We start from the raw sequence: 56,951 nt of genomic DNA on the forward strand, positions 1-56,951 counted from the left end.
TGGCGTCCCCTAGGGGATTCGAACCCCTGTACTCACCGTGAAAGGGTGATGTCCTAGGCCTCTAGACGAAGGGGACAACGTACTGCTTACATCTTTAATACAAAAGCCCGCTCAAAAACGTCTTGAACGGGCTTCGTTCTGGCGGAGCGGACGGGACTCGAACCCGCGACCCCCGGCGTGACAGGCCGGTATTCTAACCGACTGAACTACCGCTCCAACTTTCTGCACCGTTACCTGCAGGACGTCGGTTACGTTCCTGCAAGCCTCGCGACACTTCTACTACGAAACGCCGCTGAATCTGGCGTCCCCTAGGGGATTCGAACCCCTGTACTCACCGTGAAAGGGTGATGTCCTAGGCCTCTAGACGAAGGGGACATAATCTTTTCAGATCTGTCTGACTTTCGCCATTCATTCATCATCAACAGCGAAGGCCGAAATTCTAACTGCTTTAAATCATTTTGTGAAGCATTTATTACTACCACCACTGCTTCGCAAATCAATCAATTCTGCTCTGATGGTGGAGGTAAGCGGGATCGAACCGCTGACCTCTTGCATGCCATGCAAGCGCTCTCCCAGCTGAGCTATACCCCCTTGCAGAACAGAAATGAGATTATATGGACCGAATTTGAACTTGTAAATACCCTTTTTGCGATTCGAGCGAATTTTTTTGCGAAGCCGTCGTGGCGTCATGCACGGGCGGCTTCGCCCCGCCCGAACCTCAGGCCAGCGCACCCTCGATACGCGACACCACGACATCGCGACCGAACAGCACGAGCACCGCATCGATCGACGGCGTATGCGTCGTGCCCGCCACCAGCAGGCGCACCGGCATCGCAAGCTGCGGCATCTTCAGCTTGTGCGCGCCGAGCGTCGCCTTCAACGCGGCGGACACCGCTTCCTTCGTCCAGTCGGCCGCCTTCAGCGCGGCGACGAGATCGGCCAGCGCCGGGCGCACGGCGTCGGTCACATGCTGCGCGAGCGCGTCGGCGTCGGGCGCCGGCACGCGGTAGAACATCGCGGCGCCTTCGGCGATCTCCTTGACCGTCGTCGCGCGGTCCTTCATCAGGCCGACCACCGCGTCGAGCGCCGGGCCCGTCGCGATCGCCGCGTCGTCGATGCCGAGCGCGTCGAGGAACGGTTTCGCCAGCGCGGCGAGGCGCGCGTTGTCCGCTTCCTTGATGTAATGGGCGTTCAGCCAGCTCAGCTTGCTGTGGTCGTATTGCGCGGGCGACTTGCCGAGATGCTCGAGGTCGAACCATTCGACGAACTGCTCGCGCGAGAAGATTTCGGCGTCGCCGTGCGACCAGCCGAGACGCGCGAGGTAGTTGACGACGGCCTCCGGCAGGAAGCCCGCGTCGCGGTACGCCATCACGCTCATCGCGCCATGCCGCTTGCTCATCTTCTCGCCCTGCTCGTTCAGCACGGTCGGCAGGTGCGCGTAGACGGGCGGCTCGCCGCCGAGCGCGCGCAGGATGTTGATCTGGCGCGGCGTGTTGTTCACGTGGTCGTCGCCACGGATCACGTGCGTGATGTTCATGTCCATGTCGTCCACGACCACGCAGAAGTTGTAGATCGGCGTGCCGTCCGGACGCGCGATCACGAGGTCGTCGAGTTCCTCGTTCGAGATCTCGACGCGCCCCTTCACTGCGTCGTCCCACACGACCGTGCCGGTCAGCGGGTTGCGGAACCGCAGCACGGGCTTCACTCCGGCCGGCGGCTCGGGCAGGACCTTGCCCGGCTCCGGACGCCACGTGCCGTCATAGCGCGGCTTGAGGCCGGCCTCGCGCTGGCGTTCGCGCAACGCGTCGAGTTCCTCGGCCGACATGTAGCACGGGTACGCAAGCCCCTGCTCGAGCATCTGCGCGAGCACCGCGCGATAGCGGTCCATCCGCTGCATCTGGTAGATCGGGCCTTCGTCGAAATCCAGGCCGAGCCATTGCATCCCTTCGAGGATCGCGTCGACGGCTTCCTGCGACGAGCGCTCGACGTCGGTATCCTCGATACGCAGCACGAACGTGCCTTTCATCTTGCGCGCGAACGCCCACGGATAGAGCGCGGAGCGGATGTTGCCGAGGTGGATGAAGCCGGTGGGACTCGGCGCGAAGCGGGTACGGACAGGACGGGTCATAAACGGTAACTCGAACGCCTGGGGCGCATGAATGATTCGACGCGGGATCGACGGCGACAGCCCGGACAGCAATGGGGCCGGCCGCGCCCGGAACGGGAAAGAAGCCGGAATTATACTCGCGCCGGTCTTCGCGCCAAGCGCGCCGCTTGCTTTATGATGTGCGCGCCGCGGCCGCCAGCCGGCGCCGCGCCGGCCGCCCGGTTTCCGCCGCACGGCCGCTCGGAACCTATCGCCGCCGCGGGCCGTCCGGCCCGCCGCCAAGCCGCCGGAGAACCACTCGATGTCGTCCCCTCGCCTGTCGCGCCGCCACTTCACGATCGCATGCGCATCCGCCAGCCTCGCCGCCTGCACGTCGTTCGGCGACAAGTCCCGCCCCGACAACGCCGCGAATCCCGCGCAATCGCGCGAGAAGCCCGTGAAGATCGGCATCGCGCTCGGCGGCGGCGCCGCCCGCGGCTTCTCGCACATCGGCGTGCTGAAGGCGCTGGAGGCACGCGGCATCCCGGTCGAGATCGTCGCCGGCACGAGCGCGGGCTCGGTGGTCGGAGCACTGTACGCGGCGGGGATGAGCGGGCTGCAGATCAACAAGATCGCGCTCGACATGGATCAGGCGGCGATCAGCGACTGGGCGCTGCCGTTCCGCTCGCGCGGGCTGCTGCAGGGCATCGCGTTGCAGAACTTCCTGAACAAGACGCTCAACAACCGGCCGATCGAAAAGATGGCGAAGCCGCTCGGCGTCGTCGCGACCGACCTGCAGAACGGCCAGCCGATCCTGTTCCAGCAGGGCAATACGGGGCTTGCGGTGCGCGCGTCGTGCAGCGTGCCGTCGGTGTTCGAGCCCGTGAAGATCGGCAACCGCGAATACGTCGACGGCGGCCTCGTGAGCCCGGTGCCCGCGTCGTTCGCGCGCAAGATGGGCGCGAACTTCGTGATCGCGGTCGACATCTCGTCGCGACCGGACGGCGCGGCGACCACCAACCCGATCGAGATGCTGCTGCAGACTTTCACGATCATGGGTCAGACGATCAAGACCTACGAGCTCGACAAATACGCGGACGTCGTGATCCGCCCGAACCTCGCGGCGATGGGCGGCAGCGACTTCAACCAGCGCAACGCGGCCATCCTCGCCGGCGAGGAAGCGGTCGCGCGCATCATGCCCGAGTTGCAACGCAAGCTTGCCGCGGCCCGTGGGGCAGTAGCGGCATAAGCGGACGCACGCGGGGCGCGGCGCCGACGATGGCACCGCCTCCCCGCCACTTTCGCGCGCCCCAAAGCAAAAAACCCTGCCGCCTTTCGGTGACAGGGTTTTTGATCCGGCCGATCGCCGGCGAGCGTCAGTTGCTGCCGTTCGCCGCGTCGTCGCCGAGCGTCGCGCGCACGCGCTGGCGCAGGTCGTCGGCCTTCATCGGGAAGGCCGATTCGATCCGGCGCGCACCGGTGAAACGCTTTTCCCAGTAGCCGCTGTCGAGATCGTCGACGCGGACCGTGCTGCCCGTCGACGGCGAATGCACGAACTTGTTGTCGCCGATGTAGATGCCGACGTGCGAGAACGTACGGCGCATCGTGTTGAAGAACACGAGGTCGCCCGGCTTCAGGTTGCTCATGCTGACCTTCTCGCCGACGCGGCTCATCTCTTCCGCGCGACGCGGCAGCGACATGCCGAGCGTGTCCTGGAACACGTAGCGCACGAAACCGCTGCAGTCGAGGCCGGAATCCGGCGAGTTGCCGCCCCAGCGGTAACGCACGCCGATCATGTTCAGCGCGCCGACGACCACGTCGCCTGCCTTGCCGGCCATGCCGGCGAGGAACGACTTCGCGCCGCCGCTCGACGGCTGGGCGCTGGTCTGCTGGAGGGAGGAATTCGCCCCGATTTGAGTCGAATTCGTGACATTCTGGTTAAAACTGCTGACTTCGTCGGCGAACGCGCCGGGAGCTGCTGCGAACAGGGCGCCGATGAACAGCCCGGCGAGGGTGCGCGCGCATGCCTGGGTCAGGGATCGATGCTGCATTGGTCGATGGAATGTGCTTAAAAATCAGCTGATTGGCGGAAAATTTCGGTCGATACTAGCCAGCGCGTAATCGTTTGTCAAAACAAATTAAAAAATACAATCGAGATAGTCAGACCATTGGACGCTTATCACGCTTTCCAGACCGCTTTCAACAGCTTTTGTGTGTAAGGATGTGACGGTTTCGTGAAGATATCGGCCACGTCGCCGGACTCGACGATCGCCCCGCCCTGCATCACCGCGACCCGGTGCGCCATCGCGCCGATCACCTCCAGATCGTGGCTGATGAATACATAGCCGAGGTTGTATTTCTGTTGCAAATTCGCGAGCAGTTTCAGCACCTGCTGCTGGATCGACACGTCGAGCGCCGAAGTCGGCTCGTCGAGGATGAGGATGCGCGGCTCCAGCACGAGCGCGCGCGCGATCGCGATCCGCTGGCGCTGCCCGCCCGAGAATTCGTGCGGATAGCGATGCAGCACCGTGCGGTCGAGGCCGACTTCGCGCAGCACGGCCAGCGACTTCGCGCGACGCGCGTCCGGCGTCAGTTCCGGGCGATGCAGTTCGAGCCCCTCGCCGACGATCCGCTCGATCGTGTGACGCGGCGACAGCGAGCTGAATGGATCTTGAAAGACGACCTGCATGTTCGAGCGCAGCGCGGTCTGTTCGCGGCCGCGGTACGTCGACAGCGCGCGCCCCTGGAATTCGATCTCGCCGTGCACCGTCCGTTGCAGCCCGAGCAGCGCCATCGCGAGCGTCGACTTCCCGGAACCGGATTCGCCGACGATCCCGAGCGTCTCGCCCTGCCGCACCGACACGGACACATCCGCGACCGCCGTCACGGGCATCGTGCCGAACCAGCCCGCGAAGCCCGGTCGCTTGCGCGCGAACTGCACGCTGACGTGACGCGCATCGAGCACGACGGGCGCGATCGGCAGCACCGGCGCGACCGTGCGCTGGGGCCGGCTGTTCAGCAGCCGCCGGGTATACGGATGCTCCGGCTCCGCGAAGATCCGCTCGACCGGCCCGCTTTCGACCAGCTTGCCGCGCTCCATCACCGCGACCCGCTCGGCGAAGTGCCGCACGAGGTTCAGGTCATGCGTGATCAGCAGGATCGCCATCCCGCGCTTTTCCGCCTCCTCGCGCTGCAGCTCGAGCAGCAGATCGACGATCTGCGCGCGGATCGTCACGTCGAGCGCGGTGGTCGGCTCGTCCGCGAGCAAGAGGCGCGGCCGGCACGCGAGCGCCATCGCGATCATCGCGCGCTGCCGCTGGCCGCCCGACAGCTGATGCGGGTAACTGTCGACCCGCTTCTCCGGCTCCGCGATGCCGGTGCGCGCGAGCAGCGCGATCGCGCGCTTGCGCGCCTCCCCCGCCGTCACGCCGTCGTGCAGCACGATCGTCTCGCCGATCTGCGCGCCGATCGTGTACAGCGGGTTGAGCGCCGTCATCGGCTCCTGGAAGATCATCGCGATGTCCGAGCCGCGCAGCCCGCGCATCTCGCGCTCGCTCTTGCCGGCGAGGTCGTGCCCGGCGAAGCGGATCGTGCCGCTCACGTCGGCGTCGCGCAGCAGCCGCAGGATCGACAGCGCGGTCACGCTCTTGCCCGACCCCGACTCGCCGACGAGCGCGACGCGCTCGCCGCGGCCGATCGCGAGCGTCACGTCGTCGACGGCCACCGTGTCGCCGAAGCGCACGTGCAGATGCTCGAGCGACAGCAGCGGTTCGCCCGCGTTCGATACGACCGTGTCGCTCATCGCTGGCCTCCCGCCGCGCGCACCGAGTCGGCGATCCGCGTATCGAGCGCGTTGCGCAGCGCGTCGCCCATGAAGGTCAGCAACAGCAGCGTCGCGACCAGCACGCCGAACGTCGACAGCGAGATCCACCACGCGTCGAGATTGCCCTTGCCCTGCGCGAGCAGCTCGCCGAGGCTCGGCGTCGGCGGCGGCACGCCGAGCCCGAGGAAGTCGAGGCTCGTGAGCGCGAGGATCGCACCGCTCATCCGGAACGGCAGAAACGTGATCACGGGCGTCATGCTGTTCGGCAGCACGTGGCGCCAGATGATCTGCCAGTTCGTGAGGCCCATCGCCCGGGCCGCGCGCACGTAGTCCTGCGTGCGGTTGCGCAGGAATTCGGCGCGCACGTAGTCGGCCAGGCCGATCCAGCCGAACAGCGACAGCAGCACGATCAGCAGCAGGAAGCTCGGCTCGAAGATCGACGCGAAGATGATCAGCAGGTACAGCTCGGGCAGCGAACTCCAGATCTCGATCAGCCGTTGCCCGACGATGTCGATACGCCCGCCGAAGAAGCCCTGCACCGCGCCCGCGGCGATCCCGAGCAGCGTGCCGATCGCGGTCAGGATCAGCCCGAACTCGACCGACACGCGGAACCCGTACACGAGCCGCGCGAGCAGGTCGCGCCCCTGCGCGTCGGTGCCGAGCCAGTTCGCGCGCGACGGCGGCGCCGGGTTCGGCACGGTCGAAAAGTAATTCAGCGTGTCGTAGTAATAGCGGTTCGGCGGGTAGACGACGAAGTTGCCCGGCGCCTCGAGCCGCTTGCGGACGTACGGATCGAGATAGTCGGCCGGCGTCGGGAAGTCGCCGCCGAAGGTCGTCTCCGGATACGCATGGAACATCGGGAAATAGGTCTGGCCGTCGTAGTGCACGACGAGCGGCTTGTCGTTCGACCATAGCGGCGCCGCGAGGCTCGCGGCGAACGCGACGACGAAGATGACGAAGCTCCAGTAGCCGAGACGCTGCTGGCGAAAGCGCTGCCAGACACGGCGCGCGGGCGACGGCGACACGCGCGCGCGCGCCGCGTCGATGCGGGACGACACGACGGCCCGGTTCATCGCGCACCTCGCCCGGCGAGCGCGGGCAGGCGGACGGGCGCGCCGGCGAGCGGCGTGCTGGCGGACGGTTTCATGTCAGCGCTCCAGATTGTCGAATTGAATGCGCGGGTCGACCCACACGTAGCAGAGGTCGGAGATCAGCTTGGTCGCGAGTCCGATCAGCGTGAACAGGTACAGCGTGCCGAGCACGACCGGGTAGTCGCGCCGCACGACCGACTCGTACGACAGCAGCCCGAGGCCGTCGAGCGAAAACAGCGTCTCGATCAGCAGGCTGCCCGTGAAGAACGCGCCGATGAACGCGGCCGGAAACCCGACGATCAGCGGCAGCATCGCGTTGCGGAACACGTGCTTCCACAACACGGTGCGCTCGGCGAGCCCTTTCGCGCGCGCGGTCAGCACGTACTGCTTGCGGATTTCGTCGAGGAACGCGTTCTTCGTGAGCATCGTGATGACCGCGAAACTGCCGACGACCGACGCGGTGATCGGCAGCGCGATGTGCCACAGATAGTCGAGCACCTTGCCGGCGAGCGACAGCTGGGCGAAGTTGTCCGACGTGAGCCCGCGCAGCGGGAACAACTGCCAGAACGAGCCGCCGCCGAACAGCACGAGCAGCAGCACGCCGAGCACGAAGCCCGGAATCGCGTAGCCGACCAGCACGACGAGGCTCGTCGCGACATCGAACGGCGAGCCGTTGCGCACGGCCTTCGCGATGCCGAGCGGCACGGAGATCAGATAGGTGACGAAGAACGTCCACAACCCGATGCTGATCGACACCGGCAGCTTCTGCACGATCAGCGACCACACGCTCTGGTGGCGGAAGTAGCTGTCGCCGAGATCGAAGCGCGCGAAGCGCTTCAGCATCAGCCAGTAACGCTCGAGCGGCGGCTTGTCGAAGCCGTACAGCGCCTTGAGCTGCGCGAGCTGCTGCGCGTCGACGCCGGTATGCGCACGCATCCCGAACGGCGCCGCGCCCTGCTCCGTCGCGCCCTTGCGCAGTTCCTGCACGGCCTGTTCGACCGGGCCGCCCGGCACGAACTGGATCACCGCGAACGTGAGCGTGAGCACGCCGACGAGCGTCGGGATCATCAGCAGCAGGCGTTTGAGGATGTAGCTCCACATAGGGCGTCGACTCGCGATCGATAGGCTGGGTTGAACGAAGGGCCGGCAGGCTTCAGTGATCGGGCTTGGCCCACCAGGTCGACACGACCCAGCCCTCGGCCGAATAGTACAGCGGCAACGTCTGCGGATAGCCGAGCGTGCGCTTGTATGCGATCCGATGCGTGGTGCTGTACCACTGCGGGACCGCGTAATAGCCGTGCATCAGCACGCGATCGAGCGCATGCGTCGCGTCGAGCAGGTCCTCGCGCGTCTGCGCGGCGCCGAGCGCATGCAGCAGCGTGTCGACGGCCGGCGACTTCAATCCGATGATGTTGTCGGAGCCCGGCTCGTCGGCGAACTTGCTGGCGTAGCGCGAGAACTGCTCGGCGCCCGGCACCTGCACGCCCGGCAGACGGACCGTCGTCATGTCGTAGTCGAATGCGTCGAGCCGCTTCTGCAGCAGCGCGTAATCGGCCGTGCGAAAGCGCGCGTCGATGCCGAGCTTCGCGAGGTTGCGCTGATAGGCGGTCACGACGCCTTCCATCGCCGCGCCCGAATCGTCGAGGATCTCGAACGTGAACGGCTCGCCCTGCGCGTTGCGCAACGCGCCGTCGCGGTAGGTCCAGCCGGCCTGCGCGAGCAGCGCGCGCGCCTTCAGCAGATTCGCGCGCAGCGAACCTGGCGGGTTCGTGTTCGGCTGCGTGACCATCGGCCCGAACACGGCCGGGTCGAGCTGCGCGCGCAACGGCTCCAGCAGTTTCAGCTCGCCCGGGCCCGGCATGCCGGTCGCCTGCAGGTCGGTATCGGCGAAATAGCTGTCAAGGCGCGTGTACGCGCTATAGAACAGCTGGCGGTTCAGCCATTCGAAGTCGAACGCGAGATCGAGCGCCTGGCGCACGCGCACATCGCGAAACTGCGGCCGGCGCAGGTTCATGAAGAAACCCTGCATGCCCGCGCCGTTGTGCTGGCGAAATTCGCGCTTGACGAGCTCGCCGCTGTCGAAGCGCTTGCCGACGTCGCGTCGCGTCCAGTTGCGCGCGATGTATTCGACCAGCACGTCGTACTCGCCGGCCTTGAACGCCTCGAGACGCGCGACGCCGTCGCCGTACAGCTTGTAGACGATCCGCTCGAAGTTGTCGGTGCCGATCCGCACCGGCAGATCGGTGCCCCAGTACGCGGGATTGCGCCGGTACGTAATCGTGCGGCCGTTGTCGTAGCGCTCGATCAGGTACGGACCGCTGCCGATCGGCTGCTCGAACGCGAGCTGGTCGAACGGAATCCGCGAACCGTCCGCGCGCAGCCCCCACTTGCGCGAGAACACCGGCACGCCGCCGGCGATCAGCGGCAGCTCGCGGTTCGCGCTGCGGAATTCGAAGCGCACCGTCGCAGGATCGATCACCACGGCCTTCGCGATTTCGGCGAAATACGCGCCGAACTGCGGCGCGGCCAGCTTGCTCTTCAGCGTGTCGAACGAGAACCTGACGTCCTCGGCCGTGACCGGATCGCCGTTCGAGAAGCGCGCGCGCGGGTTCAGATGGAACGTGACCGAGCGGCGGTCCGGCGCGATCGCGATGTCGTCGGCGAGCAGCCCGTAGGCGGAGGACGGTTCGTCCATGCTGCCGGTCGCAAGACTCTCGAACAGCAAGTCGATGCCCGGCGCAGGGTTGCCGCGCATGGTGAACGGATTGAACTTGTCGAACGATGTCAGCCGGTTCGGGTTCGCGAGCACGAGCGTGCCGCCCTTCGGCGCGTCCGGGTTCACGTAGTCGAAATGCTTGAAGCCCGGCGGATATTTCGGCTCGCCGTACTGCGCGATCGCATGGGCCGCGTGCGCGGCCGTCGCGGCGAGTACCGCCTGTATTGCCCATGCTGCCGCCGTGCGGCCGGCGGCACGTACTGCACGCGCGGCGCCGAAGCGGGTGCGCGCGGCGGCGGCCCGGGGCGAACCCTTCGTCATAGAGGCCCTGTCGGTCGATTGAGGGATGGAACGTGGGTCGATTCTACCCATTCAATTCGACGTCGAGCCAGCCTGCGGCTTTTGGTGCGTGGTGCCGGCGCATCGCGAGCGCCGCGCGCGGCCCGTGCAGGCAAAAGAAAACCGCCACGCGGGCGGTCTTCGTCTCATGCGCGCACGCTGCACGCGCGCGTCGCATGTCGATCAACGCCAGCCGTTGTGGCGGCCGTTATCCCAATGGCCGTGACCGCGATCGCCGCCCCAGCCGCGGCCATGATGGCGATACCACTCGTCGCGGCCCCAGTAGCGGCGGCCGTCCCAGTAACGATCGCCGTGCCAGCCGATCACGATCGCCGGTGCCGGCGCGTAGATGGGCGCCGGTGCATACACGGGCGCCGGCTGGTAGACGACCGGCGGCGGCGGCGGCGCATACACGGGCGCGGGCGCGACGTAGACCGGAGCCGGCACGCCGACGTTGATCCCGACATTGACTCCCGCCATTGCTGCGCCCGACACGAGCAAGGCCGTCATACCGGTCATGAGCGAGGCAACACGCAAAGTCTTCATGGATTCCTCTTCGAGTTGTTTCATGTGTGATTCGACTATAGCGACAAGCGTCGTCCCGGCATATTTCAAGTTTGTAAGAACTGATGCGCAGCATCGCAACGGGAAGCGCGCGCTAACGTCTTGTAACAATTGGCGCCCGGCCGTCGCGCCTCACTCCCCGGCCCGCCTTGTCGCATGGGCCGCGAGCCCGCTCCGCCCTTCCTAAAACATCTTTCATCCTGGCTCGCGCCCGGCGTTAAGCGGCGCCACGCACACTGCGCGAGCCGATGCGGGCTCGCGCCACGCGTCGGCGCCTCGCTGACAGGCCGGCGCCCCGCGCCGGCGGAGACCTCGCCGATGCTGAAACTCGTCCGACTCGCGCTCGCGCGCGCCTATACGTTCATCGTCCTTGCCCTGCTGATCCTGATCGCCGGGCCGCTCGCGGCACTGCGCACGCCGACCGACATTCTTCCCGACATCCGCGCGCGGTCAGTTCGCCAACGATCTCGTTCGCGGTCACCGCATCGTCTTCGACCGTCAGTACTCGCATGCCTGTCCTCGCAACGGATGTCACGACGCGCGCATCCGATGCACGCGCGACTATCGTAGACGCCCCGATCGCCATCCGGCGCTAGATGAAAATAGCTTCATCCGGCATCGGGCGAACGCGGGTGAAACATGTTTCATCCGTGCGTCGCCCGCCCGGCCCCGCGCGCCGCCTACGCTGACGTCATGCGGCATCGGGCCGCGAAAAATGAGAAAAGGCGGCACTTGCGTGCCGCCTTTTTTTGCACGTAGCGCATGGAGATCGTCCGCTGCGCCACGATGACGTTCAGCGCGACATCATGTTCATGCTGACGTTGTGCATCACCCACAGCGTGCCGACGATCAGGATCGCCGCGGTCAGCACGGTGTAGCTGAACGCCATCACGTTCCAGCGCTGGCCGGAGGAACCGTTCATGTGCAGGAAGTACACGAGGTGCACGACGATCTGCACGAATGCGAGCACGGCCAGCGCGATCAGCGATGCGTGCGGCGACAGCACGCCGCCCATCACGAGGCCGAACGACGCGGCGGTGAGCACGACCGACAGGATGAAGCCGGCGACATAGCCGCCGACGCTGCCGTGCCCTTCTTCGAGTTGAGACGAATGCGAATGAGCCATTTAGATCACGCTCGCGAGATAGACAAAGGAAAACACGCAGATCCACACGATGTCGAGGAAGTGCCAGAAGAGGCTCAGGCACGTCAGGCGCCGCAGGTCGCGATCGGTCAGGTCGCCGCCGCGCGATACGATCTGCCCGGCGAGCACGATCATCCACACCAGGCCGGCCGTCACGTGCAGCCCGTGCGTGCCGACCAGCGTGAAGAACGCCGACAGGAACGCGCTGCGCTGCGGGCCCGCGCCTTCCGCGATCAGGTGCGAGAACTCGCGCAGTTCCATCGCGAGGAACGCCGCGCCGAGCACAAACGTCACCGCGAGCCACGCGAGCAGCGCGCCGCGCCGCTGCTTGTACGCGGCCAGCATCGCGAAACCGTAGGTGATGCTCGACAGCAGCAGCGCGGCCGTTTCGACCGCGACGCCCGGAATGTCGAACAGGTCCTTCGCGGTCGGACCGCCCGCGTACTGGTTGCCGAGCACCGCGAACGTCGCGAACAGCGCCGCGAAGATCACGCAGTCGGTCATCAGGTACAGCCAGAAGCCGAACACCGAGTGCGACGGCGGATGGTCGTCGTGCTCGAGCAGGGTTGCGCTCAAGGTTTTCTGCAACATCAGTTGGCCTCCAGTTCCACGTCGTCGACATGCGTGGCCACGCGTGCCGCCGGTTGCTTCTCTTCGATCCTGCGCACCTTCGACGCCGGGATGTAGTAGCCGTCGTTGTCGCGCGAGCTGTAGACCACGAGCGTCGCGACGATGCCGACCAGGCCGCCGATGGCCATCCACCAGATGTGCCACACGAGCGCGAAGCCCAGCACCAGGCTGAAGATCGCGACCACGAGACCCGCACACGTATTCGACGGCATGTGGATATCGCGGATCGTCGCCGGGTTCGGCCGGCCGTCGCCGCGCGCCTTCATGTCGGCGTACGCGTCGAGCGTGCGCACTTGCGGGATCACCGCGAAGTTGTACTCGGCCGGCGGCGACGAGGTCGCCCATTCCAGCGTGCGACCACCCCACGGATCGCCCGTGGTGTCGCGGTATGCCGGCAGGTTCCGGTTGCGGATGCTGACGACCAGTTGCAGCAGCTGGCATGCGATGCCGATCGCGATCAGCACGGCGCCGAACGCGGCGACCAGCAGCCACGGATGCCACGCCGGGTTGTCGTAGTGGTTCAGACGGCGCGTCATGCCCATGAAGCCGAGCACGTAGAGCGGCACGAACGCGACGTAGAATCCGACCTGCCAGAACCAGAACGCGGCCTTGCCGAGCTTCTCGTTCAACTTGAAGCCGAACGCCTTCGGGAACCAGTAGTTGAAGCCCGCGAGATACCCGAACAGCACGCCGCCGATGATCACGTTGTGGAAGTGCGCGATCAGGAACAGGCTGTTGTGCAGCACGAAGTCCGCGCCCGGGATCGCCATCATCACGCCGGTCATGCCGCCGAGCGTGAACGTGACCATGAAGCCGATCGTCCACAGCACGGGCGTCGTGAATTCGATCCGGCCGCGGTACATCGTAAACAGCCAGTTGAACACCTTCACGCCGGTCGGGATCGCGATGATCATCGTCATGATCCCGAAGAACGCGTTGACGTTCGCACCGGAACCCATCGTGAAGAAGTGATGCAGCCACACGAGGAACGACAGCACCATGATCGCGCAGGTCGCGTACACCATCGTCTTGTAGCCGAACAGCGGCTTCTTCGAGAATGTCGCGATGACTTCCGAGAAGATGCCGAACGCCGGCAGGATCAGGATGTACACCTCCGGATGGCCCCACGCCCAGATCAGGTTCAGATACAGCATCGCGTTGCCGCCGGCTTCGTTCGTGAAGAAGTGCATGCCGAGGTAACGGTCGAGGCCGAGCAGCGCGAGCGTCGCGGTCAGGATCGGGAACGACGCCATGATCAGCACGTTCGTGCAGAGGGCCGTCCACGTGAACACCGGCATCTTCATCAGCGTCATGCCGGGCGCGCGCATCTTGATGATCGTCACGAAGAAGTTCACGCCGGTCAGCAGCGTGCCGACACCCGAGATCTGCAGCGCCCACAGGTAGTAGTCGACCCCTACCCCGGGACTGAACTGCAGCTCCGACAGCGGCGGATACGCGAGCCAGCCCGTCTGCGCGAACTCGCCGATCACGAGCGACACGTTGATCAGGATCGCGCTGACCGCGGTCATCCAGAACGACAGCGAGTTGATGAACGGAAACGCGACGTCGCGCGCGCCGATCTGCAGCGGCACGACGAGGTTCATCAGGCCGACCATGAACACCATCGCCATGAAGAAGATCATGATCACGCCGTGCGCCGTGAAGATCTGGTCATAGTGGTGCGGCGGCAGGTAGCCGGGCGCGTTGTACGCGAGCGCGAGCTGCATGCGCATCATGATCGCGTCGGCGAAGCCGCGCAGCAGCATGATCAGCGCGACGATGATGTACATCACGCCGAGTTTCTTGTGGTCGACCGTCGTCAGCCATTCCGTCCACAGCCACTTCCAGCGGCCGGTGATCGTCAGCGCGGCGAGGATGCCCAGCACGACCAGCCCCATGAAGGCGCCGGCCCCCATGATGATGGGCTGATCGAACGGGATCGCCGATAGTGTGAGTTTGCCGAACATGCGTTACCCCTTCGTGCCGCAGGCGGCGTCCTTCAGGTCGAGGACGTGGCCATCGTTGTATTTCGCGATGATGTTGTGGAAGAGCCGCGGATCGACCGACGAGAAGTAGCGCACGGGCGCCTTCTCGCTGGGCTGCGCGACGGTGCCGTACACGGTCGCGTCGAGCCGGTCGGGCGACGCCTTCACCTTCTGCACCCAGGCGTCGAACTGCTCGCGCGGCTCGGCGAGCGTGCGGAACTTCATGTCGGAGAAGCCGCGGCCGCTGAAGTTGGCGGACGTGCCCGCGTAGTCGCCGGCTTCGTCGGCGATCAGGTGCAGGCGCGTCTGCATGCCGGCCATCGCATACACCTGGCCGCCGAGCTGTGGAATGAAGAACGAGTTCATCACCGAATCGGATGTGATGCGGAAGTTCACCGGTGTGCCGACCGGAATCGCGAGCTGGTTCACCGACGCGATGCCGAGTTCCGGATAGATGAACAGCCACTTCCAGTCGAGCGCGACGACCTCGACGTCGATCGGCTTCACCGACGACTCGAGCGGCTTGTACGGATCGAGCTCGTGCGTGGTTTTCCACGTGAGCACGCCGAGAAACAGGATGATCAGCGTCGGCACCGTCCAGATCACGACTTCGATCGCGGTCGAGTGCGACCAGTTCGGCGCGTACGCGGCGTTGCGGTTCGATGCGCGATAACGCCACGCGAACCACAGCGTGAGCAGGATCACCGGCACGACGACGATCAGCATCGCCCATGTCGACGTTGCGATCAGCGCCTTTTCCGCGGCGCCGACGCTTCCTTTCGGATTTAGTACATCTAAATTACAGCCTGACAGGCTCAGCGCCGCGCCGATCGATATCAGCGCCGTCCAGCCTCTTGAAGCTTTTCTTTTCATCACACAGCCCGAGGGTCATTGAATCCGTTGCGTATGCCCGATGCGCATTCGATCCACGAAAGTGGCCGAATCATACGTCGCGCGGGTGCGACGAAAAACCGGCGGATGCGGCAAATCATCATTGCAAAATCTGCTGTGAGACAGATTGTCGCGGGGCAATTTCACGCAGCCGGAAGGCGAGCACGAGCCGGCCGGACGCCGCCCGCGCCCGACCGGATGAATGTGCGTGCAACGACCGCGTCGTCGTGCGATGCGGCCGTTGTACGCGACGTCACGCCATCAGCCGTGCGTCGCTGCCATGTACGCCTGCGCGGGCGCGCCGCCGTCTCCGGCCGGCAGCTTCGAATGGCTGGCGTCGTCGATCAGCCGCGCGACGGTCGGGTCGATCGCGTCGGTGAACGGCTTCGGATCGACGCCGACCATCAACACGATCAGCGCGAGCGACGCGAACATCACGATCTCGCGACGGCTGAGATCGGCGAGCTTCGCGATGCGCGCGCTCGCGACCTTGCCGAACACGACGCGCTTGACCATCCACAGCGTGTACGACGCGCTGAGGATCAGCGTGAGCGCCGCGATCGCGCCGATCCAGAAGTTGACGCGGATCGCGCCCATGATGACCATGAACTCGCCGACGAAGCCCGACGTGCCCGGCAAGCCGACGTTGGCCATCGCGAACAGCAGCGCGAACGTCGCGAAGCGCGGCATGACACCCGCCACGCCGCCGTACGCGGCGATCTCGCGCTGCTTCGTGCGATCGACCAGCACGCTCACGCACAGCAGCATCGCGCCCGCGACGAAGCCGTACGACACGAGCTGCACGATCGCGCCTTCGACGCCGATCTGGTTGAACAGGAACAGCCCGAGCGTGACGATCCCCATGTGCGCGACCGTCGAATATGCGAGCAGCTTGCCGAGATCGGTCTGCGCGAGCGCGATCAGGCTCGCGTAGACGATCGCGAACAGCGACAGCGCGATCACGGCCGGCGCGAAGAAGTGGCTCGCGTCCGGTGTGATCGGCAGCGCGAAGCGCAGGAAGCCGTAGCCGCCGAGCTTGAGCATCGCGAGCATCAGCGCCGCGCCCGTCGGGCCATCCGTATAGACATCGCGCAGCCACGTATGCACCGGCCACATCGGCACCTTGACCGCGAATGCCGCGAAGAAACCGAGGAACACCAGCAACTGCGGTGCGAAGCCGAGCTGCAGCGTGCGCCATGCGTTCATGTCGAACGTATGCGACTTCGCGTACAGGTACAGCATCGCCATCAACAGCAGCAGCGAACCCGCGAACGAGATGAAGAAGAACTTCACGGCCGCGTAGACGCGGTGCTCCCTGCCCCACGTGCCGATCAGCAGATACAGCGGAATCAGCGTCGCCTCGAAGAAGATGAAGAACAGCAGCCCGTCCTGCGCGACGAACACGCCGACCATCAGCCCCGACAGGATCAGGAACGACGCGTAGTACTGCGCGACGCGCACCGTCACCGACTCCCACGACGCGATCACGACGACGAGCGTCGTGAAAGCGGTCAGCACGACAAGCCACAGCGACGCGCCGTCGATGCCGACGCGCCAGCCGGCGTTGAACGCCGCCAGCCAGTTGCGGGTTTCGGCGAACTGCATCGCGGCCGAGTGCGAATCGAAGCCGGCGACGAGCGGCGCGACGGCGGCGAGCCCCGCGAACGCGCCGACGAGCGCGATCAGCCTCGTGCGCCGCAGATGACGGTCGGAACCGGCGCGCAGCAGGCACGCGCCGAACAGGATCGGAACCCAGATCGCCAGGCTCAGAAAGGGGAAATCATGCATGTCAACAGGCCTTGAGAAGGTCGCGCACTGCATGGGGAACAGGCGTGACGAAGGGAACGAAATCAAATCGACAGATAGATTTCGTGGATCGCCATTGTCGGCAAAACGTAAAGCGGAATCAGCGCAAAGGTTGACGCCGCTCAAGCGCAATCGGGTTAACCAGCATAAGGTGATTGATTATTTTTTGCATCGCAGCAAAGCTGCGTTTCACGATGCTCAGATACGTCGCTGATTTTTATGAGTAATTTTTTGTATTGCGACGCGGCGTCGGTCGCGTGAATCGGTGCGATGCCGCATTTTTGTCTGAAGACGATGCTTCGGAGCGCAAGGAGGTGAATGCGGGGAAGGATGAACGGGACCAATTCAATCCTTACATCGACGCTTTCATTTTTACTTCAATGACCGACGATCGCCGCGATCCGGAAACCGGAAATCGCGGCGCATTCCGTTCCGTTAGCGCTGATGGCTCAGCCGGTCCCACACGCGCATCGTCACCGCGCGATAGTGGTTGTGTTGCGCGGGGAAATGGACGAAACGGCTGTCTTGCGTCGCATAGACGGGCGACGACGCGAGCGACGTCGCATCGACGATGTAGCGCGCGTCGATCATGCCCGCCTCCAGCAGTTCGACATAAATCGCCTGCTGGTCGCCGCCGCTTGCATAGACCGACGACCGATCGTCGAAGCTCTCGATGCGCGCGCATATGCGCTCGACCAGTTCGCGCATCGGCGCGACATTGCGCACGCCGATCATGCACGAGTTGATCGCCCAGGCCGTGTGGTCGGTGCCGATCACGAAATCGCGGCCGTCGATCACGCTGTCGACCGTCTGCCGCTGGTCGATCGCGAGGATGTCGGCATCGACCCAGAACACGAACGCGTGATCCGGCAGATGTTCGCGAATCAGGTGCAGCTTCGCCCAGTTTGCATCGACGCCGGCCGGCAGAAACGCGGGCGGTTCGCGATACGCGTGGTACGCATAGCCGTGTCGCGTGCAATAGCGAATGAAGTTCGCTTCGTGAAGATCGCCGTAACCGGCGATGTGCGACGTGTGCAGACTCACGAACGCGATGTCTGCATGCGGGTTCAGGTGCCGCACCGGCTCGCGCGTTCGTTGCTGCGCGGCGCGCCAGTCGTCCATTGCGCGCGGATGCTCGCCTCGCTGAACGCGCGCCGCATCGTCGACGAGCGCGAGCACATAGCGAAAGTCGTAGTCGGGCGTCGGCGCCCATACGCCATCGATCTGCTGCCATTCCGGCGCGTGGTGCGCCACGAGCGGACGCGCGCCGACGACCTCGTCGATCGCAAGCCCATCGCCCCACACCGTCTGGGCCGACGCGAAATAGCCGGTCGCGAGCGGCTGATCGAACGGCAGCGGCGGGAAGTGCTCGGCAAGCAGCGTCGCCTCGCACGCATGGTGCCGCTCCGGCAGGCGCATCGCCCACTTGCCCAGCTCGACCACCAGCTTGCGCAAGCGCTCGCGCACGTCGGGCACGTTGCGAAAGATCATGCCGCTTGGGGCGGGCAGCGGCGATTTCGACGTCTGCGTCGTAACGATCGCGTCATAACCGTCGGCGACATCCGGCAGCGCATGCTGGCCGAACACCACCGAGAACGGATCGAGCACGAGCAGCAACGCGCCCCGCTCCATCGCGACGAGCTGCGCGATGATCGCGTGGAACTTGTGCAGCACCTGCTGGCGCTCGCCATATACGTGCGTACCGTCGACGATCGCGTGCCGGTAGCCGCGGCCCCGCGCGTAGCGTTCGTGATTGTCGACGAGCCCGTCGACGGGTCGATGCGAAAGGATGGTCAGTACGGAATGCATGCGTGCCGGAACTCCGGGTTGAGCCGCGCGAGGCGATACGCCTATTTAGCGCAAGAGCGCCGCTCAAGTCGAGCATTGATTGGCTGTCCGGACGAAGCGTGGCGCCGGGCGGCAGGCACGTAATCGGAGCGGGAAAAGAAAAAGCCCCGCAAGTCCGAGAACTTGCGGGGCTTTGTCACCGCTTTTGGCGGAGACGGAGGGATTCGAACCCTCGATCCAGGTTTTGGCCCAGATGCTCCCTTAGCAGGGGAGTGCCTTCGACCTCTCGGCCACGTCTCCCAAACTTTCGCTCGCACCAGGGAGGCAGTGCGACGAGAACGAAATAATATAGGGTTTCGAACCGTGCGTCAATTTCCGTGATGCATTTTCTTTAATGCATCACAAAAAATTCACGCTGCCTGGTCGAGTTCGAATGCCTTGTGCAGCGCGCGGACGGCCAGCTCCATGTATTTCTCGTCGATCAGCACCGAAATCTTGATTTCGGACGTCGAGATCATCTGGATGTTGATGCCCTCTTCCGACAGCGTGCGGAACATCTTGCTCGCAACGCCCACGTGCGAACGCATGCCGACGCCTACAACCGACACCTTCGACACCTTCGGGTCGCCCTGCACGCGCTCGGCGCTCACATGGCCCTGCACCTGGTTGGTGAGGATGTCCATTGCCTTCTGGTAGTCGCCGCGGCCGACCGTGAACGTGAAGTCCGTCTTCCCTTCCACGCTCTGGTTCTGGATGATCATGTCGACGTCGACGTTCGCGTCGGCGACCGGGCCGAGGATCTGATACGCGATGCCCGGCTTGTCGGGCACGCCCATCACCGCAATGCGGGCTTCGTCGCGCTGGAACGCGATGCCGGAAATGACTGCCTTTTCCATGGTCTCGTCTTCTTCAAAAGTAATCAGGGTGCCCGAGCGCATTTCTTCGTCGAGCGCAATCAGCGGATCGGTCAGGCTCGACAGCACGCGCGTCTTCACCTGGTATTTGCCGGCGAATTCGACCGAGCGGATCTGCAGGACCTTCGAGCCGAGGCTGGCCATTTCCAGCATTTCCTCGAACGTCACGCGATCGAGGCGACGCGCCTCTTCGACCACGCGCGGGTCGGTCGTGTAGACGCCGTCGACGTCGGTGTAGATCAGGCACTCTTCGGCATCCAGCGCGGCCGCGACCGCCACCGCCGACGTGTCCGAGCCGCCACGGCCCAGCGTCGTGATGTGGCCATCCGGATCGACGCCCTGGAAGCCCGTGATGATCACGACCTTGCCGGCGTTCAGATCGGCCTTCACGCGCTCGTCGTCGATCGAGTGGATACGCGCCTTCGTGAACGCGCTGTCGGTCTTGATCGGCACTTGCCAGCCGGCATAGCTCACGGCTTCGACGCCGATTTCCTGCAGCGCGATCGACAGCAGGCCGACGCTGACCTGCTCGCCGGTCGACGCGATCATGTCGAGCTCACGCGGGCTCGGCTGGCTCGAAATCTCTTTCGCGAGACCGAGCAGGCGGTTGGTTTCGCCGGACATCGCGGACGGCACGACCACCATCTGGTGCCCGGCCTGATGCCATTTTGCGACGCGTTTCGCGACGTTCTTGATGCGCTCGACCGAGCCCATCGAAGTGCCGCCGTATTTGTGTACGATGAGTGCCATTGTCGTTCTGAACTGAAGGAGAAGCCGCACGGGCGCGCAGGGCAGGCCGAGTTGCCGTTCGGTCACGCGGCTTGTGGCTGTGGACGGACGACGAGGGGGACGGCTGGGACGCAACACGCAAGCGTGACGGATTTTGCCCGGAAGGCCGATCAGGCCGCGCAAACCGGGTACGTCACGCGGAAAACCTGCACAAATCGCTCAAAAATCGAGCCGAGCAAACGACCGAGCGTACCCGATAGAGGCCCGCTTGACAAGCCGCCCGCCGGTTTGGCAAGCGTTCCGGCGCTGTTTACCAAATGGTGAAAACCGGCGCGCGATCGCGCGGCCGGAAGCGTGCCGCCGCTACGCGATCAGCAGGTCGGGACGCCACTCGATCCGGCGCCACCCGCCGTCGCCGGACAGCCCGTCGCCATGATTCACGCCGAGCCGCGGCACGTAGACGAGCCGGTCGCCCGCGAACAGCAGCGGCACGTCGCGCTGCCAGGCCGGCACGCCGCGCTCCTGGAACAGATTCTTCAGCGTGCGACCCGGGCCGCCAGGTGACGTACGCAGCCGCTCGCCGCCCGCGCGGGCGCGCGCGACAAGCGCGGCGCTTCGCAGCAGCGCCTCCGGCACCGCACCGTCGCTGCCGGCTTCGGCCGGCGCGAACACGAACGTGCCGCGCCATGCCGGTACGTGCCAGACTTCCTGGCCGTCCCACGCAAGTGAGGATTCGGGATGCGGCGTTCCGGTGCCGTCGTCGGCCGGCTCGGCGCTGTCGCCCGCCTCCCAGTACACGGTGTCGCGATAGAGCCGCAGACACTGCCCGGCGTGATCGACCCGCAGCGCATGCGCGTCGTGCGCGGCGCGCAGTTGCCGCATCATGTTCGCGAGCCGCCCTGCCGATGCGCCGGGCAAGCCGAGCCGGCGCATCCAGAAACGCAGCAGGTTCGCGCCGCGCGTGTCGTCGAACGCGACCAGCGCATCGCGCGACAGCGCGCGGCCGTCGTCACGCGCGGCGCCGGCGAAATCCAGTTCGGCGAGATCGTCGAGCAGCCGCTGCGCGGCGGCCGCATGCTGGGCCGCGCGGCCGAGCGCATCGCGAAAGCCCGGGAAATGCACGGCAAGCGACGGCAGCACGTCAAGGCGCAGCGCATTGCGCGCATAGCGCGTGTCGGCGTTCGATTCGTCGTCGATCCACGTCAGCCCGCGCTGCGCGGCGTAGCGCTCCAGTTGCGCGCGCAACAATCGCAGCAGCGGTCGCACGCGCTCGACGCTCGCACCGTCAGGGCGATAACGTGGCGCCATCGCGGCCAGGCCGGCGATCCCCGCACCGCGGAGCAGCTGCAGCAGCACGGTCTCCGCCTGGTCGTCGGCATGCTGCGCGACCCAGAGCGCGGCCACGCCATGACGTTCGCACATCACGTCGAGCGCCGCATAGCGGCGCTCGCGCGCGCTCGCCTCTATGCCGAGGCCGCTGTCGCGCGGCACGTCGACACGCTCAGATTCGAACACGACGCCGAGTCGCTCGGCCTCCTCCTGCGCATGCGCGACCCATGCGTCGGCGTTCGCGCTCAGGCCGTGATGCACGTGCAGCGCGACGCAGCGCGATGCGCCCGCCACGCGCACGGCCGCGTCGAGCAGCACGGTCGAGTCGAGGCCGCCGCTGTACGCGATCGCGATGCGCGCATCGGCCGGCAGATCGGCAAGCGCAACGCCGACCGCGTCGAGAACGACGCGGTCGGCGGAGAATTCGGTCGAGGGGATCACGAGACAGACACGCGCCGGACGGCGCGCGATGCGAACACGCCGGTCATGCGCCGGGCGTGGTTTCCTTGAACTTGCCGTAGGCCATCAGGCGCTCGAAGCGGCGCTCGCGCAGCGCATCGATGCTCATGCCCTGGAACTGACGCAGCGAATCGGCGAGCGCACGGCGCAGCAGCGCGGCCATGCCCTTCGGATCGCGGTGCGCGCCGCCGAGCGGCTCGTTGATGATCTTGTCGATCAGGCCGAGCGCCTTCAGGCGATGCGCGGTCAGGCCCAGCGCTTCCGCTGCCTCGGGCGCCTTCGCCGCGCTCTTCCACAGGATCGACGCGCAGCCTTCCGGCGAGATCACCGAATAGGTCGAGAACTGCAGCATCATCACGGTGTCGGCCACGGCGATCGCGAGCGCGCCGCCCGAACCGCCCTCGCCGATCACGGTCGTGATGATCGGCGTCTTCAGTTCGGCCATGACGTACAGGTTGCGGCCGATCGCCTCCGACTGGCCACGCTCTTCCGCGCCGATGCCCGGGTACGCGCCCGGCGTGTCGACGAACGTGAAGATCGGCAGCCCGAACTTCTCGGCGAGACGCATCAGGCGTTCGGCCTTGCGATAGCCTTCCGGACGCGGCATCCCGAAGTTGCGCGCCGCGCGTTCCTTCGTGTCGCGCCCCTTCTGATGGCCGATCACCATGCACGGATGGCCGCCGAAGCGCGCGAGACCGCCGACGATCGAAAGATCGTCCGCGAATGCGCGGTCGCCATGCAGTTCGTGAAAATCGGTAAACAGTTCCGCAACGTAATCGAGCGTGTACGGACGCTGCGGATGCCGCGCGATCTGCGAGACCTGCCACGGCGACAGATTCGCGTAGAGGTCCTTCGTCAGTTGCTGGCTCTTCTTCGACAGACGCTCGATTTCTTCCGAAATATCGACAGCCGAGTCGTCCTGCACGAATCGCAGCTCTTCGATCTTGGCCTCGAGTTCGGCGATCGGCTGTTCGAAATCCAGAAACGTGGTCTTCATGTGTTCGAATCCTTGGGTCTTGCGGCAGCGCGTATTCTACCCGCGCGGGCGATGTGCAAGACCGGTTCTCAACTATTGATGTTTAAAACCCGATAGCCGTCAATCGGCGTCGGCGTCCGGCGTGTCGAGGCTGCGCCACATGTACCAGGTCGCGACGGTACGCCACGGCTCCCAGTTGGCGGCCACTTCGCGCGCCTCGCTGCGCGTGACGGGCTCCCCGCTGAAGTAATTGACGCTGATCGCGCGGATCAGGCCCGGATCGTCGAGCGGCAGCACGTCCGGCCGCGACAGGTTGAAGATCAGGAACATCTCGGCCGTCCAGCGGCTGATGCCGCGGATCTGCGTGAGTTCGGCGATCACGTCCTCGTCGTCCATCGACGTCCATTTGTCGACGTGCAGCGCGCCGGACACGAAGTGTTGCGCGAGGTCGAGAATATATTCCGTCTTGCGCTTCGACAATCCGCACGCGATCAGCTTGTCCGCCCCGAGCCGGATGACCGGCTGCGGCGCGAGCTTCGGACACGCATCCTCGATGCGCGCCCACAGCGCCTGCGCGGACGGCACCGAAATCTGCTGGCCGACGACCGAACGCGCGAGCGTGACGAACGGGTCGCCGCGCTTCACGAGATGCGCGGGGCCGAACTTCGGGATCAGTTTCTTCAGGATGCGGTCGCGCTTGACGAGATCGGCGCACGCCTTGTCCCAGTATGCGGGGCGCACGACACCATCGGCGCCGTCGACTGCCGCATCGGCTGCACGCACCTTGCGGGCCGCGTCGGCGGCCGCCATCGCGACCTCCGGCTGCGCCGCGTCCGCGCCCTTCCCGCGTGCGGGCTTCGCATGACCGTTGAGCGCGCCGTTCGGCACGGCGCGCGTCGCGTCCGCCTTCGCCGCTGGCGCGCGCTTGGCCGCCGGACGCGCGGCGAGCGGAGTCGCGCGCCTGACCGGCGCTTTTCTGGCCGTTGCCATCTTGCCTCCTACCTGACGGATCGGTCAGTGGAACGCACCGCGCTCATACGCGACGCCATTCGGTCGATCCGCCCGGTTTGTCTTCAAGTGCGATGCCGGCGTCGAGCAGTTCCGCCCGAATCCGGTCCGCTTCGGCATAGTCCTTCGCTTGCTTCGCCGCGACACGCGCGGCGATCTTCGCTTCGATTTCGTCGGCTGCGAGCCCGCCTGCCTGCGCGGCACCCGTGCCCTGCTGCAGGAACGCGCGCGGTTCGCGGCCAAGCAGGCCCAGCAGGCCAGCCAGCTGTTTCAGTTGCCGCGCGAGCGATGCATCGCGCGTGCGGTTGACTTCGCCCGCCAGCTCGAACAGCGTCGCCACCGCGACCGGCGTGTTGATGTCGTCGTTCATCGCGGCCGCGAAACGCTGCGCATGCGGCTCGTTCCAGTCGAGCGCGAGCGCGTCGGGCTCGACATCCTTCAGCGCCGTATACAGGCGCGTGAGCGACGCGCGCGCATCGTCGAGATGCACGTCGCTGTAGTTGAGCGGCGACCGGTAATGCGTGCGCACGATGAAGAAGCGCATGACCTCGGCGTCGTAGCGCTCGAGCACTTCGCGGATCGTGAAGAAGTTGCCGAGCGATTTCGACATCTTCTCGTTGTCGACCTGCACGAAGCCGTTGTGCATCCAGTAATTGACGAACGTCCGGCCGGTCGCGCCTTCGCTCTGCGCGATCTCGTTCTCGTGGTGCGGGAATTGCAGGTCCTGGCCGCCGCCGTGGATGTCGAAATGCTCGCCGAGCAGCGTGCAGCCCATCGCGGAGCATTCGATGTGCCAACCCGGCCGGCCCATCCCGTACTTCGATGCCCACGATGCGCCTTCCGGGTCGTCCGACTTCGCGCGCTTCCACAGCACGAAATCGAGCGGATCTCCCTTCGCATCGTTCGCGGCGACGCGCTCGCCCGCGCGCAGATCGTCGAGCGACTTGCCCGACAGCTTCCCGTAGTTGGCGAACTTGCGCACCGAATAATTGACGTCGCCGTCGGTCGCCTGGTACGCGTAGCCGTTCGCCTCGAGCTGCTCGATCATCCCAAGCATCTGCGGAATGAACTGCGTCGCGCGCGGCTCGATGTCCGGCCGCTGGATGCCGAGCGCCGCCTCATCCTCGTGCATCGCGCCGATGAACCGGTCGGTCAACGACTTGATCGTCTCGCCGTTCTCGACCGCGCGGCGGATGATCTTGTCGTCGATGTCGGTGATGTTGCGCACGTACGTGACCCGATAGCCGATCGCACGCAGCCAGCGCTGGACGAGGTCGAACACGACCAGCATGCGCGCGTGGCCCACGTGACAATAGTCGTAGACGGTGATCCCGCATACGTACATCCGCACTTCGCCTGACTGGCGCGGCACGAAAACTTGCTTGTCACGCGCGAGCGTGTTGTAGATGCGCAGTGATTCCATAGAGATGAACCGTGAGCCGAAGGAAACCGCCCTGGCGAAGCTCGCCCAGCATGCGAAACGGACGGACCACCTGCCGCGGCACGACGCCGCGCGTCCTCGGTATCACATGGGGCGGTCAGGCTGCAAGCACAGCGGTGACGGCCACGAGAGGCAAAGAAAGACTGTCTGCGGCTCGCCGGAACGCGCAGACGTTTTGTTAGAATGGGTCGGAGTATAACATTCCGATTTACGCCTATGAAACCTCATCGCGGCCGCGCGCCGAGCGCTGCGACCCTCGTTGCGACCGCCGTCATGGGCGTCGCACTGACGCTTTTCGCGGCCCCCGCGGCATACGCGCAAAAGGCCCCGGCCACCGCCGACGGCACGCCCGAAATCGACGGGTCGATCGCCGGCAAGCAGTGGAAACAGGCGCTCGCGCAACTCGACGCGCGCATCGCGTCGAATCCGCACGACGTGCAGGCGCAGTTCAAGCGCGGCACCGTGCTCGCCCGCCTGAACCGCGACGACGACGCGATCCAGCAGTTCGTCGCGATCACGCAGGCCTACCCCGAACTGCCCGAACCGTACAACAACCTCGCGGCGCTCTACGCGAAGCACGGCCGCTACGACGAAGCGCGCAGCGCGCTTGTCACCGCGACGCAATCGAACCCGAGCTACTCGCTCGCGTACGAGAACCTCGGCGACCTTTATCTGCGCCTCGCGGCCGAATCGTACAAGCGCGCGCAATCGCTCGGCCGCACGAGCGGCGCGACCGCCCAGCGCCTCGCCGACCTGCAGAAGATCGTGTCGCCGCCGAAGGCGGCGGCGAACGCACGCGCCGTCACGCCTGCGACGCGCGCGTACACCGATCGCGCCGCCGCGAACGTGAGCACCACCACGCTGCCGATGTCGCCGACGTTCCAGTTCAACGGTCCGTCCGGCGCGCTGACAGCGCCGTACGTCGCGCCGTCGCAGTAAGCGGCGCAACCTTTCTTCCCTCCCAATCTGAGGATCGCAATGAAACGTCTGTTGCTGGCGCTTGGCGGCGCCGCCCTTCTCGCGACCGCGCCCGCGTTCGCGCAATCGGCCACCGCGCACCCCGTCGTGCAGCTGAAGACCTCGCAGGGCGACATCCGCGTCGAGCTCTATCCGGAGAAGGCGCCGAAGACGGTCGCCAACTTCCTCGATTACGTGAAGGCCGGCCAGTACAACGGCACGATCTTCCATCGCGTGATCAAGGGCTTCATGATCCAGGGCGGCGGCTACAAGACCAACTTCGAGGAGAAGCCGACCCGCGCGCCGATCCCGCTGGAAAGCCGCAATGGTCTGAAGAACCTGACGGGCACGATCGCGATGGCGCGTACCAGCGATCCGAATTCGGCCACCGCGCAGTTCTTCATCAACACGGTCGACAACAGCGGCCTCGACTACCCGAACCCGGACGGCAACGGCTATGCGGTGTTCGGCAAGGTCGTGTCGGGCCTCGACGTCGTGAAGAAGATCGAAGGCGTGGCGACGACCTCGCGCGGCCCGATGCAGGACGTACCGGCCCAGCCGGTCCTGATCGAATCGGCCAGCATCGTCTCGAAATAAGCACCTGCCGGCACGTCCGGCGCCACACGCGGCCGCGTCGCACGACCGGCCGCGTGCCATTTAAACCGCCTTACCGAAGGAATTCATCATGGTTGAACTGCACACGAACCACGGCGTGATCAAGCTCGAGCTGGACGCCGCCAAGGCACCGAAGACGGTCGAGAACTTCCTCAACTACGTGAAGAAGGGTCACTATGACGGCACGGTGTTCCACCGCGTGATCAACGGCTTCATGATTCAAGGCGGCGGCTTCGAGCCGGGCCTGAAGCAGAAGCCGACCGACGCGCCGATCGACAACGAAGCGAACAACGGCCTGAAGAACGACAACTACACGATCGCGATGGCGCGCACGAACGATCCGCACTCGGCGACCGCCCAGTTCTTCATCAACGTGAACGACAACGACTTCCTGAACCACTCGTCGCCGACGCCGCAGGGCTGGGGTTACGCCGTGTTCGGCAAGGTCGTCGAAGGCCAGGACGTGGTCGACAAGATCAAGGGCGTCAAGACGGGCAACGCGGGCTTCCACCAGGACGTCCCGACCGACGACGTCGTGATCGAAAAGGCCGTGGTGGTCTGACGCATAGTCCGTTACGGAGGCACTTCGATGTTGCAGGAGAGTCCGCCGCGAAGCGTCTCCGCGGGCGTGCCGGGCGAGCGCGAATACGCGCAAGCCGCACGCCCGTTCCTGTTTCTCTCCGATCTGCACCTGAGCGAGGCGATTCCGAAGACGGTCGCCGCGTTCGAGCATTTCGTGAAATACACGGCCGACAGCGCCGACTCGGTGTTCATCCTCGGCGACCTGTTCGAATACTGGATCGGCGACGACGTGCTCGACCACGATCCGTTCGCGGCGCGCATGGCCGCGCTGATGCATACGTTCTCGGAACGCGGGATCGCGCTCTACGTGATGCACGGCAATCGCGATTTCCTGCTCGGCCGGCGCTTCATGAAGGCGGCCGGCGCGATGCTGCTGCCCGATCCGGCGCTGATCACGTCGTTCGGCCAGCGCATCGTGCTCGCCCACGGCGACGCGCAATGCACGGCCGATCGCGGCTACCAGATATTTCGGCGGTTTGCCCGCAATGGCGTCGCGCAGGCGCTGTTTCTCGCGTGGCCGTTCCGCTGGCGCCGCGCGCTCGCGCAACGGATGCGCTCGAACAGCGAAGCGGGCCGGATGCGCCCCGCCTCGCCGCTCTACGACGTCACGCGCGAAGGCATCGCCGCGCTGTTCCGGAAGAGCCGCGCGAGCGTGATCATTCACGGCCACACGCATCGCCCCGCAAGCCACGCCGAACCGGGCGGGATTCGCTGGGTACTGCCCGACTGGGATCTCGACCACGGCATGCCGCGCGGCGGCTATCTGCGCGTCGACGCCGAAGGTATCCACGCGATGCCGCTCGACTGACGCGATCGGCGCTGCCGGCGGCCGCCGGCATGCGCCGCGTTACGGCTGGCGCTCGAGCGCCTTGCCTTCCAGCACCGCCGACAGCCTGCGCAGGTCGAGACGCGCCGCGTCCGCGCCCTGCAGCGTTTCCAGATGCGTGCCGAGTTGCTCGAGCGCCGCGACGATCTCGTCAACGCGCCGGCTTTCCTTCGCCGCGTGGTCGATCAGGCCGTGAATCGCGAGCGACATCGGGTCGTCCGCGTTCGGCGTGATCCCGTACGCGCAGAACGCGGCGCGCTCGGGCTGCGGCTTCGATTGCGCCGGCATCACGATGCGCGCCGGATTGCCGACCGCGGTGCCGCCTGCAGGCACCGGCTTCACGACAACCGCGTTGGAACCGATCTTCGCACCCGCGCCGACCGTGAAACCGCCGAGCACCTTCGCGCCCGCGCCGACGATCACGCCGGCCTCGAGCGTCGGATGGCGCTTCGCGCCGCGCGTCAGCGACGTGCCGCCGAGCGTCACGCCCTGATAGATCGTGCAGTCGTCGCCGACGATCGCGGTTTCGCCGATCACGACACCCATCCCGTGATCGATGAACACGCGCCGGCCGATCGTCGCGCCCGGGTGAATCTCGATACCCGTCAGGAAGCGCCCGGCCTGCGACGCGAAGCGTGCGAGCCAGTAGCGCTTCGCGCGCCAGCACGCATGCGCGAAGCGATGCAGCACGAGCGCGTGCAGCCCCGGATAACAGGTCAGCACTTCCCAGGCACTGCGAGCGGCGGGATCCCGCTCGCGAATCGTCGCAACGTCTTCGCGCAGTCTAGTGAACATGATCTGGTCTGGGCTGGGGAAAAGGCCGGCGTGCCCCGCCGGCAAAGGCCGGCCGTTATCGCACCGGGTAATTTGCTTATGACGTCCGGCGATTGTAGGGCCACTCGCGCGCGGCCGCACGGCGTCGCGCGTTCACCCCGCCGGCGGCACGGGTATTCGTGCGGAACGCCCGTCGCGGCGGATCGACACGGCCTTCCGTTGGATCGGCGCGCATCAGGTCACCAACATCCAGCAGTCGATGCAATGCGGCGTTCGCGGGCGGGGACGCAGCCGTGCAGCGCGCGAGCGCCCGGCAGCCGGCGTGCCGGGCCGCTTACGCGTCGCCGTCGGGCGTGCCGGATTTCAGCAGGATGTGCTTCGCGATGCCGCGCAAGATGTTGACTTCCTCGCGCTCGAGACCGGTGCGTGCGAACAGGCGCCGCAGCCGCGGCATCAGCTTCTTCGGGTTGCGCGGATCGAGAAAATCGAGCGCGATCAGCGCGTTCTCGAGGTGCGCGTACATCCGCTCGATCTCGTCGCTCTGCGCGAGCGTGCCGGCTTCGGCCTGCGCTTGATGCGACGGCCCGCTCCCCTGCTCCAGGAGCGCGACGCGCAGTTCATATGCGAGCACCTGCACGGCCTGCGCGAGGTTCAGCGAACTGTAAGCCGGATTCGCCGGGATGTGCGCGAGCGCGCTGCACTGCTCGACGTGCTCGTTCGCGAGGCCCGTGCGCTCGTTGCCGAACACGAGCGCGATGTCGCCGGTGCCGACCTGCGCGCGCGCCTGTTCGGCGGCCGCGCGCGGCGCAAGGCGCGGCGGCCCGTATTCGCGCGCGCGGGCAGTCAGCGCGATCGACCACTGGACGCCGGACAGCGCGTCGCCGAGCGTGGGCACGACATGCGCGGACGCGAGGACGTCATCCGCGCCGCTCGCCATCGCGATCGCCTCGGGGTCGCTCTGCACGTGCGGCACGCGCGGCGCGACCAGTACGAGCCTGGAGAAACCCATCGTCTTCAGCGCGCGGGCGGCCGCCCCGACATTGCCGGGATGGCTCGGCTCGACAAGCACGAAGCGGGTGGACGTGAAGCCGCCGGACGGCGGCGGGGACGAGGCCACGCCCGATTCGGACGGCGCGGCAGGGTTCTGCGGGGTTTCCACTACATACGACTCGGTTCATCAGAATGGCAGTATGGTATCGCCATCGCCCCGGCAAACCCACTCGTCCGGACGGCCAGTGGGGTTTCCCCGCATTCCGGCCACCTGAAACTCTCGAAAATCGGGTAAAATCATGTGTTTACGTGTCGCATCCCGTGCGACGCGGGTCGTACCCTGCTCTTTGTCAATTCGCGTCTCATCTCGCCCGGCACGTTTGCGCCGTTCCGGGCGGTGTGTTCCACTTCGTGGCGGCCCATGCCGCCGGCTACAGGATCCAGGCTCATGCATCCCATGCTCAACATCGCTGTCAAGGCTGCGCGCCGCGCCGGACAGATCATCAACCGTGCCTCGCTCGACCTCGACCTGATCGAGATCCGCAGGAAACAGCAGAACGACTTCGTCACCGAAGTGGACAAGGCCGCCGAAGAGGCGATCATCGAGACGCTGAAGACCGCCTACCCCGACCACGCGATCCTCGCGGAAGAATCGGGCGAATCCGAGAACGAATCCGAATTCAAGTGGATCATCGATCCGCTCGACGGCACGACCAACTTCATCCACGGCTTCCCGTACTACTGCGTGTCGATCGCGCTCGAGCACAAGGGTGTCGTCACGCAGGCCGTCGTCTACGATCCGAACAAGAACGACCTGTTCACGGCCACCCGCGGCCGCGGCGCGTACCTGAACGACCGACGCATCCGCGTCGGCCGTCGCGACCGCCTGGCGGACGCGCTGGTCGGCACCGGCTTTCCGTTCCGCGAGAAGGACGGCCTCGACGCATATGCGCGCCTGTTCACCGAAATGACGCAGGCCTGCACGGGGCTGCGCCGTCCGGGCGCGGCCGCGCTCGATCTCGCGAACGTCGCGGCCGGCCGTCTCGACGCATTCTTCGAGCAAGGCATCAACGTGTGGGACATGGCGGCGGGCAGCCTGCTGATCACCGAAGCCGGCGGCCTCGTCGGCAACTACACGGGCGACGCCGACTTCCTGCATCGTCATGAGATCGTCGCGGCGAACCCGAAGATCTACGCGCAGATGATCCCGATCCTGAACCGCTACAGCCGCGTGCATCCGGCAGCGGAGTAAATCCGGGCCGCGCCCGCGCGGCGCGGCTGACGCAGCACCCCTGCCGCCAGCGCGCCGCCCCGCCCGTCTCAACACCGCCACGACTTCGTGGCGACCGTATCCGAATACTCATGTTACGGCTAAGCGAACTTAAACTCCCGCTCGACCACCCCGAGAGCGCCCTCGAAGCCGCGATCCGCGCGCGCCTCGCGGAGCTTGGCGTGCCGGCAGACGGGCTCCTCCGTTACACGGTGTTCCGCCGTGCGCACGATGCGCGCAAGCGCGCCGACATCAAGCTCACGTATATCGTCGACGTCGAAGTCAAGGACGAAGCGGCCGTGCTTCCGCGACTCGCCGTCACGCCGCATTGCGGCGTGACGCCCGACATGGCGTACCACTTCGTCACGAAGGCGCCCGAGCACGCCGACTTCCTGCGCCCGGTCGTCATCGGCATGGGGCCGTGCGGCCTGTTTGCCGGCCTGATCCTCGCGCAGATGGGTTTCCGCCCCATCATCCTCGAGCGCGGCAAGGCCGTGCGCGAGCGCACCAAGGACACCTTCGGCCTGTGGCGCAAGAGCGTCCTCAATCCCGAGTCCAACGTGCAGTTCGGCGAAGGCGGCGCCGGGACGTTTTCCGACGGCAAGCTTTACAGCCAGATCAAAGATCCTCACCACTACGGCCGCAAGGTGCTCGACGAATTCGTCAAGGCCGGTGCACCGGAAGACATCCTGTACCTGAGCCGGCCGCACATCGGCACGTTCCGCCTCGTGAGCATGGTGGAAAAGATGCGCGCGACCATCCACGAACTGGGCGGTGAAGTGCGCTTCGAAACCCGGGTCGAGGACATTGAAATCGACCAGGGCAAGGTGCGCTCGCTGACGCTGTCGAACGGCGAAACGCTCCGGTGCGATCACGTGGTGCTGGCAGTGGGCCACAGCGCGCGCGACACGTTCCAGATGCTGCACGATCGCGGCGTGTATGTCGAAGCGAAACCGTTCTCGCTGGGCTTCCGGATCGAACATCCGCAGGGGCTGATCGACCGCAGCCGCTTCGGCAAGTTCGCCGGTCACAAGCAACTCGGCGCGGCCGACTACAAAGTCGTCCATCACTGCAGCAACGGCCGCGCGGTCTACAGCTTCTGCATGTGCCCCGGCGGCACGGTGGTCGCGGCGACTTCCGAGCCGGGCCGCGTGGTCACCAACGGCATGAGCCAGTATTCCCGCGCCGAGCGCAACGCGAATGCGGGCATCGTCGTCGGCATCACGCCGGACGACTATCCGGGCGGCCCGCTGGCGGGCATCGCGTTCCAGCGCAAATGGGAAGAACGCGCGTTCGAGCTCGGCGGCGGCGATTACAGCGCGCCCGGGCAGCTGGTCGGCGATTTCATCGCGGGCCGGCCGTCGACGTCGCTCGGCTCCGTGGTGCCGTCGTACAAACCGGGCGTGCGCCCGACCGATCTCAGCACCGCGCTGCCCGACTACGTGATCGAAGCCATTCGTGAAGCGCTGCCGCAGATCGACAAGAAGATCGCCGGCTTCGCGATGCACGACGCGGTGCTCACCGGCGTGGAGACGCGCACGTCGTCCCCGATCCGGATCCGGCGCAAGGACGATTACCAGAGCGTGAACGTCGAAGGGCTGTATCCGGCCGGCGAAGGCGCCGGGTATGCGGGCGGCATCTATTCGGCAGCGATCGACGGTATCGAAGTCGCGCAGGCGGTGGCGCTCGATCTGATGTCGGCGCACACGTCCTGATATTGCAGGACGGACTCGGCGCACGTACGTCCGTGCGCCGAGTGAAGCCGGCATTTTCAATGCCCGCCCGGGGCGATTTCGAATCGCCGCATCGGACCGACGCTCTCCGATCTCGATCGCTGGCCTTTGCGATGCGCCGCGGCCATTCAGAGGCCGATGTGCCGGACACGACTGGCGCCGGGCCAAATTTCGCTTTGGTATACTTCGCGGCCAAGCCCTCTACGTTTCCCCGCATCCATGGCCGCCGCACAGTCGGACAACGCGTCATCTGATTTCATGCCGGCTGACCTCAGGCAAAGCGTGGTCACGCAGACGTTGCCGCATTCCCAGGTCGGCATCAGCCGACTGAAGACATCTCGTAGAAATATTGGCCGAACTGCGCCATATGAACTCGAAGACGCCGATCTCATCGTGCTGCAATTGCGCGCGTTCGGCGAACAGGAATTGTGGCTTGACGGACGTGTTGCCCGTTTCGTCCCCTACGACGTGGGGACCGTCACGATTCATGACCTCGATCGCAGATGGGTTTCCGATCTCAAGGGAGCGTTCGACTGCATCCATTTTCACCTCCCTCGCCGAACGCTGGAGGAGACAGTCGATGAAATCGGCGGCAGACAGCGACCACAGCTTTACTTGCCGCCGCACTTGAGTGCGACGGATCCGATCATCCATCGCCTGGGCCAGGCTCTGCTCCCCGCTTTAGCGCGGCCCGAGCATGCGTCTCAGCTCTTTATCGACCACGTCGCGCTCGCCTTCCAGGCGCATGTCGCGCGCCTGTATGGCGGCGTCAGCGAGCGCCGGGAGAAGTCGACCTGCAAACTCACGGCGTGGCAGGAGCGAATGGCGAAAGGACTTCTTCTCGAACACCTTACCGGGAACATCTCGATTGCCGACGTGGCGAGAGCATGCGGCCTGTCTCGCGGCCATTTCGTCAAAGCCTTTCATCAGACCACCGGGTTACCGCCCCATCGCTGGCTGATCAACCAGCGTATCGAGCGAGCGATGATGTACATGCGCACGTCGTCCATGCCCCTGCAAATGATCTCGGACGCATGCGGCTTCGCCGACCAGAGCCACTTCACGAGAACATTCACGCGCGTCACCGGCGTGACGCCGCGTCGTTGGCGCACTGACAACGCTTGAGGATCGCATGAGCGACGCCCCGCTTTCGCAAGCGGGTATTTCCTTGTTCGCCGGCATGATTCGACGAGTCGTGGCGCACGACGCTACGCCACGACCTGCGCCCGGCCGATGGCTCGTCACTGTGCAGGTCGATCGCTTCGCGTGACCAGATTTCCCTTTAGCGCCGCGCTCATCGGCATGTCGAGATTCGCGCCGCGTGGCGGAATCGGTGATTCAAACCACTTTGCGTACAGGCGAGTGAATTCGCCGCTCTTCATGAGCCGAGTGAGCGTGCCGTCGACGAGTCGCTTGAACGCCGGATCGTCTTTGCGCACCATGCATGCGTACGGCTCCACCTGCAGCGCGTCTCCCGCCACGGCCCACGCACTCGGGTCGTCCGCATTGGCCCTGAGCCCGTAAAGCAGCACGTCATCGAGGGCGAGCGCTGCCGCTTTGTCGTCCGCGACGATTTTTAGTGCATCGGCGTAGTCCTTTGTCAGCACGACTTCGGCATCGATGTGCTGCGCTTCGAGCTGGCGCCGCAGCGTTTTTTCGTTCGTACTCCCGCCGACTGTCGCGACGGCCTTATGCGCGAGGTCGGCATAGTCGCCAATGCCCGACGCCCGTTTGGCCATCAGCCGCGTGCCGGCATAAAAGTAATTGATCGAAAACGCGACGTCCTTGCCGCGCGCCGACGTGTTGGTCGTCGACCCGCACTCCAGATCGTAGGTGCCATTGACGAGCAGCGGAATTCGATTTTGACCGGTGACCGGCACGTAAGCGACCTTCAGATCCGGTCTGCGAAGTGCCTTGCGAACGTCGTCGACGATTGCTTCCGTTACGTCCATCGAAAAACCGACGGCTTTATGCGGTGTCAGCAGATAGCTGAACGGCACGGCGGCTTCCCTGTACGAAACGACGATTTGATTGGACCGGGAGATTTTGTCCAACGTCTGCGCATTGGCAGTCATCGACACGGCGTACCCCGCGACTAACGCGGCGAGCATGGCAAATGATGGGGATCTCATGATGCCTCTTTCACGACGTTTTCTCTGCAGAAGCTCGATGTGCCGAGCCGTCTCCGTCAGTAGCGGACCGCACGTCGTATCCCTTGCCGCGCGTCCATCGATTCCGACGTGAATTCACTTTAAGCGGAGTCGATCGCCCCCGATTGATTCAGGTCAACAGCGCGGCCGTCTTAGAACGAGTGCCCGGAGAGGGTTTCAGCACGACGCTGCAAGTCGTATCGAGATCCGGTTGGCCGACAGGCCGCCTGCCCGCCTTGGCTGATTCATCAGCGTCATGCCGGCAAGACAAACACCGGCGCCATCCCTTGGGACCATCCGAGCGGCCAGGAATCAATGCCGGACACGGAGCCGTATCGCGCGATCTGCTGGCCTATCGGCCAACTTCGACCGAATTCGTCGAAGCCACTGGTAAACTCGGGGCAACTCAAGCAACAAATTCATGCCGGATCTATGACCACGCTGTCGCCCGAGGCCTTTGCAGGCCACACTCCGATGATGCAGCAGTACCTGCGCATCAAGGCCGATCACCCCGACACGCTCGTCTTTTACCGGATGGGCGACTTCTACGAGCTGTTCTTCGAGGATGCGGAGAAAGCGGCGCGTCTGCTCGATCTGACCCTCACGCAACGCGGCGCATCGGCCGGCACGCCGATCAAGATGGCCGGCGTCCCGCATCACGCGGTCGAACAGTATCTGGCGAAGCTCGTGAAGATGGGTGAATCGGTCGCGATCTGCGAGCAGATCGGCGACCCCGCGACGTCGAAGGGGCCGGTCGAACGCAAGGTCGTGCGCGTCGTCACGCCCGGCACGCTGACCGACGCGGCGCTGCTGTCCGACAAGAACGACGTCTACCTGCTCGCGATGTGCACGGGGCACAACAAGCGTGGCGTGGCGGTCAACATCGGCCTCGCGTGGCTGAACCTCGCAAGCGGCGCGCTGCGGCTCGCCGAAATCGAACCCGAGCAGCTCGGTGCCGCGCTCGAACGCATCCGGCCGGCCGAGATCCTCACGGCGGACGGCGCGACCGACGCCGTGCCCGCCGGCGCCGGCGCGATCAAGCGCGTGCCGGCATGGCACTTCGATATCGCGTCGGGCACGCAGCGCCTGTGCGACCAGCTCGACGTCGCGGGCCTCGACGGCTTCGGCGCGCATTCGCTGACGAGCGCATGCGGCGCTGCCGGCGCACTGCTGCTATACGCGGCCGCTACACAGGGTCAGCAACTGCGTCACGTGCGCAGTCTGAAGGTCGAGAACGAAACCGAATACATCGGGCTCGATCCGGCAACGCGCCGCAACCTCGAACTGACCGAAACGCTGCGCGGCACCGAATCGCCGACGCTGTACTCGCTGCTCGACACCTGCTGCACGACGATGGGCAGCCGCCTGCTGCGTCACTGGCTGCATCACCCGCCGCGCGCGTCCGTCGCCGCGCAGTCACGCCAGCAAGCGATCGGCGCGCTGCTCGAGGCGCCCGTGAACGCGAGCCTCGACGCACTGCGAACCGCCCTGCGCCAGATCGCCGACGTCGAGCGGATCACCGGTCGTCTCGCGCTGTTGTCCGCACGCCCGCGCGATCTGTCGAGCCTGCGCGACACGTTCGCGGCGCTGCCCGCGCTGCGCGAACGCATCAGCGCGATCGTCGCGAACGCGGATGCGCTCGCGCGCGTCGATGCGGCGCTCGCGCCGCCCGCCGAATGTCTCGACCTGCTGACAAGCGCGATCGCCCCCGAGCCTGCCGCGATGGTGCGCGACGGCGGCGTGATCGCGCGCGGCTACGATGCGGAGCTCGACGAGCTGCGCGACATCTCCGAGAACTGCGGGCAGTTCCTGATCGATCTTGAGGCGCGCGAGCGTACCCGCACGGGCATCGCGAACCTGCGCGTCGAATACAACAAGGTGCACGGCTTCTACATCGAGGTCACGCGCGGCCAGACCGACAAGGTGCCGGACGACTATCGCCGCCGCCAGACGCTGAAGAACGCCGAGCGCTACATCACGCCCGAACTGAAGACTTTCGAGGACAAGGCGCTGTCCGCGCAGGAACGCGCGCTGGCCCGCGAGCGCGCGCTGTACGACGGCGTGCTGCAGGCACTGCTGCCGTTCATTGCCGAGTGTCAGCGCGTCGCGTCGGCGCTCGCGGAGCTCGACGTGCTCGCCGCGTTCGCCGAGCGCGCCCGCACGCTCGACTGGGTTGCGCCCGCCTTCACCGACGAAATCGGCATCGAGATCGAACAGGGGCGTCACCCCGTCGTCGAAGCGCAGGTCGAGCAGTTCATTGCGAACGACTGCCGATTCGGCGCCGAGCGCAAACTGCTGCTGATCACCGGCCCGAACATGGGCGGTAAGTCGACCTTCATGCGGCAGACGGCGCTGATCGCGCTGATGGCGTACGTCGGCAGCTACGTGCCGGCGAAGTCGGCCTGCTTCGGCCCGATCGACCGGATCTTCACGCGGATCGGCGCGGCCGACGACCTCGCCGGCGGCCGCTCGACCTTCATGGTCGAGATGACCGAAGCGGCTGCGATCCTGAACGACGCGACACCGCAGAGCCTCGTGCTGATGGACGAAATCGGCCGCGGCACGTCGACGTTCGACGGCCTCGCGCTCGCATGGGCCATCGCGCGCCATCTGCTGGCGCAAAACGGCTGCTACACGCTGTTCGCGACGCATTACTTCGAGTTGACGCAACTGCCCGCGGAATTCCCGCAAGCGGCCAATGTCCATCTGTCAGCCGTCGAGCACGGTCACGGCATCGTATTCCTGCATGCGGTCAACGAAGGCCCGGCGAACCAGAGCTACGGGCTGCAGGTTGCGCAACTCGCGGGCGTGCCGGCACCGGTGATCCGCGCCGCGCGCAAGCATCTCGCATATCTCGAACAGCAGTCGGCCACGCAGCATACGCCGCAGCTCGACCTGTTCAGCGCGCCGCCCGCCGCGGCCGACGAACTCGAATGCGCGGATGCGCCCGCGCCGTCCGACACTTCGCATCCGGCACTCGAAAGGCTGCGCGACATCGATCCCGACGACCTCAAGCCGCGCGACGCGCTCGACCTGCTGTACGAACTGCGCACGCTCGTCCGCTCGCACGATGCCGACGGGCACGCATAAACGCACCCCGTCGGGCTGGCCGGCCCGGGCCACCGCTGCGCTGGTCGCCGCGATGCTCGCGCTGGCGCAGGCCGGCGCGCTGGCCGCGCCGCCCAAACGAGCCGCCGTCCCCTATTCGTTCGCGGTCGTGTCGGGCGTCATCGACGCACCGGCCGACGAACCTGCCGCACAGCGGCTGTTCGAATCGATCGCGCGCGAGCGCAATCTGGCCTTCGTCGTCTATGCAGGCAACATCAAGGGGGCGAAGGAAGCGTGCCGCGATTCGCTATATACGCAGCGCGGCGCGATCCTGGATGCATCGCGCGTGCCGCTCGTGTTCATTCCCGGTCACGACGACTGGGTGACGTGCAACACGGCGGCAGGCGGCAGCTACGACCCGGTCGAACGCCTGGACTTTCTGCGTCAGACGCTGCTGGCCGACTCGGCGCTGCCCGACGCCGGCGCGCTGCAGATCACGCGCGAAAGCGAAGTCGCCCGCTTCCGGCCCTATCGCGAAAACGCGCGCTGGCTGCATGACGACGTCGTCTACGTCGCGCTGAACGCACCGGCGCCGAACAATCACTACCTGACGGCCGGCGGGCGCAACGGCGAATTCGAGGACCGCATCATCGCGAATGGCTTCTGGATCGACCACGCGGCCGAATATGCGAAGCGGCGCGAAGCGCGCGCGATGGTGGTGATGTTCGAAGGCGATCCGCAGTTCGACCGCTATGAGCGTGCCGAACGCTTTGCGTGGTTGCGTTTCAACCGGCCGCGCGTCCGCGACGGCTTTCGTGAACTGAAACGAACGCTGGTGAAGGCGGCAGCGACATTCCGCGGCCCGATCCTGGTGATGCACGCGAGCAGCGAGCCGCTCGCGAACGGCTTCCTGATCGATCGCCCGCTGCATGCGGACGACGGCGTGCTGGTGGGGAATGTGACGCGTGTCGCGATCGGACCGCGTCATCCGGCGAATCAGTGGGTGAAGGTCAACGTGTCGCCGGCGCGGCAGACCATCTTCAACGTGAGCGTGCAGGACGTCCCGAAGAATCTGCCGATTCCGCCCGCGCTGCCGGCCGTACCGCGCGACGAGGTCCCGCTGCCGCAGATGCCGGAGATCCCGGCCTTGCCGGCATTGCCCGACTCGTCGTCGGTCGCGCCGCCGCTGCAGGGCGACGGCACGACTCCGGGCGGCGCTTCGTGGCCCGCGCCGCCCCCTGCTTCAGGGCCGGCGCCGGGCCTGCCCGCCAGCTCAGTGCAGGGTACGCCCTGACGGCGCTTCGCCGTCCTCGTCTTCGTCCTCGTCGACGATTTCGAGGCCTTCCGCGCCATGCGCGTGCTCATGCTCGATCTCGTCCTCGGTCGCTTCGCGAACGTCCTTGACCGTCAGCGCGAAACGCAGCGCCATGCCCGCGAGCGGGTGGTTGCCGTCGAGCACGACCTTGTCCTCGGCGATGTCGGTGACCGTGTAGATCAGCGAATCCACTTCCTCGTCGCCGTCTTCCGGCGTGCCTTCGAACTGCATGCCCACTTCGATCGGCTCGGGAAAACGATCGCGCGGCTCGATCTTCACGAGTTCGGGATCGTAGTCGCCGAACGCGTCCTGCGGCTCGAGCTGAATCTGCGCCTGGTAGCCAGGCTCCTGGCCGTCGAGCTGTTCCTCGATCTTGGGGAACGTGCCATCATAGCCGCCGTGCAGATAAACCATCGGCTCGTCGCTTTCCTCGATCAGATTGCCTTGCGCATCCGACAGCTTGTAAGTGACCGACACGACGGTGTTTTTTGCGATTTTCATCCAATTCTCCCAAATACAAGTCTCATTATACGATGCGCAACCGGTCTCAAGCCGAACCGCGGGATACCGCTGCCGCCCCGCTCGGCGCGCCGCCTTCCGATCTTCCCACGCCGCTGCTCGGCGGCCTCTCCCCGGCGCAATTCATGCGCCGCTACTGGCAGAAGAAGCCGCTGCTGATCCGTCAGGCGATCCCCGGCGTGAAGCCGCCGGTCACGCGCGACGCCCTGTTCGAGCTCGCAGCCGACTATGACGCCGAATCGCGACTGATCACCCATTTTCGTAACAAGTGGCAACTGGCCCACGGTCCGTTCGAGCCGGGCGCGCTGCCTGCCGTTTCGCGCAAGTCCTGGTCCTTGCTCGTGCAGGGGCTCGACCTGCACGTCGACGCGGCACGCGCGCTGCTCGACCGCTTCCGCTTCATCCCGGACGCGCGCCTCGACGACCTGATGATTTCGTACGCGACCGACGGCGGCGGCGTCGGCCCGCACTTCGACTCGTACGACGTATTCCTGCTGCAGGTCGAGGGCCGGCGCCGCTGGCGCATCGGTGCGCAGAAGGACCTGTCGCTGCAGCCGGACGTCCCGCTGAAGATCCTCGAGCATTTCGAGCCGAGCGACGAGTGGGTGCTGGAGCCGGGCGACATGCTGTACCTGCCGCCGCACATCGCGCACGACGGCGTGGCCGAAGGCGAATGCATGACGTGCTCGATCGGCTTTCGGGCGCCGTCCGCCGGGGAGCTGGGCGCGCAATTCCTGTACTACCTCGCGGAACGCGGCGGCCTGCGGGACGAGCGTGGCGACGCGCTTTACCGCGACCCGAAGCAGCCGGCGGTCGACACGCCTGCGCAACTGCCGCCGGCGATGGTCGAGCGCGTCGCCGAGATCGTCGATGCAATCCGCTGGCGCAAGCGCGACGTCGCCGAATTCCTCGGTTGCTACCTGAGCGAACCCAAATCAAACGTCGTATTCGAGCCGCCGGCGCGTCCGCTGTCGGAGGCCGCGTTCGTCGCACAGGCGTCGCGCCGGGGCGTGTATCTCGACAGACGGGCCGCATTGATGTATAACGCGCGCTCGTACTTCATTAATGGCGAGGAAGAACCGCTCGAGCAGGCCGGCGAATGGCTGCCCGAACTGGCCAATCTGCGCCACATGGAGGCGAAACGGTTTGTAACACTATCCCGGGTTCCCTCAATGACAGCCTTGCTGCACGAGTGGTATTGTGCGGGCTGGATACGGGTCGGAAACCGGATTTAGTGAGCCTCCCCGTATGCCCGTGCAGATCAAATTCTGTATGGGAAAGACAACGTATTGACCCCGCATTTGTCGACGGTCGATAGGAAAGTGCATATAATTTCCGCCCAAGCCGTAGGGAAGATTCACGCTCTAGAAGTGCGTCTCCACCAGCGGCCCAGGTCGGTGTTGGAGCACATTACCGGTATTGTTTCGCGCTGTTGCTTACCTTTAACCATAAAAGGACGTGATCATGAAGAAATCCCTCCTCGTAGCTTCCCTGTTGGCTGCTGTTGCACTGGCTGCTTGCAACAAGAGCGCTGATCAAGCTGCTTCGTCGGCTGCTAGCGACGCATCGGCTGCTGCTTCGTCGGCTGCTTCGGCAGTTGCTGGTGCTGCGAGCGACGCTTCGGCTGCTGCTTCGTCGGCGACGGCTGCTGCGAGCGACGCAGCTGCTGCTGTGGCGTCGGCTGCTTCGGCAGCGACGGCTGCTCCGGCTTCGGGCGCAAGCCAGTAAGCCTCAGCATCAGCTGAAAAAAAACCGGCCTTCGGGCCGGTTTTTTTACGTCTGTCGGTTACGCGCATCATTTCCGGCAGCCAGGCCGGCCAGGAGCCGTCCTGTACGCCCTACCTGCACCCGCTCAGCCGAGCGTCAGCCAGTCGAAGCCCGCGTCCTGCGTGGCCACGACGATTTCCTCCCCGTCCGTTCCCAGCACGCCGGCCAATGCCTGGCGGGCCAGCTCGGGCCGGTTGTTCTGCTGGCTCAGGTGCGCCGCGACCAAGTGCTGGAGGCGGCTGCGTTCGAGCGATGCGAGGATGCCCGCGGCGGCGTCGTTGCTCAGGTGGCCGTGATTGCCGCCGATCCGCGCCTTCAGCGACTGCGGATAGCGGCTCCCGGCGAGCATCTCGGTATCGTGGTTGGATTCGAGCACCAGCGCGTCACAACCGCTCAGAACGGCCGTGATATGCGGTGTGGCCATTCCGACGTCGGTCAGCACGCCGAGTCGGCTGCAACCGTCCATGAAGACGAACTGGAGCGGTTCCCGCGCGTCATGGGGCACCGTATAGGGCATCACGGCCAGATCGCGAATCGCGGCCGTCTCGTCGCCCCACAATACGTGGAGATCGACATCGGCTTCGTTCGCGCCCACCGCACGGGCCGTGCCCCAGCTCATGTAGAGCGGCAGCGACCCGCGCCGCGCGAGCGTCAGCGCGCTACCGACGTGGTCGCTGTGTTCGTGGGTGATGAGGATCGCATCGAGATCGTCGATGGCGAGATTCAGGCGGCCGAGGCGGCGCTCGACCTCCTTCGCTGAAAAACCGCAGTCGAGCAGCACGCGGGTGGTCGTCGTGCCGCTCGAGACCTCGACGACCAGCGCGTTGCCTTCGCTGCCGCTACCGAGGCTGGCGAAGCGCACGCGATCAGTTCAACTGTGCATGCAGCAGCGAAATGATCCGCTGCGCGTCCGACGAGTTGTCGACCTTGCCGTTCGCGTCGACCACCGCGACCTGCGTGCCGCCACTGCCCTGCGCGCGCACGTTGACCAGGTATTCCTTGCCCGGCTTGGCCGCCGACGGGCCGCCGTAGAACAGCTTGCCGAACAGCCCGTCGCGCTTGAGCTCTTCCATCGTGTTCGCGTAACGGACCGTGTACACGCCCTTCTCGCGGTCGCGATTGTCGACCGCGAAGTTGGTACGGTCGAGCGCGAGACCGACGCGCAGCCATGCACGGTCGAACGATTCCGCCAGCTGCAGCGTCGCGGCACCGCTGCTCGTATCGCTGACCTGCGCCGGCGCCGTCGCGGGACGCGCATCGGTCAGCAGCTGCTTCGCCTGCGCGTCGCTCAGGCCGAACTTCTGCATGAGCTTCGACAGGAACACGGCCTCGAGCACCGGATTGCGCGGACGCTCTTCCCAGCGCGACGACGTGCCGCCCTGCGGGCCGACCATCATTTCCTCCATCGCGCTGTGCGTGATCGAGATGTCGGTGTTGCCGTCCGGCGTACGGTTCACGAGCGTGCGGAAACGGTCGCGCGTGCCCGACGAGTAAGCGAAGTCGATGACCTTGCCGATCGTGCGACGGAACCAGTCGTCGGGAATGTTCGCGCGGTTCTCGGCCCAGTCGGTGGCCATGATGCCGGTCGACGGTGCGTCGGTCTTCAGCGAGAAGCCGTTCTCCTGCCAGAATTCCTTCAGGATCGGCCACAGCTGCTCGGGCGTGCGCCCGTCCACGACGAGCCAGCGGCGGTCGCCGTCGCGCTCGATATGCATGCCGAGCGGATCCTGCGCGCTCGGGACACCGTCGGTCGCGTTGCCGGCGGCGGTCGTCGCCCGCGGCGGCAGCGTGCCGAGACCGGCGTTGCTCGGCGGCGCGACGAACTGCTGGGTCGTCGGCACCGGCTTCAGGTCGCTCGGCACCGCGAGCGGCGGCGCCGAACCCGTGTTCTTGTAGTTGACCCGATCAGGAGCCAGATAATCGTTCAGCGTATCGCAGCCGGCGAGCGCGCCCAGCGCCAGCGCCACCACCGAAACCTGGATGGCGCGAGAGGAAAAGGCGAAACGTTTCATGAAATCCTTCGTCTTGCTAGAACGCTCGTCAGGAGCGGCGCCGGACGGAGCCGGCCGGTGCGGGTTGATGAGGGGTCGAGCCGGCGGCCGCAGGACACGGCCGCCTGAGCATCAGAGGACGCCGGCCTCGACGAGGGCCGAACGCACGACATCGTGACAGCGCTCGTCGAGCGGCGTGAGCGGCAGGCGGATGCCGCCCTGCATCTTGCCCATTGCCTGCAGCGCCCACTTCACCGGAATCGGGTTCGCCTCGACGAACAGGTTCTTGTGCAGCGACAGCAGCTTCATGTGCAGCTCGCGCGCCGTTGCGACGTCGCCGGCCAGCGCCGCGCGGCACAGGTCGCTCATCGCGCGCGGCGCGACGTTCGCCGTCACCGAGATGTTGCCGTGGCCGCCGAGCAGCATCAGCGCGATCGCGGTCGGATCGTCGCCGCTGTAGATCGCGAAATGCTTCGGCGCGACCTTGATCAGGTGCGCGGCGCGATCGATGTTGCCGGTCGCGTCCTTCACGCCGATGATGCCTGGCACCTGCGCGAGGCGCAGCGTCGTCTCGTGCGCCATGTCCGCGACCGTCCGGCCGGGCACGTTGTACAGGATCACCGGCAGGTCGACCGCTTCGGCGATCGTCTTGAAGTGCCGGTACATCCCTTCCTGCGTGGGCTTGTTGTAGTACGGCACGACCTGCAGCGTCGCGTCGGCGCCGACGGCCTTCGCATGCTTCGTCAGTTCGATCGCCTCGGCGGTCGAATTGCCGCCCGCGCCCGCGATGATCGGGATGCGCTTCGCCGCATGCTCGACCGCCGTGCGGATCATCAGGATGTGCTCTTCGACGTTGAGCGTTGCCGACTCGCCGCTCGTGCCGACCACGACGAGTGCGTCGGTGCCTTCCGCGATGTGCCAGTCGATCAGTTTGCGAAACGCCGGCAGGTCGAGACTGCCGTCTTCGAGCATCGGGGTGACGATCGCGGGGATGCTGCCGCGGATTTGAATGCCGTCTTGGGTGCCGTTAGCCATGAAACGCGATTGATTGATGTACCGGTAAACGTTGAGATTGTAGCGGATTAGCCGGGCAGTTCGTAACGTGGAATTCCCGCCCCCGCCGTCGGGGTCGCGCCCTCGCGTACCGCGCAGACGCGCTGCACGAACGCCTCGCGCGGCGCGGCGACGAATCCGTCCTCGTACGCGACCACCCGCAGGCGGCCGCGCACCGCGTCCAGCAGCTCGCCCGGGGCGAGCAGGAACGCGGGATTGGACGGCTTGCCGACCGTTTCGTTTCCTTGCGCGAAGGTTTCGTAGATCAGCACGCCGCCCGGCGCCACCGCATCGAGCAGTTGGGGCCAGAGCGGGCGATGCAGATAATGGGTGACGATCACTGCCGCGAACGACGCGCCGGCCGGCAGCGGCCAGGGCGCGCCCTCGAGATCGGCGTCGCGCACATCGACGCCGGGAATCGCGCGCAATGCGGCCAGCGCGGCCGGATCGCGGTCGAGCGCGACGACCGGATGCCCGTGCGACGCAAACCAGCGTGCATGGCGGCCGCCGCCCGCGGCAACGTCGAGCACCGCGCCGCCCGCCTGGACGAGCCGCGACCAGCGGGCGACCCAACGCGACGGTTCGATCTGGGCGACGTGGCCGCCCGCGGCGGCAATGACAGGTTCGCGCATGCCGTCAGGTCAGGTGTACGACAGGCCCATCGCCTCGCGCACGTCGCGCATCGTCTCGACCGCGTGCTTGCGCGCCTTGTCGCAGCCGTCCGCGACGATCGCACGCAGCAGCGACGGATCGTCCATGTACTTCTGTGCGCGCTCGAGCATCGGCTGCTGTTCGCGCAGGATCCCTTCGACGACCGGCTGCTTGCAGTCGAGGCAGCCGATGCCCGCCGAGCGGCAGCCGCTCTGCACCCACTGGTGCGTCGTTTCGTCCGTATAGACCTGATGCAGCTGCCACACCGGGCACTTGTCCGGATCGCCCGGATCGGTGCGGCGCACGCGCGCCGGATCGGTCGGCATCGTGCGCACCTTCTTCGTGATCGTCTCCGCATCCTCGCGCAGGCCGATCGTATTGCCGTACGACTTCGACATCTTCTGGCCGTCGAGGCCCGGCATCCGGGACGCTTCGGTCAACATCGCCTGCGGCTCGACCAGGATGATCTTGCGCGCGCCTTCGAGATAGCCGAACAGGCGCTCGCGGTCGCTCATCGACAGGCTCTGCGATTCCTGCAGCATCGCGCGAGCCTGTTCGAGCGCCTCGTCGTCGCCTTCCTGCTGATACGCGTTGCGCAGCTCGTGATAAAGCTTCGCGCGCTTGCCGCCGAGCTTCTTCGCGGCTTCGAGCGCCTTCTCCTCGAAGCCCGGCTCGCGGCCGTACAGGTAGTTGAAGCGGCGCGCGATCTCGCGCGTCATCTCGACGTGCGGCACCTGGTCCTCGCCGACCGGCACGAGCGAGCCGCGATACAGCAGGATGTCGGCCGCCATCAGCACCGGGTAGCCGAGGAAGCCGTAGGTCGACAGGTCCTTGTCCTTCAGCTTCTCCATCTGCTCCTTGTAGGTCGGCACGCGTTCGAGCCAGCCGAGCGGCGTGCTCATGCCGAGCAGCAGCGCGAGTTCCGCATGCTCGGGCACCTTGCTCTGGATGAACAGCGTCGCCTGCGCCGGATCGATGCCGGACGCGAGCCAGTCGATCAGCACGTCCCACACGTTCTTCTCGATGACCTCGGGTGTTTCGTAGTGCGTCGTCAGCGCATGCCAGTCGACCACGCAGAAGAAGCACGGGTACTCGGACTGCAGCTTCACCCAGTTTTTCAGCACGCCGTGGTAGTGGCCGAGGTGCAGCGACCCGGTGGGTCGCATGCCGGAGAAAATACGATCTGGGAACATGATTGTCGTTAGAAAAGCGAGGCGAAGGGAGACAGGATGGCGCTCAGCACGCCGGCCGCGGCGTTCACGAGCGGACGCAGCCAGAAGTTCGTCAGCACGCCCGTCATGACCAGCACGAGGACGATGATGAAACCATACGGCTCGATGCGCGACAGCGCGATCGATTGCTTCGGCGGCAGCAGCGCCGCCAGGATGCGGCCGCCGTCGAGCGGCGGCAGCGGAAACAGGTTCAGCACGCCGAGCACCAGGTTCGCGCTGACGCCGGCGTAGGCCATCCGCGTGAAGAACGGCTCGTCGATGCCGGCAGCGGGCAGCACGATGGTCAGCACGCCCCAGATCAGTGCCTGCACGAAGTTGCAGGCCGGGCCCGCCAGCGACACCCACAGGCTGCCCCAGCGCGGATCGCGCAAGTTGCCGAACGACACCGGCACCGGCTTCGCATAGCCGAACAGGAAAGCGCCGCCCGTCAGGAAATACATCGCGAGCGGGATCGCGATCGTGCCGATCGGATCGATGTGGCGCATCGGGTTGAACGACACGCGCCCCATCATGTAGGCGGTGTTGTCGCCGAGCAGGCGTGCGGCATAGCCGTGCGCGGCCTCGTGCAGCGTGATCGCGAAGATCACGGGCAGCGCGTAGACGGCGATGGTCTGTATCAGGGAAGCGTCCATATCGCGTTATTGTAACAAGCGCACTCGCGCAAAAATGAAAGGCGCTTACGCGGCCGAAAGCCCGAACGGTTCGAGCGCGCCGCGCCCCGCGCGCACGAGCTGCGGCTCGTCGCCCGTCAGATCGATCACCGTCGACGGCTCGCGCGGACACGCGCCGCCGTCGATCACGAGATCGACCTGCTTCTCGAGCCGCGCGCGGATGTCGTCGGGATCGTTGAGCGGCTCGTCGTCAGGCGGCAGGATCAGCGTCGTGCCGAGCAGCGGCTGGCCGAGCGATTCGAGCAGCGCGAGCGTGATCGCGTGATCGGGCACACGCAGCCCGATCGTCTTGCGCGACGGGTGCGACAGCCGGCGCGGCACTTCCTTCGTCGCCTGCAGGATGAACACGTACGGGCCCGGCGTCACCGACTTGATCTGCCGGTACTGACGGTTGTCCACCATCGCGAAGTTGGCCAGTTCCGACAGGTCGCGCACGAGCAGCGAAAGATGCTGCTTCTCGTCGAGGCCGCGGATGCGGCGCACGCGCTCGACCGCGTCCTTGTCGTCGAGGTGGCACGCGAGCGCGTAGCTCGAATCGGTCGGCATCGCGATCACGCCGCCCTTGCTGACGATGTCCGCGGCCTGCTTGATCAGGCGCGGCTGCGGATTATCCGGATGAATCCTGAAGAACTGGGACATGGGGACACGTAAAGAGGGAGAAGTCGGATGCGCGCCTGGGCGGCAGCGCCGGCGGCAAGCGGCCGCGGTACGTCAGAGCCAGCGCTCCCAGAGCGGTTTCAGGTCGGGCGGCAATGGCGGCAGGCTACCGAGCTCGATGCGGCCCTCGCCCGGCGCATGGAAATCCGAGCCGCGCGACACCTCGAAGCCGAAGCGGCGCGCGACGTCCGCGTATTCGCGGTACTGGTCGGGCGTGTGGCTGCCCGTAATGACCTCGATCGCGCGGCCGCCGAGATCGATGAATTCGCCGAAAAACGCATCGAATTCGACCGGCGTGTAGCGATAGCGGCCCGGGTGCGCGACCACGGCCTCGCCGCCCGCCGCGCGAATCCATGCAACGGCGTCGGAAAGCGTCGCCCAGCGGTGCGGGACGAACCCGGGCTTGCCGTCGCCGAGCAGGCGGTCGAACACGTCGGAGGTCGATTCGGCATGACCGTTCTCGACCAGGAAGCGCGCGAAGTGGGTGCGCGAGATCAGGTCGGGATTCGATACGTACTTGAGTGCGCCTTCGTACGCGCCGGGAATGCCGAGCGTCTCGAGTTGCGCGGCAATCGCCCGTGCACGGGCGGTGCGGCCGTGGCGCGTGCGGTAGAGGCCGTCCACGAGCGTCGGGTTCGACGGATCGATGTTCAGCCCGACGATATGCACGGTGCGCGACGCCCACGTAACCGAAATCTCGACGCCGCTCAGGTAGCGCATCCCCAGCGCCTCCGCCTCGCTGCGCGCCGCCGCCTGGCCGCCGATTTCGTCGTGGTCGGTCAGCGCCCACAGGGTCACGCCGCCGGCATGGGCGCGACGCGCGACGTCGGCAGGCGACAGCAACCCGTCGGAAACATTCGAATGGCAGTGGAGATCAGCGTTCATTGTCGGTATGGCAGGTGAAGCTTCATTCTACTGCAATGCGGCAATTGCGCCGCCCGCCTGCCCCGCCGCCGCCGCCGCCGGCCTACGCGCAAAACGCCTCGATCAGCGCCGCGATCTGCTCCGGCTGGTCATGATGAACCATGTGTCCGGCATCCTCGACGAGCTTTTCGCGCCAATCGGGGAACGCGTCGAAGCGCGCCTTGAACTCCGGCAGCGGGATGTCGCCGGCGAGATACGCGAGCGTCGGCGAATTGACGGCCTCGACGTGCAGCACCTTCGCGCGCACCTGCTTCCAGACGGCCATCACTTCGTCGAGCCGGTACAGCTGCGGGCCCGCCATCTTGTGCGCGGGATCCGCCAGCAGGTGGTAGAGGCCGTCGTCGCCACGCTTCGACCAGTGCCCGGCAAGGAATGCGGCCCTGCGCGGTTCGAGCCGCGGATTGGTCTTGATCAGCCGGGCCGCCACGTCGTCGAGCGACGCGTACGGGCGCAACACCGGCGGCTCGCGCAGCTCGTCGAGCCAGCCACGCAGCCGGCGCGGCGCCTGTTCGGCCCGCGCGGGGGCGAGCCCGAACCCTTCGAGGTCGACCACGCGCCGCACGCGCTCCGGGCGCGCGCCCGCATACAGGCACACGACGTTCGCCCCCATGCTGTGCCCGATCAGATTGACTTCGCCGGTGGGCGCATAGTGATCGACGAGCGCATCGAGGTCGCCCAGGTACTCGTGGAACCAGTAATGACCGCCGCCCTGCCTCGCGACCGGCCAGTCGGACAGGCCGAAGCCGCGCGCATCCGGCGCGATCACCTGCCAGTCGCCCGCAAGTGCGTCGACGACGAACTGGAACGATGCCGCGACGTCCATCCAGCCGTGCAGCATGAACAGCGTCGGCGCATCGGGCCGGCCCCAGCGCCGCACATGCAGCTTGACGCCGCGCACCGTGACGAAATCGGAAACAGAACTCGAGGCACTCATTGCAGCCGCCAAAAAAAGAATGGTCGTTCGATTATAGCGATGGCGCTTCCATTCCGGCGCCCGGCAGTCGAGGCAGCTCTCTAGCGCCGGCGCGTGGAATCGGCATGCGGACACCGCGGACATGCCGCCGAACGATCCGCGAGGCCGGCGCGGCGACAGCGTTCGCCCGCCCGTCGGCCCGCCGCGCTAACCGGCCACCTTGCCGTCCGCCGCGTCCTGCGCGGCGAGTTCGTCCAGCTCCGCCTGCTCGAACCCCGCGATGCGACGCGCGTCGAAATTGAACGGGCCGCGCAGTCGCGGCGCATGGTACTGCTCGGCGAGCTCGCGGTAGGCCGGCACCGGATCACGACCTGCCTCGTCGCACAAGTACCGGAACCAGCGATTCCCGATCGCGACATGGCCGATCTCGTCGCGCAGGATCACGTCGAGGATCGCCGCGGACGCGTCGTCGCCCGCCTGCACGAGCCGCGCGCGGATCGGCGGTGACGCGTCGAGCCCGCGCGCCTCGAGCGTGCGCGGCACGAGCGCCATCCGCGCGAGCACATCGGCCTTGGTCCGCTCGCACATCTCCCACAGCCCGTTGTGCGCGGGAAAATCACCGTATACATGCCCGAATCCGGCAAGCCGCTCGGAGAGCAGCGTGAAGTGATGGGCCTCCTCGGCCGCGACCTTCAGCCAGTCCGCATAGAATGCGTCGGGCATCCCGGCGAAGCGCCACACGGCATCGAGCGCGAGGTTGATCGCGTTGAATTCGATATGCGCGAGGGCATGCAGCAGCACCGCGCGCCCTGCGGGCGAGCGCATGCTGCGGCGCTCGAGCTGGCGCGGCTCGACGAGCGGCGGGCGCGCCGGACGGCCGGGCAGGTCGGTCGGTTCGTCCAGATCGAGCGCCGGTGCGATCGCGGCCTGCCCGGCCAGCAGCGCGTCATGCAGCGCGCGGACCCGAGCGGCCTTCGCGGCCGGCTCGGACATCCGCAGCGCGTCGAGCGCGGTGCGTCGCACGCAGTGCGGCGCAGCCATGAAAGTAGAAGGCTCCATGTTCATCAAGCGGGGGCACCGCCCGTGCGCATCGCGGGAGCGCATGCACGCGACGGTTTACAATATGCGTTTGTGCCGTCACGCAATGCGCCCGGCACGCCAGACGCGCCATTCTACCGGCGCCCATCACCGAAGAGACCAGGAGACTCCGTGACGATCTACAAACTGGGCGAGACGGCCCCGACGATCCACGAAAGCGTATTCGTCGCCGATACGGCGGCCATCATCGGCAAGGTCGTGCTCGAGGAAAACGCGAGCGTATGGTTCGGCGCGACAATTCGCGGCGACAACGAGACGATCGCGGTCGGTGCCGGCAGCAACGTCCAGGAAGGCGCGGTCCTGCATACGGATCCCGGCTTTCCTCTGACGATTGCCGAGAACGTGACGATCGGGCACCAGGCGATGCTGCACGGATGCACGATCGGCGAAGGTTCGCTGATCGGGATTCAGGCGGTGGTCTTGAATGGTGCGGTCATCGGCCGCAACTGTCTGGTTGGTGCCGGCGCGGTGGTGACGGAAGGCAAGACGTTCCCGGACAATTCGCTGATTCTCGGCGCCCCGGCGAAGGTCGTGCGCGAGCTGTCGGCGGACGACGTCGCGCGGCTGCGCGCAAATGCGAAGACGTACGTCGAACGACGCGCGCATTTCAAGGAGCAACTCGTGCGAATCGGCTGATTCGCGCGGATTTCAAGGAAGAAGAGTGAGCGACCAGTTACAGAAATTCATGTTCAATTCGGCACCCGTGCGCGGCGAGATCGTGTCGCTGCGCAACACGTGGCAAGAGGTGCTTTCCCGCCGTGACTACCCTGCCCCGGTGCGCACGGTGCTCGGCGAGATGATGGCCGCGTGTGCGCTGCTGTCCGCGAACCTGAAATTTCACGGCACCCTGATCATGCAGATCTTCGGCGACGGGCCGGTCCAGATGCTGGTCGTCCAGTGCGGCTCGGACCTGTCGATGCGCGCCACGGCCAAGTTCGCCGGCGACGTCGCGCAGACGATCGGCGACGACACGCACTTCGCGTCGCTCGTCAACGCGAGCGGCCACGGCCGTTGCGTGATCACGCTCGATCCGGCCGAGAAGCTGCCGGGCCAGCAGCCGTATCAGGGCATCGTGCCGCTGAACGGCGTCGACGGTCCGCTCGAATCGGTGTCGCAAGTGCTCGAGCATTACATGCATCACTCGGAGCAGCTCGACACGCGGCTGTGGCTCGCGGCCGATCGCGACCGCGCGGTCGGCATGCTGCTGCAGAAGCTGCCGGGCGACGGCGGCATCGTGCCGCGCAACGCCGAGACCGACGCCGACACGTGGGAGCGCGTCTGCACGCTGGGCGGCACGCTGTCCGCGAAGGAACTGCTCGAGGTCGAACCGGAAGTCGTGTTCCGCCGGCTCTTCTGGCAGGAAAACGTGCAGCACTTCGACCCGGCCGGTACGCGCTTCCAGTGCTCGTGCTCGCGCGAGAAGGTCGGCGCGATGCTGCGCATGCTCGGCCGCGACGAAGTCGACAGCGTGATCGTCGAGCGCGGTCACGTCGAGATCCACTGCGAGTTCTGCAACCAGCGCTACGAGTTCGATCCCGTCGACGTCGCGCAGCTGTTCGCCGCGCCGGAACTCGCGACCGGCATCACGCCCGCGACCGATCAGCGCCACTGAGTGAGCGGCGCGCCCGTGCGAGCCATGCGCGCGCGGGCGCATAATGACGCACGAGCGTCGCACGCACGGCTCAGGCGCCGGAGGTCCCGCCTTCGGCGCAAACCGCTTTCCGCTGTCGGCGCGCTGCTGGAGAAATTCATGAATCGCCCATTCCGCACCCTCGTCCTGACCAGTGTCGCCGCCAGCACACTGGCCCTCGCCGGCTGCGCGGTGCAGCCGCCTTCGTCGACGATCCTGAGCCGGCTGCCCGAACCGGGCGCATCGGGCGGCCAGCCGCCCGCGCTGTCGAGCGCGGAGCGCAAACGCTACGACGAAATCGACCGGCAGGTGCTGCGCGAGCAGAACGACGCGATGGCGGCCGAGGCAGCCGCGCGCGCCTGGGCGTATTACTCGCCGCCCCCCGTGACCGTCTATGGCGGCTATTACGGCGGCGGTTGGGGAAACCGGTGGGGCACCGGCATCGGTTATGGCTACGGTTACCCGGGCTGGTGGTGGTGATGCGTGATCGCGTCGACCGACTCGATTGAAGACTGACAGGAAATAAAAAAGCGCGGCATTTCCCGCGCTTTTTCAATGGTTCAGACACCCGCGCTCAGTGATGCGCGGCCTTGCCCTTCTCGCCGCCGTGATGCCGCGACGGCTTCGCGATCGATTGCGGGTTCGGCACGACGCGCACGGGCGCCGCGGACACCGTACCGCGCGTCGACGTGCTCGAAGGCGTGTTGTTCAGCGGCGCGGCCGGCGCATTCGGCGACACGAACTGCACGAATACTTCGCCGTCCTTGACCATGCCCATCTCGTAGCGCGCGCGCTCCTCGATGGCCGCGGTACCGCCCTGCAGATCCTGCACTTCGCCCGCGATCCGTTCATTGCGCAGCTTCTCGTCCGCATTCTTCTGCAGTTGATCGCCGAGCTGCTGGCGCAATTCGTGCACCCGCAACCAGCCGCCGTGTCCCCACCATAGGGGGTACTGAATGAGCGCCAGCAAGGCAATCAGGACGACAGTGACAAGCCGCATGTAGGAGACGCAGATATAAGAAGCGCCGCTCCGCGCAACATGCACAGAGCGGCGTCGAGATGACGAACCCGATAGTAGCGCGTTAGCGCAGGTTATAGAAAGCCGATTTGCCCGGGTAGCTCGCGATATCGCCGAGGTCTTCCTCGATGCGCAGCAGCTGGTTGTACTTCGAGATGCGGTCGCTGCGCGACAGCGAACCCGTCTTGATCTGACCGGCGTTCAGGCCGACCGCGATGTCCGCGATCGTCGAATCTTCCGTTTCGCCCGAGCGGTGCGAGATCACGGCCGTGTAGCCGGCGCGCTTCGCCATTTCGATTGCCGCGAACGTTTCGGTCAGCGTACCGATCTGGTTGATCTTGATGAGGATCGAGTTCGCGATGCCCTTCTCGATGCCTTCCTTCAGGATGCGCGTGTTCGTGACGAACAGGTCGTCGCCGACGAGCTGCACCTTCTTGCCGAGGCGCTCGGTCAGCAGCTTCCAGCCGTCCCAGTCGCCTTCGTGCATGCCGTCCTCGATCGACACGATCGGGAACTTGTCGGCGAGCGTCGCGAGGTAGTCGGTGAATTCGGCCGACGACAGTTGCAGGCCTTCGCCCGCGAGCTGGTACTTGCCGTCGTGGTAGAACTCGGATGCGGCGCAGTCGAGCGCGAGCAGCACGTCTTCGCCGGCACGGTAGCCGGCCTTCTCGATCGCCTGCAGGATCGTCGACAGGCACTCGTCGTTGCTGCCGAAGTTCGGCGCGAAGCCGCCTTCGTCGCCGACTGCCGTGCTCATGCCGCGGTCGCTCAGGATCTTCTTCAGCGCGTGGAACACTTCCGCGCCGCAACGCAGGGCTTCACGGAACGTCGGCTGGCTCACCGGGACGATCATGAATTCCTGGATGTCGAGGCTGTTGTTCGCGTGCGCGCCGCCGTTGACGATGTTCATCATCGGGACGGGCAGCTGCATCGCGCCCGAGCCGCCGAAGTAGCGGTACAGCGGCAGGCCGGCTTCTTCAGCTGCTGCCTTCGCGACGGCCATCGACACGGCCAGCATCGCGTTCGCGCCGAGGCGCGACTTGTTGTCGGTGCCGTCCAGCTCGAGCAGCGTCTTGTCGAGGAACGCCTGTTCCGACGCGTCGAGGCCCATGATGGCTTCGGAGATTTCGGTGTTGATGTGCTCGACGGCCTTCAGCACGCCCTTGCCGTTGTAGCGGCCGGCTTCGCCGTCGCGCAGTTCGATCGCTTCACGCGAGCCGGTGGATGCGCCCGACGGCACCGCCGCGCGGCCCATCGTGCCCGATTCGAGCAGCACGTCGCATTCGACGGTGGGGTTGCCGCGCGAATCCAGAATCTCGCGGCCGATGATATCTACGATTGCACTCATGGGTTTCCTCTGAGAATGACGATGGATTCTTCAAACTGCGATGGCACGCGCGCCGAAACCGCCTACGCTACTGACGCGCGAAGCCGCCGCAAGGTTCATTCGATCTTTAGTTGAAATCGTTTTCCAGGAACGGATTGCGCTTCACCGCCTGGTCGAGCGTGACGAGGGTCTCCAGCAGCGCGCCCATCCGGTTCAGCGGCACCGCGTTCGGGCCGTCGGACTTCGCTTCGGCCGGATTCGGGTGCGTTTCCATGAACAGGCCCGCGACGCCCGTCGCGACCGCGGCACGCGCGAGCACCGGCACGAATTCGCGCTGGCCGCCCGAGCTCGTGCCCTGCCCGCCCGGCAGCTGCACCGAGTGGGTCGCGTCGAACACGACCGGCGCGCTCGTCTCGCGCATGATCGCGAGCGAACGCATATCGGACACGAGGTTGTTGTAGCCGAACGAGACGCCGCGCTCACACGCCATGAAGCGGTCTTCCGACAGACCGGCTTCACGCGCCGCGTCGCGCGCCTTGTCGATCACGTTCTTCATGTCGTGCGGCGCGAGGAACTGGCCCTTCTTGATGTTGACGGGCTTGCCCGAGCGCGCGCACGCGTGGATGAAGTCGGTCTGGCGGCACAGGAACGCGGGCGTCTGCAGCACGTCGACGACCGATGCGACCTGCTCGATCTCTTCGATCGAATGCACGTCGGTCAGCACCGGCAGGCCGAGCTGGCGCTTCACCTCGCCGAGGATCCGCAGCCCCTCGTCCATTCCGAGGCCGCGAAACGACTTGCCCGAGCTGCGATTCGCCTTGTCGTAGGACGATTTGTAGATGAACGGAACGTTCAGCTTCTCGCAGATCTCCTTCAGGCGGCCCGCCGTGTCGATCGTCATTTGCTCCGATTCGACGACGCAGGTACCCGCGATCAGGAAGAAAGGCTGGTCGAGACCGACCTCGAAATCGCACAGCTTCATGCTTGCACTCCACGCGCCTGCTTGTTGGCGAGCGCGGCTTCGACGAACGACTTGAACAGGGGATGACCGTCACGCGGCGTGGACGTGAATTCCGGGTGGAACTGGACGCCGACGAACCACGGGTGCATCGAACGCGGCAGCTCCATCATTTCCGGCAGATCCTCGCTCGGGGTACGGGCGCTGATGATAAGGCCGCCGGCTTCGAGCTGGGGCACGAAGCGGTTATTGACTTCATAACGGTGGCGGTGGCGCTCGTTCACGTCCTTGCCGTAGATCTCTTCGGCCATCGTGCCGGGCTTGATCGGACAACGTTGCGAGCCGAGGCGCATCGTGCCGCCGAGATCGGATTCCTCGGTGCGCGTCTCGACCTTGCCTTCGCGGTCGTACCACTCGGTGATCAGCGCGACCACGCGTTCCGGCGTGTCCGGATCGAATTCCGTGCTGTTTGCCTGCTTCATGCCGACGACGTCGCGCGCGAATTCGATCACCGCGAGCTGCATGCCGAGGCAGATGCCGAGGTACGGCACCTTCGACTCGCG

Annotated in this window: 53 protein-coding genes, 5 tRNA genes and 1 pseudogene (1 of these 59 running past the window's edge); 16 read left to right on the top strand and 43 right to left on the bottom strand. The window is 65.9% G+C overall.

The features are described from left to right. The 5 genes from WS45_RS24920 to gltX all read right to left on the bottom strand — a co-directional run bounded on the left by WS45_RS24920 (position 1) and on the right by gltX (position 2,128). A tRNA-Glu gene (locus WS45_RS24920) sits at positions 1-76 on the bottom strand. A gap of 63 nt (positions 77-139) precedes the next feature. Further along, positions 140-216 (bottom strand) — tRNA-Asp (locus WS45_RS24925). 83 nt (positions 217-299) lie between these two features. After that, positions 300-375, bottom strand: a tRNA-Glu gene (locus WS45_RS24930). 140 nt (positions 376-515) lie between these two features. Next, positions 516-591, bottom strand: a tRNA-Ala gene (locus WS45_RS24935). A gap of 127 nt (positions 592-718) precedes the next feature. Beyond that, complete coding sequence (gene gltX, locus WS45_RS24940; RefSeq protein ID WP_059702199.1) at positions 719-2,128, bottom strand: glutamate--tRNA ligase; 1,410 nt, start codon at positions 2,126-2,128, stop codon at positions 719-721. 280 nt (positions 2,129-2,408) lie between these two features. Between gltX and WS45_RS24945 the strand changes: the two genes are divergently transcribed. After that, entirely contained in the window at positions 2,409-3,335 is a 927-nt protein-coding gene (locus WS45_RS24945; protein WP_059535744.1) for a patatin-like phospholipase family protein, read from the top strand. Between the two features lie 127 nt (positions 3,336-3,462). On the opposite strand, the gene WS45_RS24950 is transcribed toward WS45_RS24945, so the two are convergent. From WS45_RS24950 to WS45_RS25005, 12 genes and pseudogenes are all read right to left on the bottom strand, one after another. Further along, on the bottom strand, positions 3,463-4,137 hold the full coding sequence (locus WS45_RS24950) for a C40 family peptidase (RefSeq protein ID WP_059535746.1): 675 nt from the start codon (positions 4,135-4,137) through the stop codon (positions 3,463-3,465). Between the two features lie 128 nt (positions 4,138-4,265). Next, a complete protein-coding gene (locus WS45_RS24955) occupies positions 4,266-5,888 on the bottom strand; it encodes an ABC transporter ATP-binding protein (protein ID WP_059702201.1) in 1,623 nt (540 codons plus the stop codon). Continuing rightward, the gene (locus WS45_RS24960) at positions 5,885-6,982 is read right to left on the bottom strand and encodes an ABC transporter permease (protein ID WP_059535750.1); all 1,098 of its coding nucleotides are present in this window, start codon (positions 6,980-6,982) and stop codon (positions 5,885-5,887) included. The genes WS45_RS24955 and WS45_RS24960 overlap by 4 nt, the downstream gene beginning before the upstream one ends. 75 nt (positions 6,983-7,057) lie before the next feature. After that, positions 7,058-8,101, bottom strand: coding sequence for a microcin C ABC transporter permease YejB (locus WS45_RS24965; protein WP_059535752.1), 1,044 nt, complete (start codon positions 8,099-8,101; stop codon positions 7,058-7,060). A 52-nt stretch (positions 8,102-8,153) separates the two neighbouring features. Continuing rightward, positions 8,154-10,037: an extracellular solute-binding protein gene (locus tag WS45_RS24970; RefSeq protein WP_059702203.1), complete on the bottom strand. Its 1,884-nt coding sequence runs from the start codon at positions 10,035-10,037 to the stop codon at positions 8,154-8,156. Between the two features lie 201 nt (positions 10,038-10,238). After that, positions 10,239-10,601, bottom strand: coding sequence for a hypothetical protein (locus WS45_RS24975; protein ID WP_059690965.1), 363 nt, complete (start codon positions 10,599-10,601; stop codon positions 10,239-10,241). 457 nt (positions 10,602-11,058) lie between these two features. Next, positions 11,059-11,130 (bottom strand): annotated as a pseudogene (locus WS45_RS36435) (DNA-binding response regulator); the annotation flags it as partial. A 282-nt stretch (positions 11,131-11,412) separates the two neighbouring features. After that, positions 11,413-11,745, bottom strand: coding sequence for a cytochrome o ubiquinol oxidase subunit IV (cyoD, locus tag WS45_RS24980; RefSeq protein ID WP_059535756.1), 333 nt, complete (start codon positions 11,743-11,745; stop codon positions 11,413-11,415). Further along, a complete protein-coding gene (gene cyoC / locus WS45_RS24985; protein ID WP_059690920.1) occupies positions 11,746-12,354 on the bottom strand; it encodes a cytochrome o ubiquinol oxidase subunit III in 609 nt (202 codons plus the stop codon). Continuing rightward, positions 12,354-14,360 (bottom strand): cytochrome o ubiquinol oxidase subunit I, encoded by a 2,007-nt coding sequence (cyoB, locus tag WS45_RS24990; protein WP_059702205.1) that lies wholly within the window; start codon positions 14,358-14,360, stop codon positions 12,354-12,356. The genes cyoC and cyoB overlap by 1 nt, the downstream gene beginning before the upstream one ends. 3 nt (positions 14,361-14,363) lie before the next feature. After that, positions 14,364-15,251: a ubiquinol oxidase subunit II gene (gene cyoA / locus WS45_RS24995; protein WP_059450408.1), complete on the bottom strand. Its 888-nt coding sequence runs from the start codon at positions 15,249-15,251 to the stop codon at positions 14,364-14,366. 279 nt (positions 15,252-15,530) lie between these two features. After that, a complete protein-coding gene (locus WS45_RS25005) occupies positions 15,531-17,057 on the bottom strand; it encodes an NADH-quinone oxidoreductase subunit M (RefSeq protein WP_059702207.1) in 1,527 nt (508 codons plus the stop codon). On the opposite strand from WS45_RS25005, the gene WS45_RS35240 reads away from it, so the two are divergent. Then, positions 17,056-17,289: a hypothetical protein gene (locus WS45_RS35240; protein WP_156437267.1), complete on the top strand. Its 234-nt coding sequence runs from the start codon at positions 17,056-17,058 to the stop codon at positions 17,287-17,289. The genes WS45_RS25005 and WS45_RS35240 overlap by 2 nt on opposite strands. Positions 17,290-17,510: 221 nt before the next feature. Here the strand turns inward: WS45_RS35240 and WS45_RS25010 are convergent, their stop codons facing one another. From WS45_RS25010 to cysS, 7 genes are all read right to left on the bottom strand, one after another. Next, entirely contained in the window at positions 17,511-18,884 is a 1,374-nt protein-coding gene (locus WS45_RS25010) for a hypothetical protein (protein ID WP_059702208.1), read from the bottom strand. Between the two features lie 185 nt (positions 18,885-19,069). Beyond that, positions 19,070-19,163 (bottom strand) — tRNA-Ser (locus tag WS45_RS25015). Positions 19,164-19,273: 110 nt separating this feature from the next. Next, positions 19,274-20,527 (bottom strand): aspartate kinase, encoded by a 1,254-nt coding sequence (locus WS45_RS25020; RefSeq protein ID WP_040144529.1) that lies wholly within the window; start codon positions 20,525-20,527, stop codon positions 19,274-19,276. Between the two features lie 342 nt (positions 20,528-20,869). Next, complete coding sequence (gene tilS / locus WS45_RS25025; protein ID WP_059702210.1) at positions 20,870-22,276, bottom strand: tRNA lysidine(34) synthetase TilS; 1,407 nt, start codon at positions 22,274-22,276, stop codon at positions 20,870-20,872. 43 nt (positions 22,277-22,319) lie between these two features. Then, positions 22,320-23,291 carry an acetyl-CoA carboxylase carboxyltransferase subunit alpha gene (locus WS45_RS25030; protein WP_006478433.1) on the bottom strand — a complete coding sequence of 324 codons (972 nt, stop codon included), beginning with the start codon at positions 23,289-23,291 and terminating at the stop codon, positions 22,320-22,322. Positions 23,292-23,390: 99 nt separating this feature from the next. Continuing rightward, positions 23,391-24,260, bottom strand: coding sequence for a DNA-3-methyladenine glycosylase family protein (locus WS45_RS25035; protein ID WP_059702212.1), 870 nt, complete (start codon positions 24,258-24,260; stop codon positions 23,391-23,393). A gap of 43 nt (positions 24,261-24,303) precedes the next feature. Further along, on the bottom strand, positions 24,304-25,701 hold the full coding sequence (cysS, locus tag WS45_RS25040; protein ID WP_059702214.1) for a cysteine--tRNA ligase: 1,398 nt from the start codon (positions 25,699-25,701) through the stop codon (positions 24,304-24,306). Positions 25,702-25,935: 234 nt separating this feature from the next. On the opposite strand from cysS, the gene WS45_RS25045 reads away from it, so the two are divergent. The 4 genes from WS45_RS25045 to WS45_RS25060 all read left to right on the top strand — a co-directional run bounded on the left by WS45_RS25045 (position 25,936) and on the right by WS45_RS25060 (position 28,681). Next, on the top strand, positions 25,936-26,658 hold the full coding sequence (locus WS45_RS25045; protein ID WP_059535775.1) for a tetratricopeptide repeat protein: 723 nt from the start codon (positions 25,936-25,938) through the stop codon (positions 26,656-26,658). A gap of 39 nt (positions 26,659-26,697) precedes the next feature. Next, positions 26,698-27,273, top strand: coding sequence for a peptidylprolyl isomerase (locus WS45_RS25050; protein WP_012364186.1), 576 nt, complete (start codon positions 26,698-26,700; stop codon positions 27,271-27,273). An 88-nt stretch (positions 27,274-27,361) separates the two neighbouring features. After that, positions 27,362-27,853, top strand: coding sequence for a peptidylprolyl isomerase (locus WS45_RS25055; RefSeq protein ID WP_006483987.1), 492 nt, complete (start codon positions 27,362-27,364; stop codon positions 27,851-27,853). Between the two features lie 27 nt (positions 27,854-27,880). Next, on the top strand, positions 27,881-28,681 hold the full coding sequence (locus tag WS45_RS25060) for a UDP-2,3-diacylglucosamine diphosphatase (protein ID WP_059535778.1): 801 nt from the start codon (positions 27,881-27,883) through the stop codon (positions 28,679-28,681). Between the two features lie 39 nt (positions 28,682-28,720). On the opposite strand, the gene cysE is transcribed toward WS45_RS25060, so the two are convergent. Both cysE and WS45_RS25070 read right to left on the bottom strand, forming a co-directional pair. Further along, positions 28,721-29,494 carry a serine O-acetyltransferase gene (gene cysE, locus WS45_RS25065; protein WP_059510868.1) on the bottom strand — a complete coding sequence of 258 codons (774 nt, stop codon included), beginning with the start codon at positions 29,492-29,494 and terminating at the stop codon, positions 28,721-28,723. A gap of 313 nt (positions 29,495-29,807) precedes the next feature. Beyond that, the gene (locus WS45_RS25070) at positions 29,808-30,632 is read right to left on the bottom strand and encodes an RNA methyltransferase (protein ID WP_059702216.1); all 825 of its coding nucleotides are present in this window, start codon (positions 30,630-30,632) and stop codon (positions 29,808-29,810) included. 279 nt (positions 30,633-30,911) lie between these two features. On the opposite strand from WS45_RS25070, the gene WS45_RS25075 reads away from it, so the two are divergent. From WS45_RS25075 to WS45_RS25085, 3 genes are all read left to right on the top strand, one after another. After that, positions 30,912-31,715, top strand: coding sequence for an inositol monophosphatase family protein (locus WS45_RS25075; protein WP_059535783.1), 804 nt, complete (start codon positions 30,912-30,914; stop codon positions 31,713-31,715). A 110-nt stretch (positions 31,716-31,825) separates the two neighbouring features. Next, a complete protein-coding gene (locus tag WS45_RS25080) occupies positions 31,826-33,448 on the top strand; it encodes an NAD(P)/FAD-dependent oxidoreductase (protein WP_059702218.1) in 1,623 nt (540 codons plus the stop codon). 237 nt (positions 33,449-33,685) lie between these two features. Continuing rightward, positions 33,686-34,591: a helix-turn-helix transcriptional regulator gene (locus WS45_RS25085; protein WP_059535788.1), complete on the top strand. Its 906-nt coding sequence runs from the start codon at positions 33,686-33,688 to the stop codon at positions 34,589-34,591. A gap of 116 nt (positions 34,592-34,707) precedes the next feature. Here WS45_RS25085 and WS45_RS25090 read toward each other — a convergent pair whose 3' ends face one another. Continuing rightward, complete coding sequence (locus WS45_RS25090) at positions 34,708-35,598, bottom strand: amino acid ABC transporter substrate-binding protein (protein ID WP_059702220.1); 891 nt, start codon at positions 35,596-35,598, stop codon at positions 34,708-34,710. A 450-nt stretch (positions 35,599-36,048) separates the two neighbouring features. On the opposite strand from WS45_RS25090, the gene mutS reads away from it, so the two are divergent. Then, positions 36,049-38,706 carry a DNA mismatch repair protein MutS gene (gene mutS / locus WS45_RS25095; protein ID WP_059535793.1) on the top strand — a complete coding sequence of 886 codons (2,658 nt, stop codon included), beginning with the start codon at positions 36,049-36,051 and terminating at the stop codon, positions 38,704-38,706. Further along, complete coding sequence (locus tag WS45_RS25100; protein ID WP_059702222.1) at positions 38,687-39,958, top strand: hypothetical protein; 1,272 nt, start codon at positions 38,687-38,689, stop codon at positions 39,956-39,958. Before mutS ends, WS45_RS25100 begins: the two co-directional genes overlap by 20 nt. Here the strand turns inward: WS45_RS25100 and WS45_RS25105 are convergent. Next, positions 39,938-40,480 carry an FKBP-type peptidyl-prolyl cis-trans isomerase gene (locus tag WS45_RS25105; protein WP_059535798.1) on the bottom strand — a complete coding sequence of 181 codons (543 nt, stop codon included), beginning with the start codon at positions 40,478-40,480 and terminating at the stop codon, positions 39,938-39,940. The two genes, WS45_RS25100 and WS45_RS25105, sit on opposite strands and share 21 nt — an antisense overlap. 32 nt (positions 40,481-40,512) lie before the next feature. On the opposite strand from WS45_RS25105, the gene WS45_RS25110 reads away from it, so the two are divergent. Next, positions 40,513-41,733: a cupin domain-containing protein gene (locus WS45_RS25110; protein WP_059690931.1), complete on the top strand. Its 1,221-nt coding sequence runs from the start codon at positions 40,513-40,515 to the stop codon at positions 41,731-41,733. Positions 41,734-41,787: 54 nt separating this feature from the next. Further along, positions 41,788-42,033, top strand: a complete 246-nt coding sequence (locus WS45_RS36570; RefSeq protein ID WP_011657350.1) for a hypothetical protein — start codon at positions 41,788-41,790, stop codon at positions 42,031-42,033. 20 nt (positions 42,034-42,053) lie between these two features. On the opposite strand, the gene WS45_RS35770 is transcribed toward WS45_RS36570, so the two are convergent. The 11 genes from WS45_RS35770 to WS45_RS25160 all read right to left on the bottom strand — a co-directional run bounded on the left by WS45_RS35770 (position 42,054) and on the right by WS45_RS25160 (position 51,422). Continuing rightward, complete coding sequence (locus tag WS45_RS35770) at positions 42,054-42,236, bottom strand: hypothetical protein (protein WP_162499716.1); 183 nt, start codon at positions 42,234-42,236, stop codon at positions 42,054-42,056. 114 nt (positions 42,237-42,350) lie between these two features. Further along, on the bottom strand, positions 42,351-43,127 hold the full coding sequence (locus WS45_RS25115) for an MBL fold metallo-hydrolase (protein ID WP_059702225.1): 777 nt from the start codon (positions 43,125-43,127) through the stop codon (positions 42,351-42,353). Positions 43,128-43,131: 4 nt separating this feature from the next. Beyond that, positions 43,132-44,277: an outer membrane protein assembly factor BamC gene (gene bamC, locus WS45_RS25120; RefSeq protein ID WP_059535804.1), complete on the bottom strand. Its 1,146-nt coding sequence runs from the start codon at positions 44,275-44,277 to the stop codon at positions 43,132-43,134. A 111-nt stretch (positions 44,278-44,388) separates the two neighbouring features. Continuing rightward, positions 44,389-45,291, bottom strand: a complete 903-nt coding sequence (dapA, locus tag WS45_RS25125; protein WP_059702227.1) for a 4-hydroxy-tetrahydrodipicolinate synthase — start codon at positions 45,289-45,291, stop codon at positions 44,389-44,391. 47 nt (positions 45,292-45,338) lie between these two features. Next, positions 45,339-45,941, bottom strand: a complete 603-nt coding sequence (locus tag WS45_RS25130; RefSeq protein WP_059702229.1) for a class I SAM-dependent methyltransferase — start codon at positions 45,939-45,941, stop codon at positions 45,339-45,341. A 9-nt stretch (positions 45,942-45,950) separates the two neighbouring features. Beyond that, entirely contained in the window at positions 45,951-47,153 is a 1,203-nt protein-coding gene (locus WS45_RS25135) for a tryptophan--tRNA ligase (RefSeq protein WP_059690935.1), read from the bottom strand. Between the two features lie 8 nt (positions 47,154-47,161). Then, entirely contained in the window at positions 47,162-47,824 is a 663-nt protein-coding gene (locus WS45_RS25140; RefSeq protein ID WP_059690936.1) for a site-2 protease family protein, read from the bottom strand. A 45-nt stretch (positions 47,825-47,869) separates the two neighbouring features. After that, on the bottom strand, positions 47,870-48,502 hold the full coding sequence (locus WS45_RS25145; RefSeq protein WP_059535812.1) for an L-threonylcarbamoyladenylate synthase: 633 nt from the start codon (positions 48,500-48,502) through the stop codon (positions 47,870-47,872). A gap of 72 nt (positions 48,503-48,574) precedes the next feature. Further along, positions 48,575-49,405, bottom strand: coding sequence for a 3',5'-nucleoside bisphosphate phosphatase (locus tag WS45_RS25150; RefSeq protein ID WP_059702231.1), 831 nt, complete (start codon positions 49,403-49,405; stop codon positions 48,575-48,577). Positions 49,406-49,487: 82 nt separating this feature from the next. Continuing rightward, positions 49,488-50,378 (bottom strand): alpha/beta fold hydrolase, encoded by an 891-nt coding sequence (locus WS45_RS25155; RefSeq protein WP_059690939.1) that lies wholly within the window; start codon positions 50,376-50,378, stop codon positions 49,488-49,490. A gap of 186 nt (positions 50,379-50,564) precedes the next feature. Continuing rightward, positions 50,565-51,422 carry a ferritin-like domain-containing protein gene (locus WS45_RS25160; RefSeq protein WP_059702233.1) on the bottom strand — a complete coding sequence of 286 codons (858 nt, stop codon included), beginning with the start codon at positions 51,420-51,422 and terminating at the stop codon, positions 50,565-50,567. Between the two features lie 144 nt (positions 51,423-51,566). On the opposite strand from WS45_RS25160, the gene WS45_RS25165 reads away from it, so the two are divergent. The 3 genes from WS45_RS25165 to WS45_RS25175 all read left to right on the top strand — a co-directional run bounded on the left by WS45_RS25165 (position 51,567) and on the right by WS45_RS25175 (position 53,565). Further along, complete coding sequence (locus WS45_RS25165) at positions 51,567-52,091, top strand: gamma carbonic anhydrase family protein (RefSeq protein ID WP_059702236.1); 525 nt, start codon at positions 51,567-51,569, stop codon at positions 52,089-52,091. Positions 52,092-52,116: 25 nt separating this feature from the next. Beyond that, entirely contained in the window at positions 52,117-53,067 is a 951-nt protein-coding gene (gene hslO, locus WS45_RS25170) for an Hsp33 family molecular chaperone HslO (protein WP_059535822.1), read from the top strand. 138 nt (positions 53,068-53,205) lie between these two features. Continuing rightward, positions 53,206-53,565, top strand: a complete 360-nt coding sequence (locus WS45_RS25175; protein ID WP_059535824.1) for a hypothetical protein — start codon at positions 53,206-53,208, stop codon at positions 53,563-53,565. 94 nt (positions 53,566-53,659) lie between these two features. Here WS45_RS25175 and ftsB read toward each other — a convergent pair whose 3' ends face one another. The 4 genes from ftsB to WS45_RS25195 form a co-directional block, all read right to left on the bottom strand. Continuing rightward, positions 53,660-54,085, bottom strand: coding sequence for a cell division protein FtsB (gene ftsB, locus WS45_RS25180; protein WP_059535825.1), 426 nt, complete (start codon positions 54,083-54,085; stop codon positions 53,660-53,662). Positions 54,086-54,167: 82 nt separating this feature from the next. After that, positions 54,168-55,451, bottom strand: coding sequence for a phosphopyruvate hydratase (gene eno / locus WS45_RS25185; protein WP_011885396.1), 1,284 nt, complete (start codon positions 55,449-55,451; stop codon positions 54,168-54,170). A gap of 106 nt (positions 55,452-55,557) precedes the next feature. Continuing rightward, a complete protein-coding gene (gene kdsA / locus WS45_RS25190) occupies positions 55,558-56,412 on the bottom strand; it encodes a 3-deoxy-8-phosphooctulonate synthase (RefSeq protein ID WP_014896643.1) in 855 nt (284 codons plus the stop codon). Continuing rightward, positions 56,409-56,951, bottom strand: partial view of a CTP synthase gene (locus tag WS45_RS25195; RefSeq protein ID WP_059690943.1) — the 3' end only. The gene runs 1,116 nt beyond the window's last position; 543 of the gene's 1,659 nt are visible here — the last part of the coding sequence; its start codon lies beyond the right edge, outside the window — the gene reads right to left on this strand; it ends in the stop codon at positions 56,409-56,411. Before WS45_RS25195 ends, kdsA begins: the two co-directional genes overlap by 4 nt.

It is taken from the genome of Burkholderia sp. RF2-non_BP3 (assembly GCF_001522185.1).
GTDB lineage: Bacteria > Pseudomonadota > Gammaproteobacteria > Burkholderiales > Burkholderiaceae > Burkholderia > Burkholderia diffusa.

Bases quoted from the DNA above. Each gene is read 5' to 3' on its own strand.
- cyoA (WP_059450408.1), bottom strand. From the start codon at position 15,251: ATGAAAAGAAAAGCTTCAAGAGGCTGGACGGCGCTGATATCGATCGGC.
- WS45_RS25045 (WP_059535775.1), top strand. From the start codon at position 25,936: ATGAAACCTCATCGCGGCCGCGCGCCGAGCGCTGCGACCCTCGTTGCG.
- dapA (WP_059702227.1), bottom strand. From the start codon at position 45,291: ATGGCTAACGGCACCCAAGACGGCATTCAAATCCGCGGCAGCATCCCC.
- WS45_RS25100 (WP_059702222.1), top strand. From the start codon at position 38,687: ATGCCGACGGGCACGCATAAACGCACCCCGTCGGGCTGGCCGGCCCGG.
- eno (WP_011885396.1), bottom strand. From the start codon at position 55,451: ATGAGTGCAATCGTAGATATCATCGGCCGCGAGATTCTGGATTCGCGC.
- WS45_RS25050 (WP_012364186.1), top strand. From the start codon at position 26,698: ATGAAACGTCTGTTGCTGGCGCTTGGCGGCGCCGCCCTTCTCGCGACC.
- gltX (WP_059702199.1), bottom strand. From the start codon at position 2,128: ATGACCCGTCCTGTCCGTACCCGCTTCGCGCCGAGTCCCACCGGCTTC.
- WS45_RS35240 (WP_156437267.1), top strand. From the start codon at position 17,056: ATGTCAACAGGCCTTGAGAAGGTCGCGCACTGCATGGGGAACAGGCGT.
- WS45_RS25105 (WP_059535798.1), bottom strand. From the start codon at position 40,480: ATGAAAATCGCAAAAAACACCGTCGTGTCGGTCACTTACAAGCTGTCG.
- cysS (WP_059702214.1), bottom strand. From the start codon at position 25,701: ATGGAATCACTGCGCATCTACAACACGCTCGCGCGTGACAAGCAAGTT.
- WS45_RS25175 (WP_059535824.1), top strand. From the start codon at position 53,206: ATGAATCGCCCATTCCGCACCCTCGTCCTGACCAGTGTCGCCGCCAGC.
- kdsA (WP_014896643.1), bottom strand. From the start codon at position 56,412: ATGAAGCTGTGCGATTTCGAGGTCGGTCTCGACCAGCCTTTCTTCCTG.
- WS45_RS25085 (WP_059535788.1), top strand. From the start codon at position 33,686: ATGGCCGCCGCACAGTCGGACAACGCGTCATCTGATTTCATGCCGGCT.
- WS45_RS25035 (WP_059702212.1), bottom strand. From the start codon at position 24,260: ATGGCAACGGCCAGAAAAGCGCCGGTCAGGCGCGCGACTCCGCTCGCC.
- WS45_RS25075 (WP_059535783.1), top strand. From the start codon at position 30,912: ATGCATCCCATGCTCAACATCGCTGTCAAGGCTGCGCGCCGCGCCGGA.
- cysE (WP_059510868.1), bottom strand. From the start codon at position 29,494: ATGTTCACTAGACTGCGCGAAGACGTTGCGACGATTCGCGAGCGGGAT.
- cyoD (WP_059535756.1), bottom strand. From the start codon at position 11,745: ATGGCTCATTCGCATTCGTCTCAACTCGAAGAAGGGCACGGCAGCGTC.
- WS45_RS24950 (WP_059535746.1), bottom strand. From the start codon at position 4,137: ATGCAGCATCGATCCCTGACCCAGGCATGCGCGCGCACCCTCGCCGGG.
- ftsB (WP_059535825.1), bottom strand. From the start codon at position 54,085: ATGCGGCTTGTCACTGTCGTCCTGATTGCCTTGCTGGCGCTCATTCAG.
- WS45_RS25090 (WP_059702220.1), bottom strand. From the start codon at position 35,598: ATGAGATCCCCATCATTTGCCATGCTCGCCGCGTTAGTCGCGGGGTAC.
- WS45_RS25080 (WP_059702218.1), top strand. From the start codon at position 31,826: ATGTTACGGCTAAGCGAACTTAAACTCCCGCTCGACCACCCCGAGAGC.
- WS45_RS35770 (WP_162499716.1), bottom strand. From the start codon at position 42,236: ATGCTGAGGCTTACTGGCTTGCGCCCGAAGCCGGAGCAGCCGTCGCTG.
- WS45_RS24960 (WP_059535750.1), bottom strand. From the start codon at position 6,982: ATGAACCGGGCCGTCGTGTCGTCCCGCATCGACGCGGCGCGCGCGCGC.
- WS45_RS24945 (WP_059535744.1), top strand. From the start codon at position 2,409: ATGTCGTCCCCTCGCCTGTCGCGCCGCCACTTCACGATCGCATGCGCA.
- WS45_RS25005 (WP_059702207.1), bottom strand. From the start codon at position 17,057: ATGCATGATTTCCCCTTTCTGAGCCTGGCGATCTGGGTTCCGATCCTG.
- WS45_RS24970 (WP_059702203.1), bottom strand. From the start codon at position 10,037: ATGACGAAGGGTTCGCCCCGGGCCGCCGCCGCGCGCACCCGCTTCGGC.
- mutS (WP_059535793.1), top strand. From the start codon at position 36,049: ATGACCACGCTGTCGCCCGAGGCCTTTGCAGGCCACACTCCGATGATG.
- WS45_RS25135 (WP_059690935.1), bottom strand. From the start codon at position 47,153: ATGTTCCCAGATCGTATTTTCTCCGGCATGCGACCCACCGGGTCGCTG.
- cyoC (WP_059690920.1), bottom strand. From the start codon at position 12,354: ATGTTGCAGAAAACCTTGAGCGCAACCCTGCTCGAGCACGACGACCAT.
- WS45_RS24955 (WP_059702201.1), bottom strand. From the start codon at position 5,888: ATGAGCGACACGGTCGTATCGAACGCGGGCGAACCGCTGCTGTCGCTC.
- WS45_RS25110 (WP_059690931.1), top strand. From the start codon at position 40,513: ATGCGCAACCGGTCTCAAGCCGAACCGCGGGATACCGCTGCCGCCCCG.
- WS45_RS25150 (WP_059702231.1), bottom strand. From the start codon at position 49,405: ATGAACGCTGATCTCCACTGCCATTCGAATGTTTCCGACGGGTTGCTG.
- WS45_RS25130 (WP_059702229.1), bottom strand. From the start codon at position 45,941: ATGCGCGAACCTGTCATTGCCGCCGCGGGCGGCCACGTCGCCCAGATC.
- cyoB (WP_059702205.1), bottom strand. From the start codon at position 14,360: ATGTTCGGCAAACTCACACTATCGGCGATCCCGTTCGATCAGCCCATC.
- WS45_RS25060 (WP_059535778.1), top strand. From the start codon at position 27,881: ATGTTGCAGGAGAGTCCGCCGCGAAGCGTCTCCGCGGGCGTGCCGGGC.
- WS45_RS25055 (WP_006483987.1), top strand. From the start codon at position 27,362: ATGGTTGAACTGCACACGAACCACGGCGTGATCAAGCTCGAGCTGGAC.
- WS45_RS24965 (WP_059535752.1), bottom strand. From the start codon at position 8,101: ATGTGGAGCTACATCCTCAAACGCCTGCTGCTGATGATCCCGACGCTC.
- bamC (WP_059535804.1), bottom strand. From the start codon at position 44,277: ATGAAACGTTTCGCCTTTTCCTCTCGCGCCATCCAGGTTTCGGTGGTG.
- WS45_RS25145 (WP_059535812.1), bottom strand. From the start codon at position 48,502: ATGTCCCAGTTCTTCAGGATTCATCCGGATAATCCGCAGCCGCGCCTG.
- WS45_RS25140 (WP_059690936.1), bottom strand. From the start codon at position 47,824: ATGGACGCTTCCCTGATACAGACCATCGCCGTCTACGCGCTGCCCGTG.
- WS45_RS25155 (WP_059690939.1), bottom strand. From the start codon at position 50,378: ATGAGTGCCTCGAGTTCTGTTTCCGATTTCGTCACGGTGCGCGGCGTC.
- WS45_RS25020 (WP_040144529.1), bottom strand. From the start codon at position 20,527: ATGGCACTCATCGTACACAAATACGGCGGCACTTCGATGGGCTCGGTC.
- WS45_RS24975 (WP_059690965.1), bottom strand. From the start codon at position 10,601: ATGAAGACTTTGCGTGTTGCCTCGCTCATGACCGGTATGACGGCCTTG.
- WS45_RS25010 (WP_059702208.1), bottom strand. From the start codon at position 18,884: ATGCATTCCGTACTGACCATCCTTTCGCATCGACCCGTCGACGGGCTC.
- WS45_RS25030 (WP_006478433.1), bottom strand. From the start codon at position 23,291: ATGAAGACCACGTTTCTGGATTTCGAACAGCCGATCGCCGAACTCGAG.
- WS45_RS25160 (WP_059702233.1), bottom strand. From the start codon at position 51,422: ATGAACATGGAGCCTTCTACTTTCATGGCTGCGCCGCACTGCGTGCGA.